Genomic DNA, 43,914 nt, shown 5'->3' with positions numbered 1-43,914 from the left:
CGCCTCGTTCAACCCGCCGGACTCACCGGTGTAGTTGAGCCCGGCGGTGTTCGAGGTGACGCCGTGGCTCATCTCGTGGCCGGCCACGTCGAGCGAGGTCAGGGCGTGGGTGCCGCCGGAGCCGTCGCCGTAGGTCATGCAGAAGCAGCTGTCGTCCCAGAAGGCGTTGACGTAGCTGCTGCTGTAGTGGACACGGGAGTAGGCGGCGACGCCGTCGTTCTTGATGCCGCTGCGCCCGAAGGTGTTCTTGTAGAAGTCCCAGGTCATCTGGGCGCCGTAGGCCGCGTCGGCGCCGGCGGTCTGGGTGTTGGAGCCGGCTCCGGTGCCCCAGACGTCGTCGGAGTCGGTCATCAGGGTGCCGGTGCCCGACGTGCCGTTGTTGAGGTTGTAGGTCTTGTGGCCGCCGCGCGTGGTGTCGTACAGCTGGTACGTCGAACCCGACAGCGTGGTGTTCAGGGTGACCGTGCCGCTGTACTGGGTGTTGCCGGTGCCCGTCTGGACGGCCTGGTAGCGGTAGAGCTCCTTGCCGGTGGTGGCGTCCGTGACGACGTGCAGCCTGCTGGGCGTGCCGTCGTCCTGGAAGCCGCCGATCACGCTCTCCCAGGCGAGCCTCGGGGTGCCGCTGCCGGCCCAGATCACCTTGCGGGCGCTGTCGGCGGTGGGCTGCCGCGCGTCGAGGGCCTTGGCGGTCTTGAGCGCCTTGGTCTGGGCGGCGGACTTGCTGTAGGCCGCGGTGACCGTGGGGACCGTGATGGTGTGCTTGTTGTTGAAGGTCGTGCTCACGGTGCCGGCCGCCAGCGAGGCGGGCGGGGTGTGCACGACCAGGTCCCCGCCGAGGACCGGCAGACCGGCGTAGGTGCGCTCGTAACGGGTGTGCACGGTGCCGTCGTTGTCCTTGACGACATCCCTGACGACCAGCTTCTCCTTGGCGCCGAGGCCGATGGTGCGGGCGGTCGCGGTGGTCTTCTGCTGGGCGCTCTTGAGCAGCGCGGTGTGCTGGGCGGGGGTGAGCTTGGACTCCAGGCCGCCGGTGCGCACGGGGCTGGGGTGGGGCGCGGCGGGCTGGGCGTTCGCCGGGATCGACTGGATGCCGACGGCGAGGAACGCCGCGGTGGAGACCAGGGCGGCTCCTACCGTGGCGCGTCTGTGGGGAAGACGTCTCACTCGTACTCCTCCTGCTGCGGCCGCCGGGTCGCGGCCGGTGACAGACCGGGCAGACGGGTGTGCTGCCCGGGCGAGCTGAGCTGTGCGGGGACCGGGATTCCGGGACCGGGGTGCGTGGCACGTGCCCCGGGGACACGCCAGGGAGAGAGCGTGTTGCTGAGCGAGGATTCCAGATTTGACCCGCGCATGTCAGTCACGCCGGGGCCAGTCAAGGGTTTTCCCTATACAGGGCGAGGGGTCGGCCCGACGCCGTTCAGGGAGCCGGCCGGCGCACCATGAACACGTCCACCGGATCCTCGCTCTCGGCCAGGAATCCGTGCCGCTCGTACAGCCGCCGCGCCGCGCTGCCGCGCAGGACGTTCAGCCGGACGGGCACGCCGTCGCGGTCGCACCGCTCCAGCAGTTCACGCAGCACGGCCGAGCCGATGCCGGCGCCCTGGGCGTGCGGGGCCAGGTAGAAGTGCTCCAGCCACCGGGTGTCCCCGGCCGTCCGCAGTGCCACACAGCCGGCGAAGGCACCGCCCACCTCGATCACCCAGGTGTGGGCCGCGTCGAACCCGTCCCGCAGCCGCTGCCGGACCCGCCGCTCGTCGTACCGCCCGAGCCGCTCCAGGTCGTCCCGCAGCACCGCGGCACGCAGTTCGGCCACCGCCTCGACGTCCGCGTCCGACGACGGCCGCATCCTCCAGTCCGCCATGATCGCCACGCTATCCGCCGCGACCGGCCGCCGAGCGACCGGGGCGGGCCACCCGGCCCCGGCCGCTGAGCCGCCGCCCACACCCGGTCCCGACGGGCGTCGGGCACCGGCCCACGGCCCGCCTCGGCGACCCGGGAGGGCGGGGTCCGCGGGAAGCGCGAGTCACCGGCCCCCGAGATGGCCGCGGCCGTGCGCCGCCGCCCCGCCGGGGATCCGAGGCCGGGGAAGAGACGACGGGGCGCCGAAGAGACGAGGACGTGTGCCGACCTCACCGAGGAGAAGGCCGCGCCCCGCCGCGATGGTCACCGTGGGTCACGAGCCCGAGCCGCGGCGAGCTGACCGATCTATCCTGGTTCGGGCGGAGTGTGGAAGTGCCGCATGCGTGGACGGACCGGCGGCAGCTCCCACCCCACGGAAGGGGCTCACCCATGCGGGTCTTCATCGTCGGCACAGGCAACATGGCGGGCGGCATCGCCACCCGGGCCCTGGCGGGCGGCCACACGGTCCGGCTGATCGGCACGGATCCCGCGAAGGCCACCAGGCTCGCCGACGCACTGCGCGAGCGGACACCGGAGGCGGACGTGGCACCGGCCGTACCGGACGCGGTCGGGGCGGCGGACGTGGTGGTGCTGGCCGTACCGTTCGACGCGGCCAAGCAGGTCGTGACCGAGTACGGGGACCAGCTCGCCGGGAAGACCGTCGTCGACATCTCCAACCCGGTGGACTTCTCGACCCTCGACTCGCTCACGGTGCCCGCGGACAGCTCCGCTGCCCAGCAGCTCGCCGAGGCGGCCGCCCCGGGCACGCACGTGGTGAAGGCCTTCAACACCACGTTCGCGGGCTCGCTGGTCGCGGGTGAGGTGGGCGGGCTGCCGCTGGACGTGTTCATCGCCGGCGACAACGCGGCGGCCCGCGACCAGGTGGCCGAACTGGTCTCCTCCGGCGGACTCAACCCGGTGATCGTCGGCGGACTGCGTCACGCCCGGGAGCTGGAGGGGATCCAGCTGCTGCACATGGCCCTGCAGACGCGGCCCGGGGGCCACGGCTGGATGAGCGCCATCAAGATCGTCCCTCCCTGAGTCCCGCCCGCGGCGCCCGAGTGACAGCCGAGGTCCCGGTGCCCACCGGGCCGGCCCGGCGCGCGCCCACCTCGAAGCGGTGACGGCCGCCCGGCACCGGGCGGCGCCTTCACGGCCCCCCGCGCGTGGTGACGGTCCGGACCGAACCCCCGTGCCACAGCCGTCCGTTGATCGTTGTACGGTTCGCGCGTGTCTCACTCCTCACGCGAAACCGCAGAAGGCGCCGGCTGGGGCGAGGCCGAGCCCGGCGCCTATCGCCGGCTGATGCCGGACCACGTCGAGAAGCTGTTCTGGTTCAACCCGAGGACCATGTGGGCCGCCCGCAACGGGGTGCTGGCGTCCTGGTTCGGCGACCCGACGGGCCGTACCCGCAGCCGCTGGGTGGCGCAGCGGGCGGCCGCCGGAGCCCCCGCCGACAAGGTGATCCGGCGTCATGAGGCGGACCGGTTCTCGTTCATGGTGATCGGCGACACCGGTGAGGGGGACGACTCCCAGTACGCGGTCGTGCCGGGCTTTCTGAAGGCCGGTCAGGACACCGACTTCGCGGTGATCGCGAGCGACGTGATCTATCCGGTCGGGGCCGCCGACGACTACGGCGCCAAGTTCTTCCGGCCGTACCGGGACTATCCGGCGCCGATCTACGCGATACCCGGCAACCACGACTGGTACGAGGACCTCGGCGCCTTCATGCGCGTCTTCTGCGACGACGCCGCGCCGCTCCCGGCCGGGCCGAGGCCGCGCCTCCTCACCCGCGCCTGGTGGCGCGCCCTGCTCTGGCACCGCCCGCGTCCGGCGGACGAGCAACTCCTCGCCGAGGCAAGGAAGGCACGCTCGGCGCAGGAGCAGACGGCCGTACAGCCGGGACCCTACTGGGCCATCGACGCCGGTCCGGTCCGGATCGTCGGCATCGACACCGGTCTGCTCGGCACCGTCGACGCCGAACAGGGCGCCTGGCTGCGCGAGATCTCCCGGGGGCCGCGTCCGAAGATCCTCGTCACCGGCTCCCCGCTGTACGTGGACGGCGAGCACCACCCGTGCCCCGTCGAGGGCGGCGGCACGGTCGACGACATCGTCCGCGACCCGGCCCACCACTACGTGGCGGCCATCGGCGGCGACATCCACAACTACCAGCGCTACCCCGTCGACGTGGCCGGCCGCACCATCCAGTACGTGGTCGCGGGCGGCGGCGGTGCCTTCATGCACGCCACCCACACCATCCCCCCGGTGGCGGTCGCGAACGTCACCGAGGACGACTTCCGCTGCTACCCGCTGCGCGGCGACTCCCTCGCCTTCTACAGCCGGCTGTACGGCCGGCGGCTGCGGCTGCCCCGCCTGCTCACCCTCACCGAGGCGGAGGCGACCGCCGTGATCGCCGAGCGCCTCGGCATCAGGCCCGGCCGTACGCCCGCCCCGGACACCCGGGTCACCCGCCGCACCCGCCTGGTCGCGACGCTGCTGGGCGCCGGCAGCCGCCCGGACCGCGGCGCCCGCTTCCGGCTGCCCGTGAAGAAGGTCTACACCCAGCTGTTCTCCCCGGGCTCGGCCACCTACAGCCCGCCCTTCTTCAAGTGCTTCCTGCGCCTGGACGTCAGTCCGGAGGCGATACGGCTGCGCTGTTTCGCCGCCACCGGGAACCGCCCGCAGGAGCTGGACCCGCCGGTCGAGGACGAGATCGTCATCCCTCTGACCTGATCCGGACCTGATCCGGAACTGATCACATTTCCGCAATGTCCGGGTGCCACAATCGGGGCAGAACTGACGTACGACCGCTGGAGGACCCGTGCCGTCCACCCCCCGCCCCCTGCGCAGACTGGGCTTCCTCACCATCGGCCTGTTCGACGGGGCGGATCCGGCCCGGGGCCACGAGTCCACTCTGGAGATCATCGAGCTGGGCGAGCGACTGGGCTTCGACAGCGCGTGGGTGCGCCACCGGCACCTCCAGTACGGCATATCGTCCCCGGTCGCCGTCCTGGCTGCGGCCTCCCAGCGCACCAGCCGGATCGAGCTCGGCACCGCGGTGATCCCGCTGGGCTGGGAGAACCCGCTGCGGCTCGCCGAGGACCTGGCGACCGTCGACCTCCTGTCCGGCGGCCGTCTCAACCCCGGTGTGAGCGTGGGGCCGCCCATGCACTACGAGCAGGTCAGGGAGGCCCTCTACCCGGACACGGCGGATGCCGAGGACTTCGGCTACGAGCGGGTGCGCCGGCTCCTGGACTTCGTCCGGGGCAGGCCGGTCACCGGCTTCAGCGGAGTGGAGGGCTTCGAGGTGTTCTCGGATGTGGTCCAGCCGCAGTCCCCCGGTCTCGGGCGACGGCTCTGGTACGGCGGCGGCAGTCTCGGCTCGGCGCGCTGGGCGGGCGAGCACGGCATGAACTTCCTGACCAGCAGCGTCGTACGGGCCGGGGACCCGGCGGACGGGTACGACTTCGCGGCGATCCAGCTCTCGCACATCCGCGAGTTCCGCAGCCGTCACCCGGACGGTGAGGCGGCCCGGGTCTCCCAGGGCCTGGTCGTCATCCCCACCGACTCCGCCACACCGGAGCAGCGCGCCAAGTACGAGGCGTACGCGGCCGAGCGGCTGCCCCGCACCACGACTCCGCAGGGCCCGGCGCGGCTGCTGTTCGCGCCGGACATCGTCGGCACGTCGGCGGAGATCGTCGAGCGGCTGCACGCGCACGCCGGGTTCCGCGAGGCCGACGAGGTGGCGTTCGCGCTGCCGTTCACGTTCGAGCACGAGGACTACGTCCAGATCCTCACGGACATGGCGACCCGCCTGGGCCCGGCGCTCGGCTGGCGGCCGGGGTCCGCCGCCTGAGTCACCAGCGGCGCACCTGAGTGCCGGTGACCGGCTGTGACGGCTCGCCGTCCACGCCGACCGGCACCTCGCCGTGCAGCATCACCCGGTGCATGACGCGGGTGAAGCCGAGGTGGGCGTTGTCGCCGGGCGCGAGGTGGATGGTGGCCCGGTTGTCCCAGAAGGCGACGCTGCCCGGCTCCCAGCGGAAGCGGACCGTGTACTCGGGCCGTACCGCCTGTTCGAGCAGCATCTCCAGGAGCGCGGCGCTCTCCGGGCGGGAGACACCGGCGATCTGCTCGACGTAGTAGCCGTTGACGTACAGGACCCGCTCCCCGCTCTCGGGGTGGACGCGCACCAGCGGGTGCACCGAGGCCACCTGGTGGTCCAGCAGGTGGCGCAGGTAGGAGTCGTCGCCGGGGCGGGGCTGGTAGCCGACGCCGAGGCGGTGCTCGGCGCGCAGGCCGTCGACGAAGGCGCGCACGGGCGCGGAGAGCCCGGCGTAGGCGGCGGCCAGGTTGGACCAGGTGGTGTCGCCGCCGTACGGCGGGACGGTCTCGGCGCGCAGGATGGTCGCGGCGGGCGGGTCGATCCGGGCCCCGTGGTCGCAGTGCCAGCCGCGCAGCAGGGTGTGCCGGCGTCGCCGGAGCCACTCCTCGTGCTCCATCCCGAACCGGCCGCCCAGCTCCAGCCGGTCGGCGGTGGTCTCCACCTCGGGGAAGCCGGCCGGTGAGGCGCTGCCGCGCCGGCCCGGCACGACCGGTTCGCCGAAGCGGCGGGCGAAGGCGACGTGCCCGGCGTGGTCCAGGCGCTGGTCCCGGAAGAACACGACCTTCCAGCGCAGCACGGCCTCCCGGATCAGGGCGACCACGGCGTCGTCGAGTCCCCCGGTGAGGTCGACGCCGGTGATCTCCGCCCCGATGTGCCCGGCGACGGGTCTCACCTCGACCCCGGCGGCGCTCCTCGCCCGTGCTGCCGTACCCCGGTCCGTCGTCATGCGTACTCCGAGTGGTCGTCGGTACCCGTCCAGGGAAGATCGTGACAGCCCGGCCCGCGGCGCGGAAGGCAGCGCCCGGGCCAGGTCGATCATCGCCCGCCCGGTCCGCGAGGCCGGGACTACGACACAGTCGAGGGAAGGTCACATCGTGAGCAGCATTCCGGCATACACGCTCAACGACGGGACGACGGTCCCCGCCACCGGACTCGGCACCTGGCCGATGGACGACACGCAGGCCGAGCAGGCCGTTCGCCACGCGCTGGAACTCGGGTACCGGCTCGTGGACACGGCGGTGAACTACCGCAACGAGTCCGGGGTCGGCCGGGGTGTCGCGGGCAGCGGCGTGCCCCGCGAGGAGGTGGTGCTGACGACGAAGCTGCCGGGCCGCCACCACGGCTACGAGGAGACCCTCGCCTCCTTCGAGGAGTCCCGGCGGCGGCTGGGCGTGGAGTACGCGGACCTGTATCTGATCCACTGGCCCAACCCCCGGGTCGGAAAGTACGTCGACTCGTGGAAGGCGATGATCAAGCTCCGTGAGGACGGTGTGGTGCGCTCGATCGGCGTCTCCAACTTCACCGAGGAGCACCTCACCCGGCTGGAGAAGGAGACCGGGGTGCTGCCCGCCGTGAACCAGGTCGAGCTGCATCCGCTGTTCCCGCAGGAGGAGCTGCGGGCCTTCCACGCGGAGAAGGGCATCGTCACCGAGAGCTGGAGCCCGCTCGGCCGGGACGTCCGTCTGCTCGACGACCCGGCGGTCGTCGCGGTCGCCGAGGCGCACGGGGTGACGCCCGCCCAGGCGGTGCTGCGCTGGCACGTGCAGCTCGGTGCGCTGCCCATTCCGAAGTCGGCGGACCCCGAACGCCGGCGCGCCAACCTGGACCTGTTCGGTTTCGAACTGGACGCCGCCCAGATGGCGGCGGTCTCCGGGCGCTCCCGTCGGCGGCTGGGCGGCGACCCGGACCGTCACGAGGAGTTCTGAGCCGCCGCGGGCCGGTCGGGCGGAGCCTTGCCGGGTACCCGGGGCGCACGTGCGAGGGAAGGAGCCGTGGTGAGCAGCGACGACCGGTTGCGTACGTACCGAGACAAACGTGACTTCGAGCGGACCAGGGAGCCGTCGGGGCGGGCGGGGGCGGCCGGTGACCGGCTCCGGTTCGTGGTGCAGATCCATGACGCGCGCCGGATGCACTTCGACTTCCGGCTGCAGGTCGGCGACGTCCTGAAGTCCTGGTCGATCCCGAAGGGCCCGTCCGCCGACCCCGGGGACAAGCGGCTGGCCGTGCCGACCGAGGACCATCCCCTGGAGTACGAGGACTTCGAGGGGGTGATCCCGAAGGGCGAGTACGGCGGTGGCACCGTGATCGTCTGGGACCACGGCTGGTACGAGCCTCTCAGCCACGACCGCCGGGGCCGCCCGGTCGGCTTCGGGGAGTCGCTGGAGCGCGGTCATGCCACCTTCCGGCTGCACGGCTCCAAGCTGCACGGCGAGTACGCGCTGACCCGGTTCCGGGGCAGTGCCGGGGACGACGCCTGGCTGCTGGTGAAGAAGGGAGCCGGGCGCTCGGCCGGGCACGGCACGCCCGACCCCCGGCGGGCCCGTTCGGTGCACTCCGGCCGGACCCTCGCCCAGGTCGCGGCGGGCGAGGGGTGACGGGCGGTGCCCGGCGCCGGCGGCCGGCTGTCCGGTGCTGACGGTTGCGCTCGGAGACCAGCACCGGTTGCCCGACGTACCGCTCACACTTCGGCGGATGTCCGGGGACCGTGAGCCTTCTGGGGGACGAACGGTGCCGCGGGCACGGCCATGGCGATCAGTACGACTCCGCCGGTGAGGTTTCCCAGGTGCACGGCGTCGGTGAACGCCCCGGGCACCGCCAGGCCTTCACGACGTCGGCGATCCGGTCGGCCCTCGACAGCGAGCCTCGCCGTGTGACGTGGATCATAGCGATGGGAAAACCTGTTGTCCGGGCCGGGCGTCTAGCAGGTGTGAGATCAGTCAGAGCAGCGCTGCACGAGGTGGACGAGGAGCGCCTCGTCCGGCTGGTGGCCAAGGGCGACCGTGCCGCGTTCGAGGAGCTGTACCGGCGTACGTCGCCGTGGATGGCGGTGCGGCTGCGCCGCCGGTGTGTGGACGAGCAGATCGTCGCGGAGGTCATGCAGGAGACCTACCTGGCGGTGTGGCGCGCGGCAGGCGCGTTCGCCGGGACCGCTGTCGGGGGGACGGCCACCGGCTGGCTGTGGACCATCGCGGCGCGCCGCCTGGTCGACGCGTTCCGGCGCAGGGCTCACCACGCGGAGCCGCCGCCGGCCGCCGCTCCGCCCGACGTGGTACCCGCCGCCGAGGAGTTGGCGCTCGCGGAGACCGTCGGCGGTGACGTCGGGGACGCGCTGCGGTGCCTCGCGCCGGAATTGAGACAGGTACTGCAGGCAATGGTGCTCGACGGGCTGTCCGTCCGGGAGACCGCGGTCCTGCTCGGGCTGCCCGAGGGCACGGTCAAGACCCGTGCCCGCCGGGCCCGTATCGAGATGCGGAGGGCGCTGACATGAGTGTCGAACACGCGTCGAAGCGGATCATCGAGGGATACGTGCGCGGCGGCGCGGACCTCTCCGCCGACGAGGTGTGGGCCGTGGAGGCGCATCTGGAGACGTGCGGGGGGTGCCGTGACCGGTTGTCTGCCGCTGTCCGTGCCGGGGTGCCCGCCGTGGCGTCGCTCGTCGACACCGTGTGGTCCGGCCTCGAACCCCGGCTCGCGGTCACTGCCACGATGCCGCGCCGGCGGCGCTGGTCGGCGCGGGTGTCGAGGTGGATGACCCCCACGATGGTGCCGTGGCTGGCCATGGCCGTGGGCATGACGCTGCTGACCCTGCTGCTCGACCTGGCCTACACCGGCTCCGGTGAGGTGTCGTTGGTGCTGCTGCTCGCGCCGGTCCTGCCCGTGCTCGGCGTCGCGGCGTCCTGGTCGCGCGGTCTGGACCCGGCGTACGAGCTGACGGCCTCGGTGCCCAGGGCCGGGCTCTACCTGGTACTGCGGCGCACCGCGTCCGTGCTCGGTGTGGTGGTCCCCGCGCTGCTGGTGGGCGGCTGGGCGACGGGAGTGATGGTCGTGCAGTGGTTGCTGCCCTGTCTGGCCTTCACCTCGGCGACCCTGGCGCTCGGCGGTGTCGTCGGTGTGACCCGCGCCGCCTTCGTGCTGGCCGCTGTGTGGGCCGGTGTGGTCGTGGCGCCGACCGTGGCCACCAGCCGTACGACCTTCGCCCTGCAGACGAGCGGGCTGCCCGCGTGGGGGCTGATCCTCGCGCTCGGTCTCGGTGTCGTGATCGCCCGCAGAGACGCGTACACCGTGCTGGGAGCTCATCGATGACCATCGGAAAGAACACGGGAAAGGAACGCCACATGACGTCCGCCGTGAGCGCGGCCGACATCGCGCCGACGGCCTACGCCTGGGAGATCCACGCCACCGGGCTGAAGGTCAAGGTCGGCAAGAAGCGGATGGCCGTCGACGGCCTCGACCTCTCGCTGGGCATCGGCGTCCACGGACTCCTCGGCCCCAACGGGGCGGGCAAGACCACCCTCATCCGGACCCTGGCCACCGTGCTGCGCCCCACCGAGGGCAGCCTGGAACTGCTCGGCGAGTCCGTGGGCGGCCTGGGCGAGCACCGTGCGGTGCGCCGCCGAATCGGCTATCTGCCGCAGGAGTTCGGCTACTACAAGCGCTTCACGGTGCGCGAGTTCGTCGAATACATGGCGTGGCTGAAGGAGGTGCCCAAAGCGAGCATCCCCGCGGCGGTGCAGCGCGCCGTGGAGCGGGTGGGTCTGGCGGACCGCGCCGACGAGAGGATGAAGGCCCTGTCGGGCGGCATGGTGCGCAGGGTCGGTATTGCCCAGGCCATCGTCAACGACCCCACGATCCTGCTCCTCGACGAGCCGACGGTCGGCCTGGACCCGGCGCAGCGGCTGCGCTTCCGCGAACTGCTGCAGGAATTGGGTACGGACACCTGCGTGCTCGTCTCGACCCATCTGGTGGAGGACGTCGCCGCCGCCTGCACCGACGTGGTGCTCTTCGCCGAGGGGCGGCTGGTCTTCAAGGGCCCTCCGGACGAACTGGCCTCGGCGGGCGGTCCGGAACACGTGGGTGACAGCCCGCTGGAACGCGGCTACTCGGCCCTGCTGCTCAACCCCGAGCAGGGAAGGGGGACTTGGTGAACGGCCGCGTTCTGCGTATCGAGTTGAGGCGTTCGGTCGCCCCGTGGGCCGGCATCCTGGTCCTGGTACTGGCGCTGACGTTCCTGTACATGCCGGGCGGCGCCTGGCGGAGTGGCACCACGGCGTGGACGGCCCAGTGGACACCACTGGCCATGAAGACCCGCTCCCTGCTGTTCTACCTCTGGCCGCTCGCCATCGGGCTCGGGGCGCTGCAGGGACTGCGCGACCACCGCTCGAAGATGTCCGAGCTGCTGACGAGCACCCCGCGGCCCGCCCGGCACCGCGCGGCCACCCTGGCGGGCGCGACGGCGATCACGCTGGCCTCGGCCTTCGCGCTCCTCGTCCTCGTGGGCGGGGTCCAGGTGCTCGCCCACACCGAGTACCCGCACCTCGGGTGGCTGCCCATCTCGCTGGTGGGGGTGCTCTTCCTCGTCGCGGGGGCCGTGCTGGGCATGGGGGCCGCGAGGGCCCTGCCGTCGCCGCTCACCCCACCCGCGCTGGCCATGGGCGCCTTCGTGTTCACAGCCCTCATGCACATGACGCTGGGCCGGACGGAGACGGGCACGACGGACGGGTTGCCGAGCACGGAGCCGAACCGGGTCTCACTGCTGTCACCGACGCTGGAAGACGTGCGCGAGGCGTTCGTCACGGTCTCCGCCCCCGTGCACGTCGGGCAGACGATCTGGCTGCTCGGCATGGCCGCGACCGGCTTCGCACTGCTCGTCGCCGCGACCCCGCGCGCCCGGCTGACCGCCCTGACGCCCGTCCTGGCGGGTGCGACGATCGCGCTGCTCGTCCTCCCCGCCGACGCGCGCCGGATGTACGTCGTCGACAAGGCCGCCGCGGAGCTGGTGTGCGACGGCCCGGTGTGCGTGACGAGGACGCAGCAGGCACGACTCGCGGACCTCGCGGGTCCCGGTAAGGAGGCGCTGCGACTGCTGCACGATGCCCTCGGTGATCAGGCGCCGGACTCGGTCCGGGAGAACACCGCCGTACTGCCCGACGGCTCCACGCCGCGGTGGTCCCGCGGGACCGTGCTCTTCGGCTTCGACGACGACATCATCGCCACCGCGAAGGGCGAGGAGCTGACCTGGGCCCTGATCGCCAAAGGCATGGTGCCCGGGTGCACCCCCGTCGGCTGGAGCGGCTTCGGGGGAGACGAATACGCGCAGACCGTCGCGTTGGGCTGGGTCCTCGGGGACCTCAAACCGCTCGGCGGCCTGTCGGCACGTATGCGCGGCGAGGTCGAAGCCGAGACCCGCCCGGTGTGGAAGGAACTCAAGGCGCTTCCACGGGCCGGGCAGCTCTCGCGGATCAACGCGATGCGCGCCGCCGCGTTCTCCTGCGAGGGCGACCCGTTCGAGGTACTGTCCGGCGGTGCGTCCCGGTGAGATGGCTGACGTTGTACGCGCGTTCGCGTCAGGTACCCGCGTCGCTCGCCGCGATGCTGATCGGCGCGGTGGCGGTGTGGGCGCTCACCCGGGACGGAAGCGCGGGACCCGGTGATCCGCATCTGGCCGTGCTCGTCCTCACCACTGGGGCGATGGCGGTCTCGACCGGGCTCGGCGGGCAGGACCTCGCCCTGGACCGGACGGCCGCGATCCGCTGGATGCCCCGCAGAGCGGCGCACGTGCTGCTCGCCGGCGCGGCCGTCGCCGCGGCGCTGCTGACGGTGCAGACCATGGGCGTGTCCGTGGCCACCACCGCGTTCGTCGTCCGGGACAGCGCGGGCCTGATGGGACTGGCCGCCCTCGGCGCGGCGCTCTCGGGCGGCCAGTACGCATGGACGCCGCCATTCGCCTGGCTGTCGTTGGTGTTCTTCGCCCCACCCCCGACGAGCGCGCCGATGCGGGTGGCGATGTGGATGCTGCTGCCTCCCGGCACGCCGGCGGGCACCTGGACAGCCCTGGTCATCACGGTCGCCGGCACCACGGCGTACGCCGTCGCGGGCCCGAGGCGGTAGCCGGACCCCGAAACCCCGGACCGGGAGACCGTCGGGCCACGACCGCAGACGCCTCGGCCGCGCCTGCCCCCGTCCACCGAACCGGCGGGCAGCCGGGAGCGGTGGGGAGCGCTGCTGCCCGGCCGCTACGAGCGGGGGCGGCCGTGACAGGCGGGAGAAGGCCGGCACGGGGTTCGGCCGGCGGACGCCGCCGGCGCCGCGCGAACGGCTCGACGGTCCGGAACGGAAGGACCCGCCGTACGGGGCGACGGTGCGGGAAGCCCGGGTGCACGGGGCGGAGCCGGAGTCCGTCGCGCGGACCGCGTTCACCGCATGGACCAGGGACGGGATGCCGCGGCATCCGCGGTCGCCCGCACCGCGGGAGGACAAGGATCCCCGCACCGCGGGAGGACAAGGATCCCCGGACCGCGGGAGGACAAGGTCCCCGGGCAGCGGTCGGGGAACGGGCGCACGGGTGAGCGGCGGCGCCGCGGCGGCGCAGGCGGATTGGGCCGTTCCCGCCCCGGCCTGCCCCGCGGGGGCCTATGTTCGCGAAGGTACTCGATCTTCGGTTCAGGAGGCCCCCACCCATGCGTACCGCGCTCCGTACCGTCATGGCCGGGGCGGTGGCCGCAGGCACTCTGCTGACCTGCGGCACCGCCCATGCCACCCCCGCCGGACCCGGCGTGACCGGCAGGGTGATCAGCCAGACCACCATCGGCGACACCGACTACGTCCTGCGGGAGATCACCGTCCCGCCCGGCCAGACCACCGGCTGGCACTATCACGACGGTCCGGTCTACGGATACGTCCAGCAGGGCACCCTCAGTCACTTCCACTCCGACTGCAAGGAGGACGGCGTCTACCGCCGGGGCGGCACGGTGTACGAGCCGGCCGGCCCCGGCGATGTGCACCTGGGCGCCAACCTCGGTGACACCGACGTGGTCCTGGACGTGCTGTACGTCCTGCCGCACGGCTCGCCGTACGCCGAGTCGGTGCCGAACCCGGGCTGCGACTTCCAGTAGACCGGTTCGCCCGGCCACCCGGCCGCTTATGGCAACGGGCCGTCGGGCAGCGGCTGTTCGGCCCAGATGGTCTTGCCGCTGCCCGTCTGCCGGCTGCCCCAGCGCTGGGTGAGCTGGGCGACGAGGAGCAGACCTCGGCCGCCCTCGTCGTAGGCGTGCGCCCGGCGCAGGTGCGGTGAGGTCGAACTGCCGTCGGAGACCTCGCAGATCAGCGCACGGTCGCGGATCAGCCGTAGCTGGACGGGCGGTTCGCCGTAGCGGATCGCGTTGGTGACGAGTTCACTGACGACGAGTTCGGTGACGAAGGCGGCCTCGTCCAGACCCCAGGCCGTGAGCTGTTCGGTGGCCGCCTGCCGGAAGCGCGCCACCTCGGCCGGGTCGGGCGGCACGTCCCAGGTGGCCACCCGGTCGGCGCCCAGGGCGCGGGTGCGCACCAGCAGCAGGGCGACGTCGTCGCAGGGCTGTTCCGGCAGGACGGCCTTGAGCACGTTGTCGCTGAGGGTCTCCAGGGAGTCGGCGGGCACGCTCAGCGCACGGCACATCTCCTCGGTGCCGCGGTCCACGTCCCGCTCGCGGTCCTCGACCAGGCCGTCCGTGTAGAAGGCGACGACGGCGCCCTCGGGCATGTCGAGCTCCGTCGCCTCGAAGGGCAGACCGCCGACACCGAGCGGCGGACCCGCCGTCATCGGGATCAGCTCGGCCCGGCCGCCGCCCGGCAGCACCACGGCCGGCGCCGGGTGCCCGGCGGCGGCCAGGGCGAGCTGCCGGGAGACGGGGTCGTAGACGGCGTACAGGCAGGTGGCGCCCAGCTCGGCGACCTCCTCGCCGGGGCCCTCCGCGGCGAGATGGGTGACCAGGTCGTCGAGGTGCGTGAGGAGTTCGTCGGGGGCGAGGTCCACATCGGCGAGGGTGCGTACGGCGGTGCGCAGACGTCCCATGGTGGCGGAGGAGCGGATGCCGTGGCCGACGACGTCGCCGACGACCAGGCCGACCCGGCTGCCGGAGAGCGGGATCACGTCGAACCAGTCGCCTCCGATGCCGGCCAGCGATCCGCTGGGCAGGTAGCGGTGGGCCGCCTCGACGGCGGACTGGCCGGGCATGCCACTGGGCAGCAGGCTGTGCTGGAGGGCGAGGGCGGTGGAGCGCTCGCGGGCGAAGCGGCGGGCGTTGTCGATGCAGACGGCGGCGCGGCTGGCGAGTTCCTCGGCGAAGACGGTGTCGTCAAGGGCGTAGTCGTCGGGGTGGCGCATGCGCGCGCCCACGACGACGCCGAGCAGGACGCCGCGGGCCTGCAGGGGTACGGCGATCACGGAGTGGACGCCCTGGCGGTGGACACGGCCCTCGGGCGAGCGTGCGTTGCGATCCTCGATCCAGCGGCGGAACTCGGGCTCGCCGGCCTGGCCGACCACCGCCCGCCGCTCGCGCAGCGCCCGCGCCGGCGGGGACGCCGCCGGGTACGCCTCGTTCTCGCCCAGCCGTACGACGGCCTCGGGGGTGCCCTCGGTCGCGGAGCCGTGGGCGACCCGGCGCAGCGTGATGTCGCCCTCCGGCACGGTGGGGGGCTCCTCGGCGCCGAGGACCCAGTCGAGGAGGTCGACGCCGGCGAAGTCGGCGTAGCGCGGGACGAGGAGTTCGACGAGTTCCTCGGCGGTGCGCACCACGTCCAGGGTGGTGCCGATGGAGGTGGCCGCCTCGTTGAGGAGGGTGAGCCGGAGCCGGGCCAGGTACTGATCGGTGCTGTCGAAGGCGGCCAGGGCGACGGCGGTCAGCTCGCCGGCGGGGTCGCGCAGGGGCCACATCTCGATGCTCCAGGCGCGCTCCCGGTTCAGGGCCGGGGCGCCGGTGAAGCTCTCGTAGCGGACCGGCCGGCCGGTCTCGACGACCTGGCGCAGATGGCTCAGGAAGCCCTCGTTGTCCGGGGCCTCCTCGACGGTGTCCGGGAAGAAGCGGCCGAGCAGTGCCTCCTCGGGGACGCCCATGACGTGGCAGGCCTCGGCGTTGGAGCGGAGGTAGCGCTGGCGCACGTCGAAGACCGACATGGACATGGAGGCCTGCTCGAAGACCTGGCCGGCCAGGGTGGGGTCGGCCTGCCGGGGCGGGCCGGCGGTGACCACGTAGCCGGTGGTCTCGCCGTCGGGGCCGAGGACGGGGCAGGCAATCAGGGCGATCTCCGTGCGCCCTCCGTCGGCACGGCGCAGCGTGACGGTCCCGGCGCGGGCGGCCAGCACCCCGTCCGGGACCGCCTCGGCGAGGAGGTCGGCGGCGGGCTTGCCGACGACCTCCTCAGCCCGGTGTCCGGTGAGCACCCGCGCACCCTCGCTCCACCCCGTCAACCGGCCCAGGGCATCAATGACCGCCGCGGCAGCGACATGCTCCATACGCCCCAGGATGGGACCTGTGTCCCGGCGCTTCAAACGCGGGACCGGACCGCCCGGTCAGCCCTGGTGGGCACGGAGGGCGGCCAGCGCCCGGTCGGCGTGGGTGTTCATGCGCAGTTCGCTGCGGACGACCTCCAGGACGGTGCGGTCCTGGGCGATCACGAAGGTGGCCCGCTTGGTGGGGACGAGCGAGAAGCCCCGCTTCACGCCGAACACCTCGCGGACGGCGCCGTCCGCGTCGGAGAGGAGCGGCATGCCGAGCGTGTGCTTCCCGGAGAACTCCTGCTGGCGTTCCACGCTGTCCCCGCTGATCCCGACGGGCCGGGCTCCGGCGGCCGCGAACTCGGCGGCCAGGTCCCGGAAGTGGCAGGCCTCGGCGGTGCAGCCGGGCGACAGGGCGGCGGGATAGAAGAACAGCACGACCGGCCCGTCGGCCAGCAGCTCCGTGAGGGTCCGCGTCGTACCGGTCTCGTCCGGCAGCGCGAAGTCCTCGATCCTGCTTCCCACCTCTACAGGTGCCGCCATCTATCGGCCCTCCTCGTCACGTGCGACTGCGCGCGCCCACAGCACCAGGGGCACCTGGAGCGGCAGCCGGGCGTAAGCCGCGGTCCTCAGCGGCTCGGGCCGCTTGTGCCAGTCGACGGCCATCTGCACGTTGGCCGGGAACACGCCCACGAAGAAGGCGGCGGCCGCCCGGGCCGTCACCGCGCGGGTGCGCGGCAGGGCGATCCCCGCCGCCAGCGCCAGCTCCACGGCCCCGCTGCCGTACGTCCATGCTCTCGGTGATCCCGGCAGCGCCCGGGGAACCGTCGCGTCGAACGACTTCGGCGCCGCGAAGTGCGCGACACCGGCCGCGGCCAGCAGCCCCGCGAGCAGCAGGGGTGAACGTTGGGACCGGCCCACTGAGCCTCCTCTGATGACCTGCCGTCAGAGATTACCGGACGGTAACGCCCCCTTCCCCGCGGGGTCCTGCTCCAGGTGGTGCCGGTCCCCGGACCGGGGCCCGAGCGGCGGCTGAAGCCGCGGAACACCGGCGGCGACCGCCGGTGGCCGTCGACGACGGCGTGTCCCGCGTCCGCCGGCGCCTCACCCCGTCCGGTGGGCGGAGGGCACCGGACCGGCGGTCTCCTGGCCGGGTTCGTCCTCGACCGCGTAGGCCAGGAAGTCGTCGACCATGCGATGGAAGAGCGTGGCCAGTTCCCGCAGCTGCTCGGGCTCCCAGTCGTTCAGGGCCAGCTGCATGCCCCGGGCCCCGGCGTCCCGGACCCGGCCGACGGCCGCCCGGCCGGCGTCGGTGAGCTCGATCCGCTGGGCACGGCGGTCGGCGGGGTCGGGGACACGGGTGACGTAGCCCGACCTCTGCAACTGCTGCACGGTACGCGTCACATGGGACGCCTCGACTCCGAGCCGCTGGGCCAGCTCCCCCGGGCGCAGCGGCTCGGAGTCGGCGACCTGGCGCAGCAGGGCCACCGCGGCGCGGTCCAGCGGGACGCCGGCGAGCGCCATCAGCCGTTCGTGCTGGCGGGCGCGGGTGCTCAGGTAGGTGATGCGCGTCAGGGCACGCTCGATCTCCACGACCTCCGGGGTGGCGGCGGGGACGGCTGGCAGCGGTTCTGGGGACATACCAGCCAGTTTACCATATCGTTGCGTAACTCAAGTAAATTACCGCGCAGGTTCACTCACGGTGCCGAGCGGGTGCAGGCGCCGGATCGGACTCCGTGTTCCCGCAGCGGCCCGACGGCAAGACCCCGCTGGTCACAGACGTCCAGGAGGTGCGGCAGCGCCCCCAGGGCCGAGCGCCAGGCGCCCGGCGCCGACGTGCAGTCGGAGTCGTGCAGCAGGATCGTGCCGCCGCCGTCCAGGTCCCGGGCGACCGTGCGGTGGACGGAGTCCGGGGTGGCACGGGCGGTCCAGTCCTCTCCCCAGCAGGTCCACAGCACCGGGGTGAGACCCAGCCGGCGGGCGGTCAGGTGGGCCGCGGTGGACATCACGCCGTACGGCGGCCGGAACAGGCGCGGAGGCCGTCCGGTGAGCTCGCCGACGGTGTCCCGGGCCCGGGCGAGGTCGTCGTAGGTGGCCCGGGGGCCGCGCAGCAGGAGCGGCCGGTGCAGATAGCCGTGGATGCCTGTCTGGTGACCGGCCGCGGCGATCTCCCGGACCAGGCCGGGCGAGCGGCGGGCCTGGCAGCCGAGCAGGAAGAAGGTGGCCCGGATCCCGCGCTCGTCCAGGGCCCGCAGGAAGAACGGGGTCGACAGCGGGTCCGGGCCGTCGTCGAAGGTGAGGGCGACGTGGTCGGGCCGGCCCCGGCCGGCGAGCCGGGGCATGGCACGGTTGCGCAGCGGGCCGTACGTGGAGATCACGGGCGCCGCGTGCAGGGCGAGCGCCGGGAGGGCGGCGAAGGCGGCCGCGCGGAGCAGGCGTGCGGGGGTGGTCACGAGTGGTGGGTCTCCTGCTGCGGGCCGCCGGGGTGGGCGTCGTCGTCGAGGTCCAGGGTGTGGCCGATGGCGTGGATGACGCCCGGGCCGCTGCCGGTCGTGGCGACGGCGGTGCCGACCGCGCCGGCCCAGAGGGCACAGGCCGCGGTGACGCTGGCGGCGAGACGGCGAACGGCCGGGCGCGGCCGGCGGAGGACCGGCGCGCGGCCGGGCGCGCCGCCGGCCGGGGCCGCCGGCGGTGACGGCGGGTCGAGGCGGGGCGGGACCGGCGGAGGGCCGATCGTTCGGCAGGCGCGGGCGATCTCGTCCGCGGGGCCCGCTCCGGGGGCGGCGAACAGGGCGCGGCCCGCCTCGCGTTGCAGCAGGCCGCGCGGGCCGTCGATCAAGTCGCTCAGGATGTCCCTGAGTTCGGCCGGGTCGCGGATCCAGGCGGCGACCTGGGCCTGGTCGAGAGCCGCGGCGTTGGTGATGCCGTGGCCCGGTATGCAGCGGTAACTGGCGACGGGCAGCCCGGCGGCGAAGGCCTCCAGCGAGGTCAGGCCGCCCGCGTTCTGCACCAGCACGTCGGCCGCGTGCATCAGGCCGGGCATGTCGTCGACCCAGCCGTAGGCGTGCTCGATGCCGTCGGCGCGCAGTTGCCCCGCGAGTGCCTCGTTGCGGCCGCAGACGACGACCGGGACGACCGCGCCGCGGTCGCGCAGTTCCAGGGCCACCTGCCGGACCGGGCCGACCCCCCAGGAGCCGGCGACCAGCAGCGCCAGCGGAGCGTCCGCGGGGAGCCCGAAGCGGGCCCGGGCCGCCCGGCGGCGTCCGGCGGCGGCGGGGCGGAAGCGCGGGTCCGTGACCGGGCCGCCCACCCGGACGTCCCGGGCGCCCAGGGCGCGGGCCTGCGCGGCGGGTACGGCGTGGGCGGCGAGGTGGACGTCCACGCCCTCGGCCACCCACAGCGGGTGCACCGAGAAGTCGGTGAGATACGTGAAGACCGGCACGTCCAGACGCCCGGTCAGCCGCAGCCTGCCCAGGACGCGGCTGGCGCCGGGATAGGTGGAGACGACGGCGCCGGTGTCCGCGGGGAGGGCGTCGAGCAGGCGGTTCTCGGCGGTGCGCAGCAGCGCGCGGGCCAGCGGACCGCCGCCTCCGGCGCGTTCGGTGCTGGTGTAGACGTGCTGGTAGACCCACGGCGCCCGGACGAGCATCCGGTGGTAGCCGTCGCGGACGGCCCGGCCGATCCGGGCGGGCAGCAGGTCGAGCAGGTCGTACCGGTCGACCGTGACGCCCGCCGCGGTCAGCCGGCGTTCCAGTTCGCGCGCGGCACCGTCGTGACCCGCCCCGATGCTCGCGGAGACGATCACGACGCGCTCGGCAGACCTGTCGCGCCGGGGCGCGAGGCCGGGCCGGGGACGCAGGGCGGCGGCCGCCAGGGCGCGCAGATGCACCGTACTTCCGAGGTGGGGCATGGGTGGGTTCCTCCGCAGATACTCCGCAGGTGGAGTGCAGCGGCGAAACTCTACAACATGTAGTAGCAGAACTCGTACAACTTGTAGTAGGTGACTTTCGCGCAGGTCATCCAGCACGCCCGGCCGGTTCTCCATGCCGTGGTAGCACTGTGGGTAGGCTGTGGCCTCGACCACGGGTTGAAGGACGGTGAACGGTGCGCGACCGGAGGAGCGGCGAGACCGGCGAGGCATCCGGCCGGCGGGCGCGCGGTGAGCTGGAGAGCGGCGTGCTGGCCACCCTCTGGACCGCCTCCGGGCCGCTGACCGCCCGGCAGGTCCAGGAACGGCTGCCCGGGGACCTCGCCTACACGACGGTGCTCACCATCCTGTCCCGGCTCCACGACAAGGGCACGCTGGTACGGCACCGGGCGGGCCGGGGATACGCGTACGCGCCGGTGCGGGACGAGGCGTCCGACACCGCCCAGCGGATGCACACCCTGCTGGAACGCGGTTCCGACCGGGAGGCCGTGCTCACCCGGTTCGTCTCCGAACTCTCCCAGGAGGACGAGCAGTTGCTGCAGCGCCTGCTCGGGGAACACGACGGCGGCCCCGCCGGCGAAGGACCGTGAGCCGATGGCAGTCAGCGTCTACGTCCCCCTCATGGTCACCGTGGTCCTCTCGGTGCTCGCGCCCCGGCTCGCCCGGCGTCTCGCGCCGGGACCGGCGGCGTGGGCGCTGGCCGGCGGCGCCCTGGTGACGGCGCTCGGCTGGCTGGGTTCACTGGCGCTGCTGGCGTTCACCGGGTTCGCGCAGATCCCGGAGGTCGCCGAGGAGGGCCGCTGGTCGGTGACGGCGCTGCGCGCGGACGACCCCGTGTACCTCACCGTGTCCGCGGTCGCGACGGTCGCCCTGCTCGCCTCCCTGTCCGGCCTCGCGGTCGCCGCGGTACGCCAGGTACGGCATCTGCTCTGGGCGCGCCGGGAGTGCGCACGGCTGCCCGGGGACCTGGAGCTGGCCGTGCTCGACGACGCGTCGCCGCACGCCTTCGCGCTCCCGGGGGCGCCGGGCCGGATCGTGGTCTCGCACGGGATGCTGCGCTGTCTCGGCGACACCGAGCGGGAGGCGCTGCTCGCGCACGAGCGGGCCCATCTGCGCGACCGCCATCATCTCTTCCAGACCGCCTGGCGGCTCACCGCCGCCGCCTGCCCCCTGCTGCGGCCGGTCGCCGGGACCGGCGGCTTCGTGCTGGAGCGCTGGGCCGACGAGGCGGCCGCGGAGCGGGTCGGGGACCGGACGGTCGTCGCCCGCGCGGTGGGCCGGGCGGCGCTCGCCTCGGCCAAGGCCCCGGCCGGGGACTCGCTCGCGGCGACCGGCGGCGCGGTGCCGCAGCGGGTACGGGCCCTGCTCGCCCCGCCGCCCCCGAAGCGGACGCTGCCGCTGGTCATGGGCGCCGCGCTGCTGGCCGTGTCCTGCGCGAGCCTGGCCGAGGCCGCGTCGGACAGCGAGCACATGATCGAGGGTGCCCAGTTCGCCGCGTGCGTGACCGCACTCAAGGACCCGGGGTTGCCGTCGCCGCCGCCCGGACATGGGCCCTGCGGCTGCCCTCCGCGCGGCCACGACGGGCCGGGCCGGCACCTGCGCTGATCCCCCCCCCGGGGCTTGACACCACGATCGGAGAGCGGGTTATCGTCACCCGACGATCAGCAGGATTCCTGATGATTGATCCGTCGCTCGGCGGGTGCCGTCCCGCGGCGCACGCCCCTCCCGATCGGAGCCGTATGTCCCTCCTGGCCCGCCCTCCGGTCGCCGCCCTCGCCGCGAAGACCATGCAGCGGATGACCCTGCTCGCGAGCAGACGCGCGAGCGGCCCGGGCTCCGACGCCGCCGCGCACGCCCGGTTCCCCGAGTTCCCGCGCACGGTGCGGACGCTGACCGTCCCGACGTCCGTCGCCCCGGCCCGCGCCACCGTCTACCTGCCGGCCGCCGCGGCCCCCGCTCCCCCGGTGCACGTCAACTTCCACGGCGGCGGTTACGTCATGTCGCTCACCGAACTCGACGACCCGCTCTGCCGGTTCCTGGCCGCCGAGGCCGGGGTGGCCGTGGTCAACGTGGACTACGTGGTCGCCCCGCAGCATCCCTTCCCGGCCCCGCCGCGCCAGGCCTACGAGGTGGTCCGCTGGGTGGCGGAACACGCGGCCGAGCAGGGCTGGGACGGCACCCGGCTGACCGTCGGCGGGCAGAGCGCCGGCGGCGGGCTCGCGGCGGCGGTGGCCCGGCAGGCGCTGGCGGCGGGCGGCCCCTCCATCGCCCTCCAGGTCCTCCACTACCCGCCGCTGGACCTGGCGACGAGCGCCACCGACAAGCGGGCCGCCATCGCCAGGCCGATGCTGCGGCCCTGGATGGCCGAGGTGTTCGACACCGCGTACGTCCCGGAGCCGGAGAACCGCGCCGACCCGCTGGTCTCCCCCGCCCACCCCTCCGACACGGCCGACCTGAGCGGCATCGCCCCGGCACTGGTGATCACCGCCGCGTACGACCTGCTCAGGGCGGAGGGTGAACGGTATGCCGCACGGCTGGAGGCCGTGGGGGCACTGGCCGAGCTCCACGAGGTGGCGGGGGCGGACCACGGGTACGACGGCAAGGACGACGTGAAGGCGCGGGAGGTCTATGCGCTCATCGCGCGCCATGTGCGGGAGGTACGGGAGCGGGGCGCCTGAGAGCTCGGGGCGTCCTGCCCGTACGCGACCGGCCGGTGCCGGTGGCCGGTCGCCCGCGTGGAAGGACGCGAAGATCGGGGCGCCGACGACGCTGGTCAGGAGTTCGAAGCCGAGGGACACGCCGGAGCCCTTCGCGCCGCCCAGGGGCAGGGGCGTGACCGCCCGTTCCGGGTCGGTGGTCGGCGTGCCGTCCGCCGTCGCGGCCGCGCCCCCGGGCAGGGGCGCCCCGCTCGCCCTGGCCTGGTGGATCTCGCCAAGGGCACGTGGCCGTCCTGGAGGGCGGGGCGGAGGTGTGGGCGGACGGCGAGGTGACCCGCCTGGAGCGGTTCGACACCACCTGCGTCCCGTCCCCCGTCCCCCACCTGTTCCGCAACGTCGGCGACACCCCGCCGCGGATCCCGTGGGTGTACTCCTCGGGATACGTCACCCGGACCTTCACCGCCACGGGGAAGGCGGTCGGACACCTGTCGGCGGAGGACCGGACGGGCTGAGTCCCCGGGTGCCCTGGGACGTCCCAGCCGTCCCAGGGCACGCGGGGACGACATGGTGCCGATCCGGCACGGAAACGCTCCGAGTCGTGATCACGCTTCGTGGTCACGAGCACGACAGCACGGAGGTTTCCATGTCCCGTCGGATCCTGAAGAACGGCCTGCTGGCCGCGGTCGCGGTGTTCGCGTTCCTGCCCACGGCCGGGGCCGCCACCGCGAGCGCCGCCACCCCGGTCCCCGCGCCCCAGGGAATCGTGCAGTTCAACAACTACACCACCCTGCCCGCGCCGGCGGCCCACCGTCTCCACCACCGGCACTACGCCTACCGCACGGTGGGCCGGGTGACCACGCACCGCGTCCGGCTCAACGTCCGCTCCGGCCCGGGCACCCGCTACCGGGTGGTGAGCCACCGCCACAACCACCGGCTCGTCGCGCTGACCTGCAAGACCTACGGCGGCTCGGTGCGCGGCAACCACACCTGGTACCGGCTCCCGCACCACAAGGGGTACGTCTCCGCCCGCTACGTCCGGGTCGGCCACGCCGTCCCGTGGTGCTGACGGCCCCGCACCGCCGTACTCCCTGACCGCCGAGGCCTGTTCGGGAACCCCGCGTCCCGAACAGGCCTTCGGCGTGCGCCCCCCGATTCACCGCCTACACACCTGTTCGCCGATTGCGATCCCTGCCCCGAGGGGAAACCATCCCGACAACAGGGGCGAAACGCCCATAGCGCAAGAAGTCGAGGCACGCAACATGCCGCACCCCGAAGGAGCGAGAACCACCCCAACGGACGCGTCGCCGGCGGCGCGGCTGCGCGAGCTGAAGGAGCGTACGGGGCTGAGCCTCGCGGCGCTGGCCGCCCGCACTCCGTACAGCAAGTCCGCCTGGCACCGCTATCTCTCCGGCGACAAACGACCGCCGCGCCCGGCCGTGGAGGCCCTGGCCCGGCTCGCGGGCGCCGATCCGGCGGCCGTACTGGCGCTGTGCGACGCCGCCGAGGGGCCGCCGGCCGTCGAGCCGGTCCCGGGCACGCCGTTGGCGAGGCGGAGGTGGCGGCTGCCGCTCACCGCGCTCACGCTGCTCGCGGTGGCCGGGGCGACAGCGGCGGCCGTGACCGTCTCGGACCGGCGCGGAACCCCGGGAGCGGGGCCGGTCTCGGCGGCGCCGCGCTGTCACGGCCGGTCCTGCCAGGGCGAGCTGCCGGACGCGTCGGCGTGCGACCGGGACGCGCGGACCAAGAGCCGTGTCACCGGTGTCGCCTACGACGTCCGGCTGCGCTGGTCCCCCGCCTGCGGCACCGTCTGGTCCGAGGTGCGGCTGCACGCGCCGCACGCCCGGGAGGTCTCGGTCCGGGCCGGGGAGGACGTGCTCTCGGCGAGCTATCCCGCCGAGGACTCGGTCGGCTACACCAGCCCGATGCTCGCGGTGCCGGCACCCCGGGGCGTGGAGGCGTGCGCGGAGGTCGAGGGGCAGCTGGCCTGCACGGGCCTGGAGGCGGAGCCGGCCGGCGAGCAGTAGGAAGGCGCCGCGCCCGTGCCGGGGCGCGGCGCCGGACCGGTCCGAAGGGCACCGGTCAGTGTGCGGCGAGCAGGTTCTCCCGGTCGTGGCCGGCCTGCGGCTGCCTGGCCGAGCGCAGGGCGGCGACACCGATGAACACCATCGAGGAGACACCGGCCAGCGCGAAGGCCGTGAAACCCCAGTCGCCGTTGCCCGTGGCGAGCAGCTGGCCGCCGAGCCACGGCCCGAAGACGGCTCCGAAGCGGCCCATGCCGGAGGTCCAGCCGACGGCGGTGGCACGGCTGTCCGGGGTGGAGCGGATGGAGACGGTCGCGTAGATCATCGTCTGGGCGCTGTTCAGGAACACGCCGGTGAGGAAGACGACCAGGGTGGTCACGCCCATCGGCATGTGCACGTTGAGCAGGTAGACGCCGGCGGCGGTGAGGGCGAACCAGACCGCCGCGATGCGCGGGGCGCCGAACCGGTCGGCGGCACGCCCCGCGACCAGCATGCCCACGATGCCGCCGAGGTTGAAGACGACGACGAACGTGAGGGCGTTGGCGAGCTCGTAACCCTCGGTGCGCATCAGGGTCGGCAGCCAGGTGGCGACGCCGTAGACCAGCAGCAGACCGCCGAAGGAGGCCAGCCAGTACAGCAGGGTCTGCAGCCACTCGCCGCCGCGGAACAGGCCGAGCAGCGCGTCCCAGCGGTCGGCGGCGGTCTTCTTGGCGGCGACGGAGGGCAGTTCGACCTCGTAGCGGCCGGCGAGGGCCTCGGCCTCCTCGGTGCGGCCCTTGGCGACCAGGAAGCTCAGCGACTCGGGCAGGAGTTTGAGCAGGACGGGGACGAAGAGCAGCGGGAGCACGCAGACCCAGAAGGCGGAGCGCCAGCCGAAGGGGTCCACCAGCCACTTGGCGACGTAGGCGGAGAGGATGCCGCCCGCATGGTGGGCGGTCATCAGCAGGCCGATGGTGATCGCGATCCGGCCGCCCCTGGCGTAGTCGGAGACCATGCTGATCGCGGTCGGCAGCAGCCCGCCGAGGCCGACGCCGGCCAGGGTACGGCCGAGACCGAAGACCGTGAGGCTGCCCGAGACCGCGCAGATGCCGGAGGCGAGCGAGAACAGGGTGACGCAGGCGATCATCAGCTGCTTGCGGCCGATCCGGTCCGCGATCGTGCCCGCGGCCAGGGCGCCCACCAGCATGCCGAAGGTGGCGTAGGAGCCGAGGTCGCCGGCCTCGTCCGGGGTGATGCCGAAAGTCCTGGTCTCCAGCAGGTGGGGCAGCACCGAGCCGTAGATGAACATGTCGAGGCCGTCGAAGAGTACGGCCAGCCAGCACAGCCCGACGACCAGCCGGGCCAGTTTGCCGCCGCGAGCGGACAGGGCGGTTGAGGAGGACATCTTTGTTTTCCTCTCGTCCAGGAGCGGTCCCTGGAGGGGAAGCGGTAGAGGGGTCGACGCGGCTCGTGCGGCTGACCCGTGGTGCGTAGACGCTAAGGATCGGCGGGCAAAAACGTCAACACTTTTGTCAACAATCTCTGCAACGATCCGGGCACCAGAGCGAACGAAGGGGGTGGCCGACACGCCGTGACGCGTCGGCCACCCCCAGAGGCCGCTGAAACCGGATCAGCCGACCGGCGGCGTCCCGTGCGTGTGGAAGGACTCGATCGTCTTGAGCCCCCACGCCTGCCCCTTGGCCCGCTCGGCCTCGGTCCACGTCACGAGCGGCCAGTCGGGGGCCAGCACCAGCCTGGTGAGCGGGTTGCACAGCTCGATGCGGTTGCCGCCCGGTTCGTAGACGTACAGGAAGAAGGTCTGCTGGATGGCGTGCTTGTGCGGGCCGGTCTCGATGAACACACCGGTGTCGATGGCGAGGTCGGCCGCGCGCAGGATGTCCTCGCGGCCGTCGGTCGCGAAGGCGATGTGGTGCAGCCGCCCGGTCGAACCCGTCCAGTCGGACGTGTACACGACGTCGTACGACTTGTGGGTGAAGGTCAGCCAGCGGGCCGCGACGGACCCGTCGTCGAGGCGGACCTGCTCGGTCGGGCGGGCCCCGAGGACCTGTTCCTGGAACTCGGCGTTGGCGAGCACGTCGGCGGCAAGGAAGTTGACGTGGTCCAGGCGGCGCACGCCGACGCCCCGGTTGGGCTTGGCCTGCGGCTGGTTCTTCAGCGCGGGCCTCAGCTCGTCCGGCGCCTGATAGTGCTCGCTCTCCCAGTAGAGGGCGTGCTCGTGGCCGTCCGGGTCGGTGGTGAGGTAGAGCTTGCCGAGGCCGGGCTCGTCCTCCACCCAGCGGCCGGTGCCCCCGGCGCCGCCATTGTCCTCGATTGCCCTGATCCGGCGGTTCAGGGCCTCCTCGCTGGAGGTGCGCAGGGCGAACCGGCCGAGGCCGGGCCGGTCGCGGGCGGTGAGGACCAGGCTGTGGTGCTCGTAGTCGTCGTACGTGCGCAGGTAGACCGTGTCGCCGTCCTGGCCGTTGACGGTCAGCCCGAGGTAGTCGGTGAAGAAGGCGACACTGGCGTCCAGGTCCGGGGTGAACAGCTGGGCATGGCCGATATGGGCGATGTCACCGAGGGGCGGAGCCATCGTTGCCTCCTTGAGATGGTGCGGGCATGAAGGCGGCGCGGGCGAAGACCGTGCCGTCGAAGATCTTGCGTGCGGTGCGGACGACCGTGGTGCGGCGGGCGGCCGGCGGGGAGCCGTCGGATCCCGGGTCGACGCTGGTGTCGATCTCCAGGAATCCGGTGGGGTGTTCGATGCGGACACGGTCGCCGCGCTCCGGGAGCCGGGCGATCCCCTCTCCCACGCTGCCGGGCAGCCTGAGCCCCGCGGCCACGCTGGCGGCGCCGAGGACACCGATCGAGGTGTGGCAGCGGACCGGGATGAAGGTCCGGGTGGTGACCGCGCCGCACTCGCGCGGCGGGGCGAGCAGGCTGAGCTTGGGCACGGTGGCGGTCTCGACGTCCCCGAGGCCCATGAGTCTCCCGGCCGCCAGCCGGATCTCGTGGAGCCGGTCGGCGAGGGTCAGGTTCTCCTCCAGGTCCTTGGGCGACTCGTAGCCGCTGACGCCGAGGTCGCCCGCCGCGATCAGCACGGTCGGCATGCCGTTGTCGACGCAGGTCACCGCCGTCCGGGCGATGGTGTCGCGGACGTTTCCGGTGGGCAGCAGCGGGCTTGGCCCGGCCGGGAACTCGATCACCACCGGCGCGGCCGTGCCGGGCACGCCCGAGATCTCGGCGTCCCCGGTGTAGTCGACGCGCCCGCCGGGGGTCGGGAAGGTGGCGATGGCCAGCTCCCCCGTGTTGAGCATCCGGATCCGTACCGAGGTCTCGCCGCCACCGGGGGCCACGAGCCCCCGTTCCACGGCGAACGGACCGACTCCGGCGAGGATGTTGCCGCAGTTCTGACGGTCGCTCACCTCCGGCCGGTCGACGGCGACCTGGAGGAAGAGATAGTCGACGTCCGCCTCCGGGTCGTCCGACGCCGAGACGACCGCCACCTTGCTGGTGAGGGGATGCGCCCCGCCCAGGCCGTCGATCTGGCGCGGGTCGGGGCTGCCCATCACCCGCAGCAGCAGGTCGGCGCGGGCGGCGGGGCCGGCGGGCAGGTCCTCGGCCAGGAAGTACGCGCCCTTGGAGGTACCTCCGCGCATCAGCATGCAGCGCACCTCCGCGGGACCGGTCATGTGCGGTGCTCCTCGTACTCCTCGTACGTCTTGTACTCGACGCCGAGCCGCTGAAGGGTCTCGCGCAGCCCGTAGCGGTCGAGGCCCAGCCGGCCCTCGACGAACGCGGCGCGGGACGCGGCCTCCTTGGCCTCGCGGGCCTCGGACTTCTCGGCCGTCTCGCGGACGCGCTCACGGGGTACGACCACGACCCCGTCGTCGTCCGCGAGGATCACGTCACCCGCATTGATCACCTGGCCGTCGACGGCGATCGGCACGTTGACCGAGCCGCCGGTGGCCTTGACCGTGCCCTGCGCGGAGACCGCCCGGGACCAGGCCGCGAAGCCCATGTCGCGCAGTTCCTGGGTGTCGCGGATGCCGGTGTTGAGGACGACCCCGCGCACCCCGCGCCGCTTCAGCGCGGTCGCGAACAGCTCACCGAAGAGCCCGTCCGTGCAGGGCGAGGTGGTGGTGACGACCAGGATGTCGCCCTCGCCGCACTGCTCGACGGCCGCGTGGATCATGAGGTTGTCGCCGGGCCAGCTGAGCACGGTGACGGCCGTGCCGGCGACCCGCACGCCCTGCTGGACGGGCCGGATCCCCGGACCCAGCAGGCCGGTGCGGCCCATCGCCTCGCTCACGGTGGCCACCCCGAAGCCGGCCAGGGCGTCGACGTCCTTCAGCTCCGCCTTCGGCGGGTTGGTGACGATCACGCCGCTCATGCCAGCTCCCTCGCGATCTGCGGGAACGGCCGCATGAACGCCTCCGCCATGGTCCGGTGCGCCAGGCCCAGGTTGGGTCCGGCGTTCCGCTTGAGCTGGACACCCCGGCGGACGGCGAGGTCGGTGTAGTAGGCCCACAGGTGCTGCTGGGCGCCGAGGCACTCCATCGCCCTGCGCTTGGTGTCCCAGACCTCGGTGATGTCGAGCAGGACCTCGGGCCTGAAGCCGCTCATCTCGGGCTGGTGCGGCTCGAAGTAGAAGACCGGCGGGGCGCCGATGATGTCGCCCTCGCCCGGGTACCCGATGGCCTGGGCGAGGATCCGGGCCTCCAGAGCCATCCGGTTGGCGGCCGGATGGTCGCCGTTGTACGGGTCCTCGACCGGGTGGGTGAGCACGACGTCGGGCTGGGTCTCGCGGTAGACGGCGACCAGCTGGTCGGTCAGTTCGGCGGTGGCGACCAGCGGGTAGTCGCCGGCGTCGAAGAAGCGGACCTCGGCGCCGAGAGCGGCGGCGGCCTTCTCCGCCTCCTCCCGGCGTATCGCCTTGATCTCCGCCAGCTTCCTGCCCTCGCGCCACGCCTTGGCGGACTCGCCGCGCTCGCCGAAGGTCAGGCACGCGATGGTGACCTTCTCGCCCCGGGACGCGGCCAGGGCGACGGCTCCGCCCGCCCGCCACACGAAGTCCCCGGCGTGCGCGGTGACGACCAGAGTGGACCGCGGCGGGGACGGGGGCTCCCCCGGGCGAGCGTCTTCGGGACCGGGGGAAGGCGCGTTGGCGTGCGTCATCGAAAAACTCTCCTTGGTGGACAGGTGTGCGCCCACCCAGCCCCGGGCGTCTCAGTCGCGCAGTGCGTCGATCACGCTCGTGAGGTGGGCGCGGACGGCCGCCTCGGCCGCCTGCGGGTCCCTGGCCCTGATCGCCTCGATCATCGCCAGGTGCTCGTTCAGGGATTGCTGCGGACGCCCCGGGCGCAGCGCCAGCTGAAAGCGGTGGCGCACCAGTTGGGCGTTGAGCCGCTCCAGCAGTTCCACGGCGGTCTGCTGGCCGGAGATCTCCCGGATCTTGTCGTGGAGTGTGTGGTTGAGTTCGGAGTAGGTCACCGGCTCGCCGGCGGCGACGGCCTCGGTCATGGCCGCTCCGAGGTCCGCGAGGTCGCCGAGCTGCTCGTCGCTGGCCGCGACGGCCGCCTTGGCCGCGCACAGTCCCTCCAGGACCATGCGGCACTCCGTGATCGCCACCGCTTCCTCCACGGTCACCACCCGCACCCGCGAGCCGCGGTTGCGGATCCGCTCCACCAGGCCCTGGGCCTCCAGATCGATCAGAGCCGCACGGATGCTGGCGCGCGTCACACCGAACTGCTCGGCGAGTTCGTTCTCCACCAGCCGCTGGGCCGGGGCCATCTCGCCGTGCAGGATCGCCTGCCGCAGCAGGGTGAAGGCGTGCTGCTTGGCCTGCTCTCCGGTGCTCGGACGGACTTCTGTCGGCATTCGTGCCCTCCCTGAGTGAGTGCCTGTCGAACGTAAATCTAGCCAAACAAGATTGTCAACAATTTTGTCTGCGGTATTGCCGGGCCAATCCGGCCGCACGCGAGCCTCAGCCCGCGCGGTACAGCTCACCGAGCAGTTCGAGAACGGCCTGGTGGGCGGGGTGCGGGTCGTCCCGCCCACCAGGCCGGCCGGACCGTGACCGGCTCGGCGTCCCGGACCGGCCGGTGGACGATGCCCGCCGCGGGTACTGGCCGGCGGTCGACTCGGCGGTCACACCGACCGCAGGCCGGCCCCGATGACGGTGAGCCAGTCGTCGACGTCGTGCACCTCCTGGACCACCGGCCGCGACTCCTGCGGCCACAGCTGAGGGGTGGTGGTGCCGGTGCGCCGGCCGACCGGGAGGATCCGGCCGGCGAGGTCGGCCAGGCGTACGGGCCGGCGGATCGTCGGCGGCCGGCGCGCACAGCCGCCGTTCCAGCCCCACGACGGCCGAACCGAACCGCCGGTCCTCGGACGGCCGCCGCACGACGGCGAGGTCGCAGGCCCCTTCGGCGAGGCCGGCGGACGCCGTGTTCACCCGCACCAGCCGCAACCCGGTCCCCGGGTGGGACAGACATCGTAAATTCTCGTACCTGGCACAGAGGTTGACGTCAGATGCGAAGCCGCGCACCCACCCGGAGAGTCACCCGCCACCCCGCCCACAGGCCACGCCGGACCGGCGGCACGACGGCTTCGGCGTTTGCTCCTGAGCGCCCTCGTGAAGCAGTCACCCGGGCCCCGGCGGCTCCCCCAGCCAGTAGCCGAAACCCCGCCTGGTGTGGATCAGCGCGGGGCCGCCCCGGTCGACCTTGCGCCTGAGCCGGGACACCAGCTGTTCGATGGCGTTGTCCCCCCGGAACTCGCCCCAGAGGTGCCGGCTGATCTGCTCCTTGGACAGCACCTTCTCCGCGTTGGCCAGGAGGTGGCGCAGCAGCCGGTACTCGGCGGGCGTGAGGTCGAGGGTGCGGCCACCCCGGCGGGCCCGGCAGGTTCCGTCGTCCAGGGACAGGCCCGCCTGGTCAAGCGTGGGCCCCCGGCGGCCACCGTCGCCCACGCTCCGGAGCAGGACCTTGACCCTGGCGAGCACCTCGGCGATCCGGAGGGGTTTGGTGACGCAGTCCCGTTCGCCCGCACGGAGTTCGGGTACCAGCCGGGCCAGTGATCCACAGGCGGCCAGCAGGAGGACCGGAGGCCGGTACGGCGGCCTGAAGCGGCCGCCCCGGGCGAGGCCGTCGAGACCGGGGAGTTCGGCATCGATGACGACCAGGGCGAACCGGTGTTCCCCGAGGCGCCGCACCACCTCGGCGGCGGTGCCCGCGGCACCGGTCCGGTAGCCCGCCAGATCCAGGGTCACGGTGAGGAGTTCGGCGGCGTCCGGGTCACCGGCGGCGACCAGGAGCCGCTGTCCGCTGCCACGGGCGAGCGCCGGGGACGCGGGAGGGCTGCCGTACATGGGGGACCCATCCGTTCGGAGCACGGACCATTCGCTTGCTTGACTCAAGTAAGCCACATATGCTTGCCTAACTCAAGTAACCGGGGTCGTCCTGAGCGGAGGCCGCCCCGTGGGCCCTGCCCGGCGGCGGGCCCGGGCGCCGGTCCCGTGGGGACGGGAACCGGCGCGGTCCTCGGGCCGGACGCCGGCCGACTCCCCCGGCCCGGCGGCCGGCGCGGGGGAATGGCCCGGGGGAATCTCCTCGGGCGGACGGCCCGGCGAACCTCCCGGCACCACCTGAAAGCGAGAGTCACCCATGGCCACGATGAAGTCCGTACAGACCGCCGGCGTCGGCAGGATCGAGGTCGTGGACGTCGAGCGTCCCGCGCCCGGTCCGAAGGACGTCCTGCTGAAGATCCGCGCGGGCGGCATCTGCGGCACCGACGTCACCTTCCTGCACATGGGCGGCATGCCCGCCCGCGCCCACCTGGGCGGCGGCCTGGTCCCGATCCCCCTGGGCCATGAGCCGGCCGGCGAGGTGGCCGAGGCCGGCGCCGAGGTCACCGGGCTGAAGGCGGGTGACCGGGTGGTGGTGAACCCGCAGGCCGCGCCCACCGGGATCATCGGCTGCGGCGGCCGGTACGGCGCCCTCAGCGAGTACCTGCTGATCGAGAACGCCGAGGCGGGCCGGAGCCTCGCGGTGTTCCCGGAGACCGTGCCGTTCGAGGTCGCCTCCCTCAACGAACCGATGGCGGTGTCCCGGCACGCGGTCAACCGCTCCCAGGCCGGGCCGGACGACAAGGTGGTCGTCTTCGGCGCCGGACCGATCGGGCTGGGCGCGGCGATCTGGCTCAAGCTGCGGGGCGTGCGGCACGTGGTCGTCGCCGACGTCATCCCGGCCCGGCTGGAGAAGGCGCTGGCCGTGGGCGCGGACGCCGTGATCAACTCGGCGGAGGAGGACGTCACCGCGCGGCTGACCGCACTGCACGGGCGGAGTGCCAACGCCCTGGGCCAGCCACGGCCGGGCACGGACGTCTTCATCGACGCGGCCGGCGCCCCGGCCGTCTTCGACACCGTGGTCGCCAACGCCCGGTGGCACGCCAGGCTGGTCATGGTCGCCGTGCAGAAGAAGGGCGAGATCGACCTCGGCGGAATGCTGCGCAGCGAGCTGACCCTCATCGCCTCGCAGGGCTACCCCACCGAGATCTTCGAGGTCACCCCCGAACTGGTCGAGCACCACGAGCGGTTCGCGAAGCTGATCAGCCACCGCGTCCCCTTCACCGACGTCCACCGTGCCTTCGAGCTGGCGCGGACGCCGGGGGCCGCGGAGAAGGTCGTCGTCACCTTCGACGCGTAGCGGAGACGGGCGCCAGCCACAGCCCGAGGAGGGCGTCGGTGAGCCCGGTGGCCGCGTCGCTCCAGGTGGCGCGCGGGGTGGCGGTGCCCTCGGCCAGGGCGCGCTCCCGCTCGGCGCAGGTGTGCAGGATCAACGTCCTCGCCATCAGGCCGCGTTCGGCGCGGACCTCGGCGGGCAGTTCCGGCAGCCGCCGGTTCAGCGCGTCGACGGCCTGGCGCAGCGACGGCGAGGCCAGGGACTCCTCGACCATGATGTCGTACAGGGCGGGGTCCGTCATGACCTGCGCGCAGAAGCGCGCGTACCAGGTGGGGCTGCCCAGGCTCGCGAGGTGTTCGGTGATCGGGCGGACCAGGCAGTCCACCCGGTCGCGGATGTCGTCGGAGTCGCCGGCCTCGGCCAGCAGGCGCAGGCGGATCTGCTCGATCCGCTCGAAGTGCCGGGCGGCGACCGCACGGACCAGGTCGGCCTTGGTACCGAAGTGGTAGCCGACGGCCGCGTTGTTGCCCTGGCCGGCGGCCTCGCTGACCTGGCGGTTGGAGACGGCGTACACGCCCTGTTCGGCGAAGAGCCGCTCCGCCGCGTCCAGGATGGCCTCCCGCGTCGCGCTGACCTGGTCCGCCCGCGCCGTCCTGCCGGCCATGCCCACCACCGCTCCGGGACCGCGCACCACCCGGACCGGCCTGTCCCGCGAGCCGTACCCGGGGCCCCGCCCGAAGCGGCGAGGTCCAGCCGGAGAAGCCTACGCGGCAGGGCCGCACCGTGCGGCCGCACCCTGCCAGTACAGTAAGTCAAGCGCCTGACTTAAAAAGTGCCCAGTCGCCCATGTCCTGCCTACGGAGGCCCAGTTCCATGCCCGAAGCCCCTGTCCAGCCCGCCGGGTCCACGAGACCGGCGCGACCGAACCCGAACGCGGTGGTGGCGGTGCTGGCCCTGTCCGGTATCACCGTCTCGCTGATGCAGACCCTGGTGATCCCGATCGTCCCGGAGCTGCCGAAGTACCTGAACGCCTCCGCGTCCAACGCGGCCTGGGCGGTGACGGCGACCCTGCTGGCCGCCGCCGTCGCCACCCCGGTGGCCGGCCGCCTCGGTGACATGCTCGGCAAGCGGCTGATGCTGCTGGTCAGCCTGGTGCTGCTGGTGTCCGGCTCGGTGGTGGCCGCGCTGAGCGACTCGCTCGTCCCGATGATCGTGGGCCGCGCCCTCCAGGGCCTCGCGGCCGCCGTGGTCCCGCTGGGCATCAGCATCATGCGCGACGAGCTGCCGCCGGAACGGCTGGCGGGCGCGACGGCCCTGATGAGTGCCTCGCTGGGCGTCGGTGGCGCGCTCGGCCTGCCGGCCGCGGCGTTCCTCGCGGACCACTACGACTGGCATGTGCTGTTCTGGACCTCCGCCACCCTCGGTGTCGTCGCGTTCGCGCTGGTCATGCTGCTGGTGCCGGAGTCCAGGGTGCGCTCGGGCGGCCACTTCGACGCGGTCGGCGCGGTGGGCCTCGCGGTCGGCCTGGTCTCGCTGTTGCTCGCCGTCTCCAAGGGCGCCGACTGGGGCTGGGCGAGCGGCGCCACGCTCGGCCTGTTCGCGCTCGCGGTCCTCGTACTGCTCGCCTGGGGCTTCTTCGAACTGCGCACCACCGAGCCGCTGGTCGACCTGCGCACCACCGTCCGCCGCCAGGTCCTGTTCACCAACCTGGCCTCGATCGCGTTCGGCTTCTCGATGTTCGCGATGTCCCTGGTGCTCCCGCAGCTGCTCCAGCTGCCCACCCGGACCGGCTACGGCCTCGGCAGGTCGATGCTGACGGTCGGTCTGGTGATGGCCCCGCAGGGCCTGGTCATGATGGGCTTCGCCCCGCTGTCGGCCGCCATCACCAAGGCCAGGGGACCGAAGATCACGCTCATGATCGGCGCGGTGATCGTCGCCGCCGGCTACGGCCTCAACATCGTCCTGATGTCCGAGGTCTGGCACCTGATCCTGGTCTCCTGCGTCATCGGCGCCGGTGTCGGCTTCGCGTACGGCGCGATGCCCGCGCTGATCATGGGCGCGGTCCCGGCGTCGGAGACGGCCGCCGCGAACAGCCTCAACACGCTGATGCGGTCCATCGGCACGTCGGTGGCCAGCGCCGTCGCCGGCGTCGTCCTGGCCCAGCTGACCATCAGCCTCGGCGGCGTCACCCTGCCCTCCGAGAACGGCTTCAAGGTGGTCATGGCGACCGGTGCGGGCGCGGCCGTCCTGGCCTTCGTCCTCGCCTCCTTCCTGCCCGGCCGCCGCCCGGCGGACCCGGAGCCCGCTCAGGCCCCGGCCAGGCCGACGGCGGAGTCCGTGCGCTGAGCCCCGTACGCGAAGGGTGATCCTCGGTGGGGCGGGCCGTACCCCGGCGGGCGGCCCGCCCCGCGACGTTTCGGCGTCGAGGGCACGCCGCGGGCTCTGCCGGGCGGCCCCGGCGCAGGCCCCGCCGCCGTGCCGGACGCCTGGAGCCTGTTCGGGGGAACCGGTACCGGAAGGCGCGTGCGGCGGCCGTGACCGGTTCACATCTCCTCAGTGACCGCCCTGCCGCTGATCCCGCCCATGCTCGCCACCCCCGGCCGGCTGCCGCCCGCCGCACAGGACGCCCGCTGGGCCTACGAGACCAAGCAGGACGGCCAGCGGGTGGTCGTCTACCTGCCCGGCGACGCCGGCATGCTGCTGCGCGCCCGTTCCGGCGAGGAGATCACCGCCGCCTACCCCGAACTGCGCCCGCTGGCACGGGCGCTGGGCCGCACCCCGGCGATCCTGGACGGCGAGGTGCTGGCCGTCGACGAACACGGTCGCGCCGACTTCCAGTTGCTGCAGAGCCGGATGGGCCTGGCCCACGCCCCGGCCCGGGCGGCCCGGATGGCGGCCCGGGTCCCGGTCCATCTGGTGCTGTTCGACGTGCTGCTGCTGACGGACCCGCTGCTCACCACGGCGTACGCGGAGCGTCGCAGACGCCTGGAGTCCCTGTCCCTGCAAGGCCCGTACTGGTCGACGCCGCGCGCCGTCGTCGGGCACGGCGCGGAGGCGCTGCGGGCGACCCGGGAGCACGGTCTGGAGGGGCTGGTCTGCAAACGCCTGGACTCGGTGTACGAGCCGGGGGTGCGGTCCCGCGCCTGGATCAAGATCCGGAACATGCGGGCCGAGGACGTGATCGTCGGCGGCTGGCTGCCGGGCAAGGGGCGGCTGACCGGGCTGCCGGGCGCGGTGCTGGTCGGCCAGCGGTCCGCCGACGGGCGGCTGCGGTACGTCGGCGGGGTGGGCACCGGCTGGAGCACGGCGGAGCGGACCGAACTGGCCGCGCTGCTGCGGGCCGCCGCGACCGGTTCGTGCCCCTTCGACCCCGTGCCCCCGGTCCCGGGCGCCCACTGGGTGCTGCCCCGGCTGGTCGGCGAGGTCAGCTACAGCACCCGGACCCGGGCCGGGCTGCTGCGCCAGCCGTCCTGGCTCCGGCTGCGCCCGGACCTCGCACCGGAGGAGTCGGCCGCGGACCTGCCCCGGGACCTGGGCTGACCGCCGGAGCCGGCTTCGGCGGCCTCGAGGGCCGCGGTTTCGGCGTGCGGACGTCGAGCCGAAGGGGGCACGTGGACACCGGCTTCGCCGCCTGTCGCGGCCGGCCGTGCCCTCTCGCATCGTGTGCGACCCCGGCGGCCGGTCCCGGCATGACGGCGGGACGACGCTTGAGACGGAACGGCCGCCGGACGCGCTGGGGGACCAACTCCCCGTGGCGTACCGGCTTCCGCGTCGACGTCCGGCTCCCGGGCTCGGACCGCCTCGCCGTCGCCGCCGGTGCTCAGCACGTCGGCTTGCAGCAGCGCGTCCGCCTCACCGGCGGTGAGCTTCGCCAAGCGCCGGTTGACGTCGCCCCGGAAGGGCACGCACTCAAGATGCCGGTGACCGACGGCGAGGCCGGCGGCCCGCTCATCCCGGCCGAGCGCCGCGAACTGCCGTGCCACCGCCACCTGCTGCGTACCCCGCCGAACTCGGGCGTATCGGAGGCAGACACCGATCTGTTCCCCTTCGGCCGGTGGCTGGAAGGGGCCCGCACCGGCTCACTCCCGTAGCCGAAGACCGACAGGATGTCGGAATCCGCGGGCGGCCGGAAGGTCTATCGTGTCCTCATGTCGGTCCCCGAGTTGATCCGAATCGTCTCCCGTGACTCACCGATGGCGCTCGCTCAGGTGGCCCGGGTCCGGGCCGAGTTGGCGGCCCTGTATCCGCAGGTGCGCACCGAGGTCGTGCCGGTGAAGACCACCGGTGACAAGTGGCTCGGCGATCTCTCCGCGGTCGAGGGCAAGGGCGCGTTCACCAAGGAGGTGGACGCCGCGCTGCTGACCGGCAAGGCGGATCTCGCCGTGCACTGTGTCAAGGACGTCCCGGCGGACCGGCCGCTGCCCGCCGGGACGATGTTCGCGGCGTTCCTGAAGCGGGACGACATCCGCGACGCCCTGGTCCACCCGGGCGGGCTGACCCTGGACGAACTGCCGCCGGGCACCCGGATCGGCACCTCCTCGGTCCGCCGGGTCGCCCAGCTGGCGGCCGCCCATCCGCATCTGGAGTGCGTGCCCTTCCGGGGCAACGCCAACCTGCGCCTGGCGAAGCTCGCCGCCGGTGAGGCGGACGCGCTGCTGCTCGCGCTGGCGGGCCTGGAGCGGATCGGCCGTACGGACGTGGTCAGCGAGGTGCTGGACCCGGAGAGGATGATGCCGCCCATCGGCGCGGGCATCCTCGCCCTGCAGTGCCGGGAGGGCGACTCGGAACTGATCGACGTGGTGAGCGCACTCGGTGACCCGGCCACCCACCGGGAGGCCTCCGCCGAGCGGATGTTCCTGCACGTGCTGCAGGGGCACTGCAACAGCCCGATCGCCGGCTACGCCCGGGTCGACGGCGGCGGTGAACTGTCGTTGCGGGCCTGTGTGTTCACTGCGGACGGCAAGACCCGGCTGAACGCCCACGAATGGGCGGGCCGCCTGGACCCGGCCACGCTCGGCACCTCCGTCGCCGTGGCCCTGCTGCGCCAGGGCGCCCGCGAGATCATCGACGGCATCCCGCACTAGGGGGCACTAGGGGCTGTCCGGCAGCGCCGGGACATGCCGTCGGTCGTCCGCGGCGCCGTGGTGGCCTGCCGCAGCCGCGCGGCGGTGGCCGCACATCGGATACGGCCCCGCACCGCAGCCTGCTCAGGGAGCGGTGGGGCCCGGCTCCGTCTGGTCCTTGAGGAAGGCTGTCACCTGGTGGGCCACGCTGCCCGGGCCGGCGCCCTGGCAGGCCGTGGCGGTGGTCGACTCCAGTACGCCGATGCCGCCCGCCCACAGCCGGCGCTCCGTCCATTCCTCGTCGACCCGGAGCTGGACCTGTACGTCCACCTGGGTGAGGGCGGCCTCGGGGCCGGCCGCGTAGAGGACGGCGGTGGCGCGGCGCAGCGGGTAGACGTCGAAGCCCTCGATGAACTGGGAGTTGCGCCAGTCGATGAACGCGCCCTCCCCGTCGGGGCCGACCCGGACGTCGATCTGACCGTCCTCCAGTTGCACGCTGAAGTGGCGGGAGCCGCGGTTCTCGATGGTGACCCGGACACTGAAGTACGTCAGCCCGGCCGCGGCGTCGTCCCGGCCGCGCGGCGGCTCGGACTCCTCCAGGCGGTGGACGCGGACCCGCAGACCGGCATGCTCGTCGTACTCGTGCCAGTCCCCGACCACGTTCGGCTCGTACACAGTGCCCCTCTCGACTCCCGCTGTCTATCTGTGTGCTCAGCGCACTGTCAAATGGGTGGAATGCGCTGTGGCCAGGGGGTTCGCCCGCTTTGATCGCTGATCAAGCGTTGCGCAGCGGTTATCCCGCCCCGGGGTCCGGGGCGGGTCGCGGGCGCGTGCCGCACATCACGTCGGCGTGCGTCCCGCCTGCGGCCGGATCAGCGGGCCAGACGGCCGAGCAGTGCGGAGGCCGCGGTGATGCCCAGGGCGGCCGCGACGGCCAGCACGCCGAAGTCGAGGCCGAGGTGGGCGGGCGTACCGAGGAGCAGGCCGCGCAGGGCGTCGACCTGGTAGCTCAGCGGGTTGATCCTGCTCACCACCTGGAGCCAGCCCGGCATGATCGCGACGGGATACAGGGCGTTGGAGCCGAAGAACAGCGGCATGGTGATGGCCTGCCCGATGCCCATCAGCCGGTCCCGGCTGAGGACGATGCCGGCGATGCTCATCGACAGGCAGGAGAAGAACGCCGAGGCGAGGACGACGGCGAGTCCGACCCCGAGCAGCTTCAGCGGGTTCCAGGTCAGGGAGACGCCCAGGATCGCGGCGATGACGATCACCACGACGGCCTGGATCAGGGACTTGACCCCGGCCGCGAAGGCCTTGCCGGTGATGAGGGCCGAGCGGGGGGTGGGGGTGACGAGGAGCTTGTTCAGGACGCCGGCGTCGCGCTCCCAGATGATCTGGATGCCGTAGAAGATGGCGATGAACATCGCGGACTGGGCGATGATGCCGGGCGCCAGGTAGTCGATGTAAGGGATGCCGCCGGTGGGTATCGCCCGGATCCGGGTGAAGGTCTGGCCGAAGATCAGCAGCCAGAGGGCGGGCTGGATCGCGCGGGTGTAGAGCTCGGTGCGGTCGTGGCGGAGCTTCTGCAGCTCGACCGCGCACATGGCGACGACCCGGGCGGGCAGCAGCCGCCAGCCGGAGCGCGGCCTGGGCGGGGTCAGCAGCAGGGACGTGCCGGTGCCCTCAGCCGACTCGGTTGGCGGTGCGGCGGGTGCTTCGGACATCGCGGAAACCTCCTGACCGGTCGTCGAGGCCGCTGCCGGCCACGTCGCGGAAGACGTCTTCGAGGGTGGGCAGGGCCTCGGTGCCCTGCCGTTCGGCGAGGCCGCGCCTGAGCTCGTCGGGGGTGCCGAGGGCGCGGATCCGGCCGCGGTGCATGAGGCCGACCCGGTCGCAGTGCTGGTCGGCCTCGTCCATGTAGTGAGTGGTGACCAGGACGGTCATGCCGGTGGCCGCCCGCACGGAGTCGATCTGGTCCCACACGCCGGTGCGGGCGATCGGGTCGAGGCCGATGGTCGGCTCGTCCAGGATCAGCAGCCGGGGCGCGCTGACCAGCGCCTGGGCCAGTTCGAGGCGGCGGACCATGCCACCGGAGTAGGTGCCGGCGAGCCGGTCGGCGGCGTCGGCCAGGCCGACGGCCGCCAGCGCCTCGGCGACCCGGGCGGCCCGCTCGCGCCGGGGAACGTCGAAGACGCGGGCGAACAGCTCGACGTTCTCGCGCCCGGTGAGCCCGCTGTCGGCGGACAGCTGCTGCGGGACGTAGCCGAGCAGCCGGCGCACGGCCATCCGTTCCCTGCCGGTGTCGTGGCCGAAGACGCGGACCATCCCGGCGGGGACGGGCAGCAGGGTGGTGATGCAGCGGATGGCGGTGGTCTTGCCGGCGCCGTTGGGGCCCAGCAGCCCGAAGACCTCGCCCTCGGCGACGGTCAGGTCGAGTCCGTCGACGGCCTTGGTGTCCCCGAAGCGGTAGGACAGTCCGGTGCAGGCGACTGCTGTGGTGTCCGTTGTCATGATTCCTCGGCCTCCTCGTGCAGGGTGTCGGCCAGCCTGCGCAACGCGGGAAGCGCCGCTCTCAGGGCCTCGCGGTCCGCCTCGGCCAGCCGCGCGACACGGCCGGCGACGAGTTCCGCGCGGCGGCGGTGCCAGTCGGCGAGCCGTTTCCCGGCGTCCTCGGTGAGCCGCAGCCGGGCGGCCCGCCGGTCGGCCGGGTCGGTCTCCCTGACCAGGTAGCCGTCCTTGACGAGCTGGTTGACCAGGGTCGACACCGAGTTGCTCGCCAGGTGCAGCTCCTTGGCCGCGTCCGAGATGCCGATCCCGGGCCGGGACTCGACCAGCCGCAGCAGCTCCACCTCAGCGCCGCGCAGCCGTGGCAGGGCGAGCCCGCGGCGCAGCCGGCGGCGGATCAGCCGCTGGAGACCGACCAACGCGTCGGCGAGTTCTTCCGGGAAGGTCTCCGATTCCACACCTGGAAGATTACCTCTGCTACAGAGGTATCCATATCAAGGGACGGTCAAGGGAAGAACCGGCGAGAAGGTCAACCACCGGAAGAAAGAAATATCATCCTTTCGACCGTCTTGTTTCGCTATGTTCCATTCGGGGCATCAGCCCTTCAGTGCTTCGGACCGGAGGCACGTTCGTGGGAGCCGGCTTCCGCCGGCCGCCCCTGTGTCCTTCCCAGGGTCCGAGCGCGTCCTCCCACGGTCTCCGTCCACCAGCACCTCGCTGAGGGAGGTGCGCGCGATGCGTGCCACCTGTAAGACCAACTCCCATCCGCACGACGACGCCCCGGACACGGCCCAGGACTTCGTACGGCTGGCCGCACTGCCCGAGGGCCCGGCACGCCGGGCGCTCAGGGACCAGCTGGTCGAGCTGTGGCTGCCCATGGCCGAGCGGATCGCCGTACGGTTCCGCGGCCGCGGGGAGACCCTGGAGGATCTCTACCAGGTCGCGGCCCTGGGACTGGTGAAGGCCGTCGACCACTACGACCCGGAACGCGGCCGGGCCTTCGAGGCCTACGCCGTGCCGACCATCACCGGCGAGATCAAACGCCACTTCCGCGACCACATGTGGACCCTGCACGTGCCGCGCCGGGTCCAGGAACTGCGCAACCGGGTCCGGGGCACCCTCAAGGAACTGGGCCAGACGACCCCCGGGCGCGTCCCCACCGTCGCCGAGATCGCCGCGCGGGCCCAGCTCACCGAGAGCGAGGTACGGGCCGGGATGGAGGCCCTGGAGTGCTACTCGGCGCTGTCGCTGGACGCCGAGGTGCCCGGCGGCGACGGCTATGTGCTCGGGGACACCCTGGGCGGTCCGGACCCCGGCTACGATCTGATAGTCGACCGCACGGCCGCGGAACCCTGCCTCCAGGGGCTGCCCGAGCGTGACCGGCTCATCCTCTACCTGCGGTTCTTCCGCGGCATGACGCAGAGCCGCATCGCCGAGCAGCTGGGCATCTCGCAGATGCACGTGTCCCGGCTGCTCAGCGCCTGTTTCGAGCGGCTGCGCGAGGAACTGCTGGCCGAGGCCGAGACCGAGACCGGCTGAGGCCCGCCCGGTGGACGGGGCGCCGGGAGGCCGGGAGGCCGGGCCGTAGCGTTCCAGCGGTTCCGCCGGCTGGACGCGGATCCCGGCGGGCAGGCAGCCGGTGCGCCCCGGGACGAGGATCAGGCCGGCGACGTCGCGCCGCCTGACGTCGGTGTGGTGGGAGACCTCTGTGCCTGGTCCACCACGGCATGCAGGCGACGGCCTCCTGGAGCCGGCCGGCCTCTTTCCGCAGGTGGGGGATCCGGGCCGGCTCCCTCTCGCCCGTCCCTCCGTCACATCACCCGTATGGCTCTGCGCCACCGGGGTACTCGGCAGGCATTTCCACCGCTTCCGGTTGGAGACTGGTGGCAGACCGGTCCTCCCGCCGGCCCCGACACCCAGGACACGAGTGCCATGAACGACGACACGCCTCCCCCCGGACCCACACAGAAGAAGCGATCGGTGCTCTCCACGCACTCGGTCTTCGGTGCCCCGTGCTGGGTCAGCCTGACCAGCCGCGACCTGCGGACGACCGAGGACTTCTACAGCGCCGTGCTCGGCTGGCGATGGCGCAGTGTCCGGCTCGGCGACCACTTCCGGATCGCGCTGGCGGACGGGGTGCCGGTGGCGGGCATCGCGGCGGTCGCCGCGATGTGGCAGATGGCGGTGGCCTGGACGCCGTACTTCGCCGTACTGGACGCGGACGAGGCGGTGTCGCGGGCCCGCGAGCGGGGCGGCACGCCCGCGGTGGGGCCGCTGTCCTTCCCGCCCGGCCGGGCGGCGCTGATCGCCGACCGGGACGGCGCCGTCTTCGGTATCTGGGAGGGGGAACTCGTCTCGAACTGGGAGACCTGGCGGCAGGCCGCCCCGACCTTCATCCGCCTGCACACGCGCAACGCCTTCGACTCCGCGATGTTCTACGGCGAGGTACTCGGCTGGGCCTCCGACAGACCGGGCTGCTGCGAGGTCGAGTACGAGGGCGGCGAGGTCGTGCTGCGCAGCCGGGGCGACGCCGTGGCCCGCATCGACTCGGGGGCGGTGGAGGCGGCGCCCGATCCGTCGGTACGGCCGCACTGGCAGATCCACTTCGCGGTCGCCGATGTCGCCGAGTGCGCACGGGCCGCCGAGAAACACGGGGGCAGCGTGCTGAGCGAGGGGGAGACCGAGGCGATTCTCCGGGATCCGGACGGCGCGCAGTTCACGGTGACCACGTCACGCGGGGGGCGCTGAGCCGTTGCCGTTGCCGGGTCCGCCGCCTTGCCGGTCGGGTGCGGGTGCGTGGGGGTTGCTCGCGCAGTTCCCCGCG

Annotated in this window: 45 protein-coding genes and 3 pseudogenes; 25 read left to right on the top strand and 23 right to left on the bottom strand. The window is 73.1% G+C overall.

Annotated features, from left to right (window positions below):
• Both LQ326_RS42555 and LQ326_RS42550 read right to left on the bottom strand, forming a co-directional pair.
• A partial coding sequence (locus LQ326_RS42555) for a M4 family metallopeptidase (protein ID WP_372497104.1) occupies positions 1-1,164 on the bottom strand: 1,164 nt, incomplete at its 3' end.
• A 253-nt stretch (positions 1,165-1,417) separates the two neighbouring features.
• Positions 1,418-1,861 carry a GNAT family N-acetyltransferase gene (locus LQ326_RS42550; RefSeq protein WP_234544450.1) on the bottom strand — a complete coding sequence of 148 codons (444 nt, stop codon included), beginning with the start codon at positions 1,859-1,861 and terminating at the stop codon, positions 1,418-1,420.
• Between the two features lie 428 nt (positions 1,862-2,289).
• Between LQ326_RS42550 and LQ326_RS42545 the strand changes: the two genes are divergently transcribed.
• The 3 genes from LQ326_RS42545 to LQ326_RS42535 all read left to right on the top strand — a co-directional run bounded on the left by LQ326_RS42545 (position 2,290) and on the right by LQ326_RS42535 (position 5,755).
• Entirely contained in the window at positions 2,290-2,940 is a 651-nt protein-coding gene (locus tag LQ326_RS42545; protein WP_234544449.1) for an NADPH-dependent F420 reductase, read from the top strand.
• Positions 2,941-3,129: 189 nt separating this feature from the next.
• Positions 3,130-4,632: a metallophosphoesterase family protein gene (locus LQ326_RS42540; protein WP_234544448.1), complete on the top strand. Its 1,503-nt coding sequence runs from the start codon at positions 3,130-3,132 to the stop codon at positions 4,630-4,632.
• Positions 4,633-4,720: 88 nt separating this feature from the next.
• Positions 4,721-5,755: an LLM class flavin-dependent oxidoreductase gene (locus LQ326_RS42535; protein ID WP_234544447.1), complete on the top strand. Its 1,035-nt coding sequence runs from the start codon at positions 4,721-4,723 to the stop codon at positions 5,753-5,755.
• Between the two features lies 1 nt (position 5,756).
• On the opposite strand, the gene LQ326_RS42530 is transcribed toward LQ326_RS42535, so the two are convergent.
• Positions 5,757-6,731 (bottom strand): TauD/TfdA dioxygenase family protein, encoded by a 975-nt coding sequence (locus LQ326_RS42530; protein ID WP_234544446.1) that lies wholly within the window; start codon positions 6,729-6,731, stop codon positions 5,757-5,759.
• A 148-nt stretch (positions 6,732-6,879) separates the two neighbouring features.
• Here LQ326_RS42530 and LQ326_RS42525 point away from each other — a divergent pair, with 148 nt between their 5' ends.
• From LQ326_RS42525 to LQ326_RS42490, 9 genes and pseudogenes are all read left to right on the top strand, one after another.
• The gene (locus LQ326_RS42525) at positions 6,880-7,710 is read left to right on the top strand and encodes an aldo/keto reductase (RefSeq protein WP_234544445.1); all 831 of its coding nucleotides are present in this window, start codon (positions 6,880-6,882) and stop codon (positions 7,708-7,710) included.
• A 69-nt stretch (positions 7,711-7,779) separates the two neighbouring features.
• Positions 7,780-8,379, top strand: a complete 600-nt coding sequence (locus LQ326_RS42520) for a DNA polymerase ligase N-terminal domain-containing protein (protein ID WP_234544444.1) — start codon at positions 7,780-7,782, stop codon at positions 8,377-8,379.
• A gap of 389 nt (positions 8,380-8,768) precedes the next feature.
• A complete protein-coding gene (locus LQ326_RS42515; RefSeq protein ID WP_234544452.1) occupies positions 8,769-9,272 on the top strand; it encodes an RNA polymerase sigma factor in 504 nt (167 codons plus the stop codon).
• Positions 9,269-10,087: a zf-HC2 domain-containing protein gene (locus tag LQ326_RS42510; protein ID WP_234544443.1), complete on the top strand. Its 819-nt coding sequence runs from the start codon at positions 9,269-9,271 to the stop codon at positions 10,085-10,087. The genes LQ326_RS42515 and LQ326_RS42510 overlap by 4 nt, the downstream gene beginning before the upstream one ends.
• A gap of 32 nt (positions 10,088-10,119) precedes the next feature.
• Positions 10,120-10,929 carry an ABC transporter ATP-binding protein gene (locus LQ326_RS42505; protein ID WP_234544442.1) on the top strand — a complete coding sequence of 270 codons (810 nt, stop codon included), beginning with the start codon at positions 10,120-10,122 and terminating at the stop codon, positions 10,927-10,929.
• Positions 10,926-12,320 carry a hypothetical protein gene (locus tag LQ326_RS42500; protein ID WP_234544441.1) on the top strand — a complete coding sequence of 465 codons (1,395 nt, stop codon included), beginning with the start codon at positions 10,926-10,928 and terminating at the stop codon, positions 12,318-12,320. Before LQ326_RS42505 ends, LQ326_RS42500 begins: the two co-directional genes overlap by 4 nt.
• Positions 12,317-12,892: a hypothetical protein gene (locus LQ326_RS42495; protein ID WP_234544440.1), complete on the top strand. Its 576-nt coding sequence runs from the start codon at positions 12,317-12,319 to the stop codon at positions 12,890-12,892. Before LQ326_RS42500 ends, LQ326_RS42495 begins: the two co-directional genes overlap by 4 nt.
• A 169-nt stretch (positions 12,893-13,061) precedes the next feature.
• Positions 13,062-13,250: pseudogene (locus LQ326_RS48980) on the top strand (non-homologous end-joining DNA ligase); the annotation flags it as partial.
• 211 nt (positions 13,251-13,461) lie between these two features.
• On the top strand, positions 13,462-13,896 hold the full coding sequence (locus LQ326_RS42490) for a cupin domain-containing protein (protein WP_234544439.1): 435 nt from the start codon (positions 13,462-13,464) through the stop codon (positions 13,894-13,896).
• A 26-nt stretch (positions 13,897-13,922) separates the two neighbouring features.
• On the opposite strand, the gene LQ326_RS42485 is transcribed toward LQ326_RS42490, so the two are convergent.
• The 6 genes from LQ326_RS42485 to LQ326_RS42460 all read right to left on the bottom strand — a co-directional run bounded on the left by LQ326_RS42485 (position 13,923) and on the right by LQ326_RS42460 (position 20,166).
• Positions 13,923-16,274, bottom strand: coding sequence for an ATP-binding SpoIIE family protein phosphatase (locus LQ326_RS42485; protein WP_234544438.1), 2,352 nt, complete (start codon positions 16,272-16,274; stop codon positions 13,923-13,925).
• Between the two features lie 57 nt (positions 16,275-16,331).
• Positions 16,332-16,799 carry a peroxiredoxin gene (locus LQ326_RS42480; protein ID WP_234544437.1) on the bottom strand — a complete coding sequence of 156 codons (468 nt, stop codon included), beginning with the start codon at positions 16,797-16,799 and terminating at the stop codon, positions 16,332-16,334.
• Entirely contained in the window at positions 16,800-17,177 is a 378-nt protein-coding gene (locus LQ326_RS42475) for a DoxX family protein (protein ID WP_234544436.1), read from the bottom strand. It lies immediately after the preceding gene.
• Positions 17,178-17,360: 183 nt separating this feature from the next.
• Positions 17,361-17,897 (bottom strand): MarR family winged helix-turn-helix transcriptional regulator, encoded by a 537-nt coding sequence (locus LQ326_RS42470; RefSeq protein ID WP_234544435.1) that lies wholly within the window; start codon positions 17,895-17,897, stop codon positions 17,361-17,363.
• Positions 17,898-17,953: 56 nt separating this feature from the next.
• Positions 17,954-18,709, bottom strand: a complete 756-nt coding sequence (locus LQ326_RS42465; protein WP_234544434.1) for a polysaccharide deacetylase family protein — start codon at positions 18,707-18,709, stop codon at positions 17,954-17,956.
• Positions 18,706-20,166 (bottom strand): MGDG synthase family glycosyltransferase, encoded by a 1,461-nt coding sequence (locus tag LQ326_RS42460; protein WP_234544433.1) that lies wholly within the window; start codon positions 20,164-20,166, stop codon positions 18,706-18,708. The genes LQ326_RS42465 and LQ326_RS42460 overlap by 4 nt, the downstream gene beginning before the upstream one ends.
• Before the next feature lie 194 nt (positions 20,167-20,360).
• On the opposite strand from LQ326_RS42460, the gene LQ326_RS42455 reads away from it, so the two are divergent.
• From LQ326_RS42455 to LQ326_RS42445, 3 genes are all read left to right on the top strand, one after another.
• Positions 20,361-20,774, top strand: coding sequence for a BlaI/MecI/CopY family transcriptional regulator (locus LQ326_RS42455; protein ID WP_234544432.1), 414 nt, complete (start codon positions 20,361-20,363; stop codon positions 20,772-20,774).
• A gap of 4 nt (positions 20,775-20,778) precedes the next feature.
• A complete protein-coding gene (locus tag LQ326_RS42450) occupies positions 20,779-21,789 on the top strand; it encodes a M56 family metallopeptidase (RefSeq protein WP_234544431.1) in 1,011 nt (336 codons plus the stop codon).
• A 134-nt stretch (positions 21,790-21,923) separates the two neighbouring features.
• Positions 21,924-22,862, top strand: coding sequence for an alpha/beta hydrolase fold domain-containing protein (locus LQ326_RS42445; RefSeq protein WP_234544430.1), 939 nt, complete (start codon positions 21,924-21,926; stop codon positions 22,860-22,862).
• 126 nt (positions 22,863-22,988) lie between these two features.
• Here the strand turns inward: LQ326_RS42445 and LQ326_RS42440 are convergent.
• A pseudogene (locus tag LQ326_RS42440) lies at positions 22,989-23,081 on the bottom strand (hypothetical protein); the annotation flags it as partial.
• A gap of 44 nt (positions 23,082-23,125) precedes the next feature.
• On the opposite strand from LQ326_RS42440, the gene LQ326_RS42435 reads away from it, so the two are divergent.
• From LQ326_RS42435 to LQ326_RS42425, 3 genes are all read left to right on the top strand, one after another.
• Positions 23,126-23,353 (top strand): cupin domain-containing protein, encoded by a 228-nt coding sequence (locus LQ326_RS42435; RefSeq protein WP_234544429.1) that lies wholly within the window; start codon positions 23,126-23,128, stop codon positions 23,351-23,353.
• A gap of 131 nt (positions 23,354-23,484) precedes the next feature.
• On the top strand, positions 23,485-23,907 hold the full coding sequence (locus LQ326_RS42430; protein WP_234544428.1) for an SH3 domain-containing protein: 423 nt from the start codon (positions 23,485-23,487) through the stop codon (positions 23,905-23,907).
• 193 nt (positions 23,908-24,100) lie between these two features.
• Positions 24,101-24,865, top strand: a complete 765-nt coding sequence (locus LQ326_RS42425) for a helix-turn-helix domain-containing protein (protein ID WP_234544427.1) — start codon at positions 24,101-24,103, stop codon at positions 24,863-24,865.
• Positions 24,866-24,920: 55 nt separating this feature from the next.
• On the opposite strand, the gene LQ326_RS42420 is transcribed toward LQ326_RS42425, so the two are convergent.
• From LQ326_RS42420 to LQ326_RS42385, 8 genes and pseudogenes are all read right to left on the bottom strand, one after another.
• Complete coding sequence (locus LQ326_RS42420) at positions 24,921-26,246, bottom strand: MFS transporter (RefSeq protein WP_234544426.1); 1,326 nt, start codon at positions 26,244-26,246, stop codon at positions 24,921-24,923.
• Between the two features lie 225 nt (positions 26,247-26,471).
• Entirely contained in the window at positions 26,472-27,431 is a 960-nt protein-coding gene (locus tag LQ326_RS42415) for a VOC family protein (RefSeq protein ID WP_234544425.1), read from the bottom strand.
• Entirely contained in the window at positions 27,412-28,530 is a 1,119-nt protein-coding gene (locus LQ326_RS42410) for a 4-oxalomesaconate tautomerase (protein ID WP_234544424.1), read from the bottom strand. The genes LQ326_RS42415 and LQ326_RS42410 overlap by 20 nt, the downstream gene beginning before the upstream one ends.
• Positions 28,527-29,231 carry a 4-carboxy-4-hydroxy-2-oxoadipate aldolase/oxaloacetate decarboxylase gene (locus LQ326_RS42405; RefSeq protein ID WP_234544423.1) on the bottom strand — a complete coding sequence of 235 codons (705 nt, stop codon included), beginning with the start codon at positions 29,229-29,231 and terminating at the stop codon, positions 28,527-28,529. The genes LQ326_RS42410 and LQ326_RS42405 overlap by 4 nt, the downstream gene beginning before the upstream one ends.
• Positions 29,228-30,016: a PIG-L deacetylase family protein gene (locus LQ326_RS42400; RefSeq protein ID WP_234544422.1), complete on the bottom strand. Its 789-nt coding sequence runs from the start codon at positions 30,014-30,016 to the stop codon at positions 29,228-29,230. Before LQ326_RS42400 ends, LQ326_RS42405 begins: the two co-directional genes overlap by 4 nt.
• Positions 30,017-30,067: 51 nt before the next feature.
• Positions 30,068-30,718, bottom strand: a complete 651-nt coding sequence (locus LQ326_RS42395) for a GntR family transcriptional regulator (protein ID WP_234544421.1) — start codon at positions 30,716-30,718, stop codon at positions 30,068-30,070.
• A 106-nt stretch (positions 30,719-30,824) separates the two neighbouring features.
• Positions 30,825-31,328 (bottom strand): annotated as a pseudogene (locus LQ326_RS42390) (LysR substrate-binding domain-containing protein); the annotation flags it as partial.
• A 156-nt stretch (positions 31,329-31,484) separates the two neighbouring features.
• A complete protein-coding gene (locus tag LQ326_RS42385) occupies positions 31,485-32,210 on the bottom strand; it encodes a response regulator transcription factor (protein ID WP_234544420.1) in 726 nt (241 codons plus the stop codon).
• A gap of 295 nt (positions 32,211-32,505) precedes the next feature.
• Between LQ326_RS42385 and LQ326_RS42380 the strand changes: the two genes are divergently transcribed.
• A complete protein-coding gene (locus LQ326_RS42380) occupies positions 32,506-33,546 on the top strand; it encodes a zinc-dependent alcohol dehydrogenase (protein ID WP_234544419.1) in 1,041 nt (346 codons plus the stop codon).
• Here the strand turns inward: LQ326_RS42380 and LQ326_RS42375 are convergent.
• The gene (locus LQ326_RS42375) at positions 33,530-34,186 is read right to left on the bottom strand and encodes a TetR/AcrR family transcriptional regulator (protein WP_234544418.1); all 657 of its coding nucleotides are present in this window, start codon (positions 34,184-34,186) and stop codon (positions 33,530-33,532) included. The two genes, LQ326_RS42380 and LQ326_RS42375, sit on opposite strands and share 17 nt — an antisense overlap.
• Positions 34,187-34,395: 209 nt before the next feature.
• Between LQ326_RS42375 and LQ326_RS42370 the strand changes: the two genes are divergently transcribed.
• The 4 genes from LQ326_RS42370 to hemC all read left to right on the top strand — a co-directional run bounded on the left by LQ326_RS42370 (position 34,396) and on the right by hemC (position 38,606).
• Entirely contained in the window at positions 34,396-35,868 is a 1,473-nt protein-coding gene (locus LQ326_RS42370; RefSeq protein WP_234544417.1) for an MFS transporter, read from the top strand.
• A gap of 237 nt (positions 35,869-36,105) precedes the next feature.
• Positions 36,106-37,062 carry an ATP-dependent DNA ligase gene (locus tag LQ326_RS42365; RefSeq protein WP_234544451.1) on the top strand — a complete coding sequence of 319 codons (957 nt, stop codon included), beginning with the start codon at positions 36,106-36,108 and terminating at the stop codon, positions 37,060-37,062.
• Positions 37,063-37,229: 167 nt separating this feature from the next.
• Positions 37,230-37,613, top strand: a complete 384-nt coding sequence (locus LQ326_RS48975; RefSeq protein WP_372497103.1) for a hypothetical protein — start codon at positions 37,230-37,232, stop codon at positions 37,611-37,613.
• A gap of 57 nt (positions 37,614-37,670) precedes the next feature.
• The gene (gene hemC / locus LQ326_RS42355) at positions 37,671-38,606 is read left to right on the top strand and encodes a hydroxymethylbilane synthase (RefSeq protein ID WP_234544416.1); all 936 of its coding nucleotides are present in this window, start codon (positions 37,671-37,673) and stop codon (positions 38,604-38,606) included.
• Positions 38,607-38,729: 123 nt separating this feature from the next.
• Here hemC and LQ326_RS42350 read toward each other — a convergent pair whose 3' ends face one another.
• From LQ326_RS42350 to LQ326_RS42335, 4 genes are all read right to left on the bottom strand, one after another.
• Entirely contained in the window at positions 38,730-39,260 is a 531-nt protein-coding gene (locus LQ326_RS42350; RefSeq protein WP_181807465.1) for a hypothetical protein, read from the bottom strand.
• A 197-nt stretch (positions 39,261-39,457) separates the two neighbouring features.
• On the bottom strand, positions 39,458-40,309 hold the full coding sequence (locus LQ326_RS42345; RefSeq protein WP_234544415.1) for an ABC transporter permease: 852 nt from the start codon (positions 40,307-40,309) through the stop codon (positions 39,458-39,460).
• Positions 40,269-41,096 carry an ABC transporter ATP-binding protein gene (locus LQ326_RS42340; protein ID WP_234544414.1) on the bottom strand — a complete coding sequence of 276 codons (828 nt, stop codon included), beginning with the start codon at positions 41,094-41,096 and terminating at the stop codon, positions 40,269-40,271. The genes LQ326_RS42345 and LQ326_RS42340 overlap by 41 nt, the downstream gene beginning before the upstream one ends.
• A complete protein-coding gene (locus LQ326_RS42335) occupies positions 41,093-41,548 on the bottom strand; it encodes a MarR family winged helix-turn-helix transcriptional regulator (RefSeq protein ID WP_181807468.1) in 456 nt (151 codons plus the stop codon). The genes LQ326_RS42340 and LQ326_RS42335 overlap by 4 nt, the downstream gene beginning before the upstream one ends.
• Before the next feature lie 277 nt (positions 41,549-41,825).
• Between LQ326_RS42335 and LQ326_RS42330 the strand changes: the two genes are divergently transcribed.
• Together LQ326_RS42330 and LQ326_RS42320 are read left to right on the top strand one after the other, a co-directional pair.
• The gene (locus LQ326_RS42330; protein WP_234544413.1) at positions 41,826-42,629 is read left to right on the top strand and encodes an RNA polymerase sigma factor SigF; all 804 of its coding nucleotides are present in this window, start codon (positions 41,826-41,828) and stop codon (positions 42,627-42,629) included.
• 393 nt (positions 42,630-43,022) lie between these two features.
• A complete protein-coding gene (locus LQ326_RS42320; RefSeq protein ID WP_234544412.1) occupies positions 43,023-43,838 on the top strand; it encodes a VOC family protein in 816 nt (271 codons plus the stop codon).
• The last annotated feature ends 76 nt before the right edge of the window (positions 43,839-43,914 follow it).

The organism is Streptomyces shenzhenensis (assembly GCF_021462265.1).
Taxonomy (GTDB): Bacteria; Actinomycetota; Actinomycetes; order Streptomycetales; family Streptomycetaceae; genus Streptomyces; species Streptomyces shenzhenensis.
This window is presented reverse-complemented; position numbering and strand designations above follow the sequence as displayed.

Coding starts and splice junctions, on each gene's coding strand:
- LQ326_RS42550 (WP_234544450.1), bottom strand. CDS start 1,861: ATGGCGGACTGGAGGATGCGGCCGTCGTCGGACGCGGACGTCGAGGCG.
- LQ326_RS42545 (WP_234544449.1), top strand. CDS start 2,290: ATGCGGGTCTTCATCGTCGGCACAGGCAACATGGCGGGCGGCATCGCC.
- LQ326_RS42530 (WP_234544446.1), bottom strand. CDS start 6,731: ATGACGACGGACCGGGGTACGGCAGCACGGGCGAGGAGCGCCGCCGGG.
- LQ326_RS42510 (WP_234544443.1), top strand. CDS start 9,269: ATGAGTGTCGAACACGCGTCGAAGCGGATCATCGAGGGATACGTGCGC.
- LQ326_RS42505 (WP_234544442.1), top strand. CDS start 10,120: ATGACGTCCGCCGTGAGCGCGGCCGACATCGCGCCGACGGCCTACGCC.
- LQ326_RS42490 (WP_234544439.1), top strand. CDS start 13,462: ATGCGTACCGCGCTCCGTACCGTCATGGCCGGGGCGGTGGCCGCAGGC.
- LQ326_RS42485 (WP_234544438.1), bottom strand. CDS start 16,274: ATGGAGCATGTCGCTGCCGCGGCGGTCATTGATGCCCTGGGCCGGTTG.
- LQ326_RS42480 (WP_234544437.1), bottom strand. CDS start 16,799: ATGGCGGCACCTGTAGAGGTGGGAAGCAGGATCGAGGACTTCGCGCTG.
- LQ326_RS42470 (WP_234544435.1), bottom strand. CDS start 17,897: ATGTCCCCAGAACCGCTGCCAGCCGTCCCCGCCGCCACCCCGGAGGTC.
- LQ326_RS42460 (WP_234544433.1), bottom strand. CDS start 20,166: ATGCCCCACCTCGGAAGTACGGTGCATCTGCGCGCCCTGGCGGCCGCC.
- LQ326_RS42450 (WP_234544431.1), top strand. CDS start 20,779: ATGGCAGTCAGCGTCTACGTCCCCCTCATGGTCACCGTGGTCCTCTCG.
- LQ326_RS42445 (WP_234544430.1), top strand. CDS start 21,924: ATGTCCCTCCTGGCCCGCCCTCCGGTCGCCGCCCTCGCCGCGAAGACC.
- LQ326_RS42430 (WP_234544428.1), top strand. CDS start 23,485: ATGTCCCGTCGGATCCTGAAGAACGGCCTGCTGGCCGCGGTCGCGGTG.
- LQ326_RS42425 (WP_234544427.1), top strand. CDS start 24,101: ATGCCGCACCCCGAAGGAGCGAGAACCACCCCAACGGACGCGTCGCCG.
- LQ326_RS42420 (WP_234544426.1), bottom strand. CDS start 26,246: ATGTCCTCCTCAACCGCCCTGTCCGCTCGCGGCGGCAAACTGGCCCGG.
- LQ326_RS42415 (WP_234544425.1), bottom strand. CDS start 27,431: ATGGCTCCGCCCCTCGGTGACATCGCCCATATCGGCCATGCCCAGCTG.
- LQ326_RS42410 (WP_234544424.1), bottom strand. CDS start 28,530: ATGACCGGTCCCGCGGAGGTGCGCTGCATGCTGATGCGCGGAGGTACC.
- LQ326_RS42405 (WP_234544423.1), bottom strand. CDS start 29,231: ATGAGCGGCGTGATCGTCACCAACCCGCCGAAGGCGGAGCTGAAGGAC.
- LQ326_RS42400 (WP_234544422.1), bottom strand. CDS start 30,016: ATGACGCACGCCAACGCGCCTTCCCCCGGTCCCGAAGACGCTCGCCCG.
- LQ326_RS42395 (WP_234544421.1), bottom strand. CDS start 30,718: ATGCCGACAGAAGTCCGTCCGAGCACCGGAGAGCAGGCCAAGCAGCAC.
- LQ326_RS42385 (WP_234544420.1), bottom strand. CDS start 32,210: ATGTACGGCAGCCCTCCCGCGTCCCCGGCGCTCGCCCGTGGCAGCGGA.
- LQ326_RS42380 (WP_234544419.1), top strand. CDS start 32,506: ATGGCCACGATGAAGTCCGTACAGACCGCCGGCGTCGGCAGGATCGAG.
- LQ326_RS42375 (WP_234544418.1), bottom strand. CDS start 34,186: ATGGCCGGCAGGACGGCGCGGGCGGACCAGGTCAGCGCGACGCGGGAG.
- LQ326_RS42370 (WP_234544417.1), top strand. CDS start 34,396: ATGCCCGAAGCCCCTGTCCAGCCCGCCGGGTCCACGAGACCGGCGCGA.
- LQ326_RS42365 (WP_234544451.1), top strand. CDS start 36,106: ATGCTCGCCACCCCCGGCCGGCTGCCGCCCGCCGCACAGGACGCCCGC.
- hemC (WP_234544416.1), top strand. CDS start 37,671: ATGTCGGTCCCCGAGTTGATCCGAATCGTCTCCCGTGACTCACCGATG.
- LQ326_RS42345 (WP_234544415.1), bottom strand. CDS start 40,309: ATGTCCGAAGCACCCGCCGCACCGCCAACCGAGTCGGCTGAGGGCACC.
- LQ326_RS42340 (WP_234544414.1), bottom strand. CDS start 41,096: ATGACAACGGACACCACAGCAGTCGCCTGCACCGGACTGTCCTACCGC.
- LQ326_RS42330 (WP_234544413.1), top strand. CDS start 41,826: ATGCGTGCCACCTGTAAGACCAACTCCCATCCGCACGACGACGCCCCG.
- LQ326_RS42320 (WP_234544412.1), top strand. CDS start 43,023: ATGAACGACGACACGCCTCCCCCCGGACCCACACAGAAGAAGCGATCG.